This is a genomic window from Demequina aestuarii (assembly GCF_000975095.1).
Classification (GTDB): domain Bacteria; phylum Actinomycetota; class Actinomycetes; order Actinomycetales; family Demequinaceae; genus Demequina; species Demequina aestuarii.
Genome location: NZ_BBRD01000001.1, coordinates 218,787 through 275,431, shown reverse-complemented (window position 1 = coordinate 275,431; position 56,645 = coordinate 218,787). Strand labels below are relative to the sequence as shown.

The 56,645-nt window shown below is 68.9% G+C and carries 55 protein-coding genes, 1 pseudogene and 1 riboswitch (2 of these 57 cut by a window edge); of the genes and pseudogenes, 19 read left to right on the top strand and 37 right to left on the bottom strand.

What is annotated here, in order from left to right; translation table 11 throughout:
* From AOP72_RS01320 to AOP72_RS01255, 14 genes and pseudogenes are all read right to left on the bottom strand, one after another.
* Window positions 1-793 carry the 5' portion of an NADH-quinone oxidoreductase subunit M gene (locus tag AOP72_RS01320; RefSeq protein WP_062131316.1) on the bottom strand. It extends 701 nt beyond the left edge of the window, so the window shows 793 of its 1,494 coding nt (coding positions 1-793); the start codon lies at window positions 791-793; the stop codon falls past the left edge of the window.
* Entirely contained in the window at window positions 794-2,674 is a 1,881-nt protein-coding gene (nuoL, locus tag AOP72_RS01315; RefSeq protein ID WP_062131313.1) for an NADH-quinone oxidoreductase subunit L, read from the bottom strand.
* A gap of 3 nt (window positions 2,675-2,677) precedes the next feature.
* Entirely contained in the window at window positions 2,678-2,977 is a 300-nt protein-coding gene (gene nuoK / locus AOP72_RS01310) for an NADH-quinone oxidoreductase subunit NuoK (protein WP_062131310.1), read from the bottom strand.
* The gene (locus AOP72_RS01305; protein WP_238581570.1) at window positions 2,974-3,789 is read right to left on the bottom strand and encodes an NADH-quinone oxidoreductase subunit J; all 816 of its coding nucleotides are present in this window, start codon (window positions 3,787-3,789) and stop codon (window positions 2,974-2,976) included. Before AOP72_RS01305 ends, nuoK begins: the two co-directional genes overlap by 4 nt.
* Window positions 3,782-4,477: an NADH-quinone oxidoreductase subunit NuoI gene (nuoI, locus tag AOP72_RS01300; protein ID WP_062131304.1), complete on the bottom strand. Its 696-nt coding sequence runs from the start codon at window positions 4,475-4,477 to the stop codon at window positions 3,782-3,784. The genes AOP72_RS01305 and nuoI overlap by 8 nt, the downstream gene beginning before the upstream one ends.
* The gene (gene nuoH / locus AOP72_RS01295; protein ID WP_084631095.1) at window positions 4,474-5,820 is read right to left on the bottom strand and encodes an NADH-quinone oxidoreductase subunit NuoH; all 1,347 of its coding nucleotides are present in this window, start codon (window positions 5,818-5,820) and stop codon (window positions 4,474-4,476) included. Before nuoH ends, nuoI begins: the two co-directional genes overlap by 4 nt.
* Window positions 5,820-8,330, bottom strand: a complete 2,511-nt coding sequence (locus AOP72_RS01290; RefSeq protein WP_062131301.1) for an NADH-quinone oxidoreductase subunit G — start codon at window positions 8,328-8,330, stop codon at window positions 5,820-5,822. The genes nuoH and AOP72_RS01290 overlap by 1 nt, the downstream gene beginning before the upstream one ends.
* Window positions 8,327-9,652, bottom strand: a complete 1,326-nt coding sequence (nuoF, locus tag AOP72_RS01285) for an NADH-quinone oxidoreductase subunit NuoF (protein WP_062131298.1) — start codon at window positions 9,650-9,652, stop codon at window positions 8,327-8,329. Before nuoF ends, AOP72_RS01290 begins: the two co-directional genes overlap by 4 nt.
* An 11-nt stretch (window positions 9,653-9,663) precedes the next feature.
* Window positions 9,664-10,302 (bottom strand): annotated as a pseudogene (gene nuoE, locus AOP72_RS01280) (NADH-quinone oxidoreductase subunit NuoE); the annotation flags it as partial.
* Window positions 10,299-11,642 carry an NADH-quinone oxidoreductase subunit D gene (locus AOP72_RS01275; protein WP_062131295.1) on the bottom strand — a complete coding sequence of 448 codons (1,344 nt, stop codon included), beginning with the start codon at window positions 11,640-11,642 and terminating at the stop codon, window positions 10,299-10,301. The pseudogene nuoE and the gene AOP72_RS01275, both read right to left, overlap by 4 nt.
* Entirely contained in the window at window positions 11,639-12,334 is a 696-nt protein-coding gene (locus AOP72_RS01270) for an NADH-quinone oxidoreductase subunit C (RefSeq protein WP_084631091.1), read from the bottom strand. The genes AOP72_RS01275 and AOP72_RS01270 overlap by 4 nt, the downstream gene beginning before the upstream one ends.
* Entirely contained in the window at window positions 12,331-12,882 is a 552-nt protein-coding gene (locus AOP72_RS01265; protein ID WP_062131291.1) for an NADH-quinone oxidoreductase subunit B, read from the bottom strand. Before AOP72_RS01265 ends, AOP72_RS01270 begins: the two co-directional genes overlap by 4 nt.
* A gap of 6 nt (window positions 12,883-12,888) precedes the next feature.
* Window positions 12,889-13,251: an NADH-quinone oxidoreductase subunit A gene (locus AOP72_RS01260; protein ID WP_084631089.1), complete on the bottom strand. Its 363-nt coding sequence runs from the start codon at window positions 13,249-13,251 to the stop codon at window positions 12,889-12,891.
* A gap of 45 nt (window positions 13,252-13,296) precedes the next feature.
* Entirely contained in the window at window positions 13,297-14,580 is a 1,284-nt protein-coding gene (locus AOP72_RS01255; protein ID WP_369345465.1) for a geranylgeranyl reductase family protein, read from the bottom strand.
* 122 nt (window positions 14,581-14,702) lie between these two features.
* On the opposite strand from AOP72_RS01255, the gene AOP72_RS01250 reads away from it, so the two are divergent.
* From AOP72_RS01250 to AOP72_RS01235, 4 genes are all read left to right on the top strand, one after another.
* Window positions 14,703-15,959 carry an FAD-binding protein gene (locus tag AOP72_RS01250; RefSeq protein WP_062131288.1) on the top strand — a complete coding sequence of 419 codons (1,257 nt, stop codon included), beginning with the start codon at window positions 14,703-14,705 and terminating at the stop codon, window positions 15,957-15,959.
* Between the two features lie 232 nt (window positions 15,960-16,191).
* Window positions 16,192-17,463 (top strand): isochorismate synthase, encoded by a 1,272-nt coding sequence (locus AOP72_RS01245; RefSeq protein WP_062131285.1) that lies wholly within the window; start codon window positions 16,192-16,194, stop codon window positions 17,461-17,463.
* A gap of 96 nt (window positions 17,464-17,559) precedes the next feature.
* The gene (locus AOP72_RS01240) at window positions 17,560-18,216 is read left to right on the top strand and encodes a class I SAM-dependent methyltransferase (RefSeq protein WP_062131282.1); all 657 of its coding nucleotides are present in this window, start codon (window positions 17,560-17,562) and stop codon (window positions 18,214-18,216) included.
* Window positions 18,217-18,284: 68 nt separating this feature from the next.
* On the top strand, window positions 18,285-19,244 hold the full coding sequence (locus tag AOP72_RS01235; RefSeq protein WP_062131279.1) for a zinc-binding dehydrogenase: 960 nt from the start codon (window positions 18,285-18,287) through the stop codon (window positions 19,242-19,244).
* Between the two features lie 6 nt (window positions 19,245-19,250).
* Here the strand turns inward: AOP72_RS01235 and menD are convergent, their stop codons facing one another.
* Together menD and AOP72_RS01225 are read right to left on the bottom strand one after the other, a co-directional pair.
* Complete coding sequence (menD, locus tag AOP72_RS01230) at window positions 19,251-20,918, bottom strand: 2-succinyl-5-enolpyruvyl-6-hydroxy-3-cyclohexene-1-carboxylic-acid synthase (RefSeq protein ID WP_062131276.1); 1,668 nt, start codon at window positions 20,916-20,918, stop codon at window positions 19,251-19,253.
* The gene (locus AOP72_RS01225; RefSeq protein ID WP_062131274.1) at window positions 20,919-21,803 is read right to left on the bottom strand and encodes an o-succinylbenzoate synthase; all 885 of its coding nucleotides are present in this window, start codon (window positions 21,801-21,803) and stop codon (window positions 20,919-20,921) included.
* A gap of 185 nt (window positions 21,804-21,988) precedes the next feature.
* On the opposite strand from AOP72_RS01225, the gene AOP72_RS01220 reads away from it, so the two are divergent.
* Window positions 21,989-22,921, top strand: coding sequence for a 1,4-dihydroxy-2-naphthoyl-CoA synthase (locus tag AOP72_RS01220; RefSeq protein ID WP_062131271.1), 933 nt, complete (start codon window positions 21,989-21,991; stop codon window positions 22,919-22,921).
* A 115-nt stretch (window positions 22,922-23,036) separates the two neighbouring features.
* Here the strand turns inward: AOP72_RS01220 and AOP72_RS01215 are convergent, their stop codons facing one another.
* The gene (locus tag AOP72_RS01215) at window positions 23,037-24,128 is read right to left on the bottom strand and encodes a DUF3048 domain-containing protein (RefSeq protein WP_062131268.1); all 1,092 of its coding nucleotides are present in this window, start codon (window positions 24,126-24,128) and stop codon (window positions 23,037-23,039) included.
* Window positions 24,129-24,162: 34 nt separating this feature from the next.
* On the opposite strand from AOP72_RS01215, the gene AOP72_RS01210 reads away from it, so the two are divergent.
* Window positions 24,163-25,194, top strand: coding sequence for an AMP-binding protein (locus AOP72_RS01210; RefSeq protein ID WP_062131266.1), 1,032 nt, complete (start codon window positions 24,163-24,165; stop codon window positions 25,192-25,194).
* Window positions 25,191-26,084, top strand: coding sequence for a 1,4-dihydroxy-2-naphthoate polyprenyltransferase (locus AOP72_RS01205; protein WP_062131263.1), 894 nt, complete (start codon window positions 25,191-25,193; stop codon window positions 26,082-26,084). Before AOP72_RS01210 ends, AOP72_RS01205 begins: the two co-directional genes overlap by 4 nt.
* Here AOP72_RS01205 and AOP72_RS01200 read toward each other — a convergent pair.
* Window positions 26,081-26,344 carry a DUF4229 domain-containing protein gene (locus AOP72_RS01200; protein WP_062131260.1) on the bottom strand — a complete coding sequence of 88 codons (264 nt, stop codon included), beginning with the start codon at window positions 26,342-26,344 and terminating at the stop codon, window positions 26,081-26,083. The two genes, AOP72_RS01205 and AOP72_RS01200, sit on opposite strands and share 4 nt — an antisense overlap.
* 32 nt (window positions 26,345-26,376) lie before the next feature.
* Between AOP72_RS01200 and AOP72_RS01195 the strand changes: the two genes are divergently transcribed.
* A complete protein-coding gene (locus AOP72_RS01195) occupies window positions 26,377-26,679 on the top strand; it encodes a PLD nuclease N-terminal domain-containing protein (protein WP_062131257.1) in 303 nt (100 codons plus the stop codon).
* Here AOP72_RS01195 and AOP72_RS01190 read toward each other — a convergent pair.
* Genes AOP72_RS01190 through AOP72_RS01160 form a run of 7 tightly spaced genes read right to left on the bottom strand, consistent with a single transcriptional unit; the run spans window position 26,676 to window position 32,705 of the window.
* Window positions 26,676-27,797: a glycosyltransferase family 4 protein gene (locus tag AOP72_RS01190; protein ID WP_062131254.1), complete on the bottom strand. Its 1,122-nt coding sequence runs from the start codon at window positions 27,795-27,797 to the stop codon at window positions 26,676-26,678. The genes AOP72_RS01195 and AOP72_RS01190 overlap by 4 nt on opposite strands.
* Window positions 27,798-27,802: 5 nt before the next feature.
* Window positions 27,803-28,825, bottom strand: a complete 1,023-nt coding sequence (gene ccsB / locus AOP72_RS01185; RefSeq protein WP_062131251.1) for a c-type cytochrome biogenesis protein CcsB — start codon at window positions 28,823-28,825, stop codon at window positions 27,803-27,805.
* Entirely contained in the window at window positions 28,822-30,486 is a 1,665-nt protein-coding gene (resB, locus tag AOP72_RS01180; RefSeq protein ID WP_062131248.1) for a cytochrome c biogenesis protein ResB, read from the bottom strand. The genes ccsB and resB overlap by 4 nt, the downstream gene beginning before the upstream one ends.
* Window positions 30,486-31,259, bottom strand: coding sequence for a cytochrome c biogenesis CcdA family protein (locus tag AOP72_RS01175; protein ID WP_062131245.1), 774 nt, complete (start codon window positions 31,257-31,259; stop codon window positions 30,486-30,488). Before AOP72_RS01175 ends, resB begins: the two co-directional genes overlap by 1 nt.
* Window positions 31,260-31,269: 10 nt before the next feature.
* Window positions 31,270-31,830 (bottom strand): TlpA family protein disulfide reductase, encoded by a 561-nt coding sequence (locus AOP72_RS01170; RefSeq protein ID WP_062131241.1) that lies wholly within the window; start codon window positions 31,828-31,830, stop codon window positions 31,270-31,272.
* Entirely contained in the window at window positions 31,827-32,447 is a 621-nt protein-coding gene (locus tag AOP72_RS01165; protein WP_062131238.1) for a histidine phosphatase family protein, read from the bottom strand. Before AOP72_RS01165 ends, AOP72_RS01170 begins: the two co-directional genes overlap by 4 nt.
* A 21-nt stretch (window positions 32,448-32,468) precedes the next feature.
* Window positions 32,469-32,705, bottom strand: coding sequence for a glutaredoxin family protein (locus AOP72_RS01160; RefSeq protein ID WP_062131235.1), 237 nt, complete (start codon window positions 32,703-32,705; stop codon window positions 32,469-32,471).
* A gap of 48 nt (window positions 32,706-32,753) precedes the next feature.
* Here AOP72_RS01160 and AOP72_RS01155 point away from each other — a divergent pair, with 48 nt between their 5' ends.
* Window positions 32,754-33,617 (top strand): HAD family hydrolase, encoded by an 864-nt coding sequence (locus AOP72_RS01155; RefSeq protein WP_084631085.1) that lies wholly within the window; start codon window positions 32,754-32,756, stop codon window positions 33,615-33,617.
* Window positions 33,618-33,740: 123 nt separating this feature from the next.
* Here AOP72_RS01155 and AOP72_RS13155 read toward each other — a convergent pair whose 3' ends face one another.
* Window positions 33,741-33,839 (bottom strand): 30S ribosomal protein bS22, encoded by a 99-nt coding sequence (locus AOP72_RS13155; protein WP_005504750.1) that lies wholly within the window; start codon window positions 33,837-33,839, stop codon window positions 33,741-33,743.
* Window positions 33,840-33,905: 66 nt separating this feature from the next.
* A complete protein-coding gene (locus AOP72_RS01150) occupies window positions 33,906-34,145 on the bottom strand; it encodes a helix-turn-helix domain-containing protein (RefSeq protein WP_062131232.1) in 240 nt (79 codons plus the stop codon).
* Window positions 34,146-34,324: 179 nt separating this feature from the next.
* Between AOP72_RS01150 and AOP72_RS01145 the strand changes: the two genes are divergently transcribed.
* Both AOP72_RS01145 and AOP72_RS01140 read left to right on the top strand, forming a co-directional pair.
* Window positions 34,325-35,698: a TrkH family potassium uptake protein gene (locus AOP72_RS01145; RefSeq protein WP_062131229.1), complete on the top strand. Its 1,374-nt coding sequence runs from the start codon at window positions 34,325-34,327 to the stop codon at window positions 35,696-35,698.
* Entirely contained in the window at window positions 35,691-36,356 is a 666-nt protein-coding gene (locus AOP72_RS01140; RefSeq protein WP_062131226.1) for a potassium channel family protein, read from the top strand. The genes AOP72_RS01145 and AOP72_RS01140 overlap by 8 nt, the downstream gene beginning before the upstream one ends.
* A 13-nt stretch (window positions 36,357-36,369) precedes the next feature.
* Here AOP72_RS01140 and gdhA read toward each other — a convergent pair whose 3' ends face one another.
* From gdhA to AOP72_RS01110, 6 genes are all read right to left on the bottom strand, one after another.
* A complete protein-coding gene (gene gdhA / locus AOP72_RS01135) occupies window positions 36,370-37,719 on the bottom strand; it encodes an NADP-specific glutamate dehydrogenase (protein ID WP_062131223.1) in 1,350 nt (449 codons plus the stop codon).
* Window positions 37,720-37,788: 69 nt separating this feature from the next.
* The gene (locus AOP72_RS01130; RefSeq protein WP_062131220.1) at window positions 37,789-38,199 is read right to left on the bottom strand and encodes a GreA/GreB family elongation factor; all 411 of its coding nucleotides are present in this window, start codon (window positions 38,197-38,199) and stop codon (window positions 37,789-37,791) included.
* 100 nt (window positions 38,200-38,299) lie between these two features.
* A complete protein-coding gene (locus tag AOP72_RS01125; RefSeq protein WP_062131217.1) occupies window positions 38,300-39,064 on the bottom strand; it encodes an anti-sigma factor in 765 nt (254 codons plus the stop codon).
* A complete protein-coding gene (locus AOP72_RS01120; protein ID WP_238581569.1) occupies window positions 39,051-39,644 on the bottom strand; it encodes an RNA polymerase sigma factor in 594 nt (197 codons plus the stop codon). Before AOP72_RS01120 ends, AOP72_RS01125 begins: the two co-directional genes overlap by 14 nt.
* The gene (locus tag AOP72_RS01115) at window positions 39,641-40,309 is read right to left on the bottom strand and encodes a class F sortase (RefSeq protein ID WP_062131214.1); all 669 of its coding nucleotides are present in this window, start codon (window positions 40,307-40,309) and stop codon (window positions 39,641-39,643) included. The genes AOP72_RS01120 and AOP72_RS01115 overlap by 4 nt, the downstream gene beginning before the upstream one ends.
* Before the next feature lie 94 nt (window positions 40,310-40,403).
* A complete protein-coding gene (locus AOP72_RS01110; RefSeq protein WP_062131211.1) occupies window positions 40,404-41,216 on the bottom strand; it encodes a DUF4397 domain-containing protein in 813 nt (270 codons plus the stop codon).
* 180 nt (window positions 41,217-41,396) lie between these two features.
* Between AOP72_RS01110 and AOP72_RS01105 the strand changes: the two genes are divergently transcribed.
* Together AOP72_RS01105 and AOP72_RS01100 are read left to right on the top strand one after the other, a co-directional pair.
* Window positions 41,397-42,392: a DUF4349 domain-containing protein gene (locus AOP72_RS01105; RefSeq protein ID WP_062131207.1), complete on the top strand. Its 996-nt coding sequence runs from the start codon at window positions 41,397-41,399 to the stop codon at window positions 42,390-42,392.
* A gap of 308 nt (window positions 42,393-42,700) precedes the next feature.
* Window positions 42,701-43,681, top strand: coding sequence for a hypothetical protein (locus AOP72_RS01100; RefSeq protein ID WP_152650204.1), 981 nt, complete (start codon window positions 42,701-42,703; stop codon window positions 43,679-43,681).
* A 15-nt stretch (window positions 43,682-43,696) separates the two neighbouring features.
* Here AOP72_RS01100 and AOP72_RS01095 read toward each other — a convergent pair whose 3' ends face one another.
* From AOP72_RS01095 to AOP72_RS01085, 3 genes are all read right to left on the bottom strand, one after another.
* Window positions 43,697-45,448, bottom strand: coding sequence for a glycosyltransferase family 4 protein (locus AOP72_RS01095; protein ID WP_062131201.1), 1,752 nt, complete (start codon window positions 45,446-45,448; stop codon window positions 43,697-43,699).
* Window positions 45,449-45,501: 53 nt separating this feature from the next.
* A complete protein-coding gene (locus AOP72_RS01090; protein WP_062131198.1) occupies window positions 45,502-46,635 on the bottom strand; it encodes a glycosyltransferase in 1,134 nt (377 codons plus the stop codon).
* An 85-nt stretch (window positions 46,636-46,720) separates the two neighbouring features.
* Window positions 46,721-49,144 carry a glycoside hydrolase family 94 protein gene (locus tag AOP72_RS01085; protein ID WP_062131195.1) on the bottom strand — a complete coding sequence of 808 codons (2,424 nt, stop codon included), beginning with the start codon at window positions 49,142-49,144 and terminating at the stop codon, window positions 46,721-46,723.
* Window positions 49,145-49,264: 120 nt separating this feature from the next.
* Between AOP72_RS01085 and AOP72_RS01080 the strand changes: the two genes are divergently transcribed.
* Both AOP72_RS01080 and AOP72_RS01075 read left to right on the top strand, forming a co-directional pair.
* On the top strand, window positions 49,265-50,584 hold the full coding sequence (locus tag AOP72_RS01080; protein ID WP_084631820.1) for a glycosyltransferase family protein: 1,320 nt from the start codon (window positions 49,265-49,267) through the stop codon (window positions 50,582-50,584).
* Entirely contained in the window at window positions 50,581-51,012 is a 432-nt protein-coding gene (locus AOP72_RS01075) for a hypothetical protein (protein WP_062131190.1), read from the top strand. The genes AOP72_RS01080 and AOP72_RS01075 overlap by 4 nt, the downstream gene beginning before the upstream one ends.
* A gap of 27 nt (window positions 51,013-51,039) precedes the next feature.
* On the opposite strand, the gene wecB is transcribed toward AOP72_RS01075, so the two are convergent.
* Window positions 51,040-52,089, bottom strand: coding sequence for a non-hydrolyzing UDP-N-acetylglucosamine 2-epimerase (gene wecB, locus AOP72_RS01070; RefSeq protein ID WP_062131187.1), 1,050 nt, complete (start codon window positions 52,087-52,089; stop codon window positions 51,040-51,042).
* A 152-nt stretch (window positions 52,090-52,241) separates the two neighbouring features.
* On the opposite strand from wecB, the gene AOP72_RS01065 reads away from it, so the two are divergent.
* From AOP72_RS01065 to AOP72_RS01050, 4 genes are all read left to right on the top strand, one after another.
* Entirely contained in the window at window positions 52,242-53,459 is a 1,218-nt protein-coding gene (locus tag AOP72_RS01065; RefSeq protein ID WP_152650203.1) for a glycosyltransferase, read from the top strand.
* Window positions 53,456-54,934 (top strand): glycosyltransferase family 4 protein, encoded by a 1,479-nt coding sequence (locus tag AOP72_RS01060; RefSeq protein WP_152650202.1) that lies wholly within the window; start codon window positions 53,456-53,458, stop codon window positions 54,932-54,934. The genes AOP72_RS01065 and AOP72_RS01060 overlap by 4 nt, the downstream gene beginning before the upstream one ends.
* A gap of 29 nt (window positions 54,935-54,963) precedes the next feature.
* Complete coding sequence (dcd, locus tag AOP72_RS01055; protein WP_062131177.1) at window positions 54,964-55,539, top strand: dCTP deaminase; 576 nt, start codon at window positions 54,964-54,966, stop codon at window positions 55,537-55,539.
* Between the two features lie 106 nt (window positions 55,540-55,645).
* Entirely contained in the window at window positions 55,646-56,569 is a 924-nt protein-coding gene (locus tag AOP72_RS01050) for a DUF2510 domain-containing protein (RefSeq protein ID WP_062131174.1), read from the top strand.
* A 44-nt stretch (window positions 56,570-56,613) separates the two neighbouring features.
* A riboswitch (TPP riboswitch) is annotated at window positions 56,614-56,645 on the top strand (it continues 86 nt past the right edge of the window).

Sequence of the window (56,645 nt, the reverse complement as noted above, 5' to 3'; positions counted from 1 at the left end):
TGATCATGCCGAAGGTGCCGATCTTGTCCAGGACGGCCACGAGCAGCGCGGTGGTGCCCGCACGGGCGGTCTCGGCGACGTCGGGCAGCCACGTGTGCACCGGCACCATCGGCGCCTTGATCGCGAAGGCGAGGAAGAACGCCAGGAACATCAATCGCTCGGTCGTGACCGGCAGGTCCAGCCCTGAGAGGTTGTCGGTCAGGAACGCCTGGTCGCCACCGGGGCCCACGAAGTACAGGGCCACCACCGCGACCAGCATGATGAGTCCGCCGGCCAGGGAGTACAGCAGGAACTTGACGGCCGCGTAGCGACGCTGGGCGCCTCCGAAGCCGCCGATCATGAAGTACAGCGGGATGAGCATCGCCTCGAAGAGGACGTAGAACAGGAAGACGTCGCGCGCGGCGAAGATGCCGACCATGAATGCGAGGCTGAGCAGGATCAGCGCGAGGTAGTGACGTCGGCGCGACTCGTCCTTGTCCTCACGCCAGGCTGCGAGGATCGCCAGCGGCGTCAGGATCACGGACAGCGCGATCATCAGCAGCCCCAAGCCGTTGACGCCGAGCGCCCAGCTGGTGCCGATCTGGGGGATCCACGAGTAGACCTCGGAGAACTGGAAGGCGCCCGCATCGGACTTGTCGAACTGCAGCGCCATGACGGCGAACAGTGCGAGCTCGAGCCCGGTGATCGCAAGAGCGATCTCGCGCGCGCGGCCGCGGGCCGATGCGGGCAGGGCCCACAGCAGCACGGCGCCGACGACCGGCACGGCGACGAGGATGGTCAGGAACGGGAACACTTAGCGACCCCCCACGACGATGATGAGCGCGACGATGACGAGACCCACGAGCATGGTCGCCGCGTAGGAACGGACCTGGCCGTTCTGCAGGCGCCGGGAGGCTTCGCCGAGACCGGCCCAGCCGCGTGCCTGCTTGTTGACGGCGCCGTCCACGACAGTGGCGTCGAGGTAGACCAGGGTGCGCGTCAGGTGCTGTCCGGGCCGCTGGAGCGCGGCACGGTTCACTGAATCCTGGAAGAAGTCGTTGCGCGCGGTGATGGCGGCGAGCGACCCGGTCGGGGCTTCCAGCGCCACGTCGCGACCTCCGTACTTGAGCCAGGCGAGGGCGACGCCTGCGATCACGAGCACCAGGGTGGCGCCGATCAGCACCGGCACCGGGAGCACCGGCTCGTGGTGCTCGACGTGGCCCGTGACGGGCTCGAGCCAGTGGGTGAAACGGTCACCCGAGGCGAGGATGAGCCCCAGGAACGCCGAGCCGACGGCGAGGATGATCATCGGCACCGTCATCAGCAGCGGGCTCTCGTGCGGGTGCTGGTCGTCCGTCCACCGGGCCTTGCCGTGGAAGGTCATGAAGAACAGTCGCGACATGTAGAACGCGGTGAGGCCGGCTCCGACGAGGGCCGCTCCACCGAGCACCCACGGCTGCCAGCCCTCGCCCACGAAGGCCGCCTCGATGATCTTGTCCTTCGAGTAGAAGCCGGAGAACGGAGGCAGGCCGAGGATAGCGAGCCATCCGAGCCCGAACGTCACCCATGTGACGACCATGGCTCCACGCAGCGCGCCGAAGCGGCGCATATTCACCTGGTCGTTCATCGCGTGCATCACGGACCCGGCGCCAAGGAACATCCCGGCCTTGAAGAAGCCGTGCGTGACCAGGTGGAAGATCGCGAACGCGTAGCCGATGGGCCCCAGTCCCGCGGCAAGCATCATGTAACCGATCTGCGACATGGTGGACGCGGCGAGTGCCTTCTTGAGGTCGTCCTTGGCCATACCGATGAGGGCACCCAGGATCAGCGTCACGGCGCCGACGAGAGCCACCACGACCTGTGCGTCGGGAGCCCCGTTGAAGATGGGCGCGGAGCGCACGATCAGGTAGACGCCCGCGGTCACCATGGTCGCCGCGTGGATGAGCGCGGAGACCGGCGTGGGGCCTGCCATCGCGTCACCGAGCCACGACTGCAGTGGGAACTGCGCGGACTTTCCACAGGCGGCCAGCAGCAGCATCAGGCCGATCGCGGTCAGCTGCGCAGCCGTCGCCTGAGGGGCGGCGTCGAACACCGTGGCGAAGTCGACTGCGCCGAACGTGGAGAACATCAGGCCCATGGCGACGATGAGACCGATGTCGCCGATGCGGTTGGCGATGAACGCCTTGTTCGCGGCGGTGGCGTACTCGTTGCGCTGGTTCCAGAACCCGATGAGCAGGTACGACGCCAGCCCCACGCCTTCCCAGCCCACGAACAGCAGCAGGAACGAGTCGGCGAGCACCAGCAGGAGCATCGCGGCGACGAACATGTTGAGGTATGCGAAGAACCGGCGGCGGTCGGGATCGTGCTCCATGTACGCGACGGAGTAGATGTGGATCAGGGTGCCCACGAACGTGATGAGCAGCACGAACGTCATCGACAGCGGGTCGACGAGCAGACCGGCGTCGAGGTTCAGCTCGGTCCCGGGGATCCACGAGGACAGGTGCACGCTCGTGGCGCGCTCCTCCCCCGGCAGCCCGAGCATCTGCACGAATGCGATCAGTCCCACCACGAAGGCGGAGGCGGAGGCGCCCACGCCGACCCAGTGGCCGTAGGCATCGGCTCGACGCCCGGCCAGGAGCAGCACGAAGGCGCTCACCAAGGGCACGGCGATGAGGAGCCAGGTCACAGACAGCATGCGCTATCCCTTCAGCTCTGCGGGTTCGTCGAGCGAGATCGACTGGCGTGCACGGAACACCGCGATGATGATCGCCAGGCCCACCACCACCTCGGCTGCGGCGACGACCATGACGAAGAACGCCATGACCTGCCCGTCGAGCTGGTCATGGATGCGGGCGAACGCCACCAGACTCAGATTGGCCGCGTTGAGCATGAGCTCGACGCCCATGAACGCCACGATGGCGTTCCTGCGCAGCAGCACCGCCGCGGAGCCTATCGCGAACAGGATGGACGCGAGGATCACATAGTTCATGGGGTTCACTGGGCGCCCTCCTCGTCACGGCCCTCACGACGGCCCTTGCGGTCGTCGGCGTCGTGCGACGGTGCGCCGGACGGCCGCTGATAGTCCTCGGGGTTGCGCGTGTTCTCGAGCCGTGCGCGGAAGTCGGTGCCCTCGCTCATCTGATCGCGGGCCTCGAGCACGCGGGACACCGAGTGCTCGATGGGGCGTCCCTCAGGATCGAGCGCCGGGGCATCGAGCGCGTTGTGGCGAGCGAAGACGCCCGGCATGGGCTTGTTGACGGGGTCCGCCCCGGCGAGCACGCGAGCGGCCTGGAGCTCCGACTGCGTGCGGCGCGGCGTGAGCCGCGGCGTGTGGGTCATCACGAGCGCGCCCACGGCAGCGGTGATCAGCAGCGCGCCGAGCACCTCCATCACCAGCACGTACTCTCCGAAGAGCACCATCGCGATCTCTTCGGGGTTGCCCACGACTCCACGCGGCGCGGGTTCGATGGTCACGCGTCCCACGACGGAGACGAGCAGCAGGGCGAGACCCCCCGCCGCGAACAGCGCGATCCAGCGCTGTCCGGTGATGGTCTCCCGGAGGTCCTCGCGCCGGTCGACGCCGACCAGCATGAGCACGAACAGGAACATCATCATCACGGCGCCGGTGTAGACCACGATCTGCACGACTCCGAGGAACGGTGCGTCGAGGCCGACGTAGGCGGCCGCCAGGCCCACCATCACGAGCACGATCGACATCGCGATGTGGGCGGCCTTGCGAGCGAACAGCAGCGACAGCGCGGGCGGCACGGTCAGCACCGCGACCACCCAGAACAGCACCTCGTTAACCACGGCGGGCCTCCGCAGGCTCGGTCGAACGGTTCTCGGGCAGCGTCGGGTCGTCCGGGCGTCGCTCGCGCACCCACTCGATCTGCGAGTCGACCACCGCAGTCACGTCGCCGCGGTAGTAGTCGTCATCAACGGTGTCGGGCACCATCGGATGAGGGGCGGCCAGCATCGCGTCCTGCATCGGCGCGAGCAGGTCCTGCTTCTCGTAGATGAGGCCCTCGCGGGTGGGGCCAGCGAGCTCGTACTCGTTGGTCATCGTGAGCGCGCGCGTGGGGCATGCCTCGATGCAGAGCCCGCAGAAGATGCACCGCAGGTAATTGATCTGGTACACGCGGCCGTAGCGCTCGCCGGGCGAGTACTGCGCGTCCTCAGTATTCGAGTCGCCCTCGACGTAGATTGCATCGGCTGGGCAGGCCCAGGCGCACAGCTCGCAGCCGATGCACTTCTCGAGTCCATCCGCGTAGCGGTTGAGCTGGTGACGGCCGTGGTAGCGCGGCATCGCCGGCGTCTTCTTGTCCGGGTACTGCTCCGTCACCGTGGGCCGGAAGAAGTTCCGCAGCGTGACGCCGAAGCCGGCGACCGGCGCGAAGGCGCGGCCCACCGCACCGTTCTCGGGGAAGTTGGACTCGAAGCGCTGGGCCTCGCCGTCCCGCTCCCGGTTGACCTTCCAGACGTCGTCGGGCTCACTCATGCGGCGCCTCCTTCGGGGTCGTCGCCACCGGCGCGCGCCTCCACGGTGCGGCCGGAACGGGGCGACGGGGGCAGGGTCTGATGGGGCAGCGGCGGCACGGGGAACCCGCCCGCGAAGGCGTCGAGCTCTTCGCGCTCGGGCTCTGGCGTCTCGACCGGCTCGCCCTTGAAGAAGCTGATCACGGCAATGGTCAACAGGAGCGCGATGAGACCGGCGACCGCGTCGTACACGTTGAGGTCGCGGTCCCACGCGTCGAACGCCGCGCGGCCCACCGAGAAGAACACGAGCCAGCCGAGGCCCACGGGGATGAGGACCTTCCAGCCGAGCTTCATGAACTGGTCGTAGCGGAACCGCAGCACAGAGCCGCGGATCCACACGAAGACGAACATGAGCAGCCAGATCTTGAGGATCAGCCACAGCGGCGGCATGATGCCGGAGTTCAGGAACTCGGCGCCCGGCCACGACTGCGGCCATGGCGCCTGCCAGCCGCCCATGAACAGCGTGGCCGCCACGGCCGAGACGTTGATCATGTTCATGTACTCGGCGAGGAAGAACCACGCGAACTTCATCGACGAGTACTCCGTCATGAAGCCAGCGACCAGTTCTCCCTCTGCCTCCGGGAGGTCGAACGGCAGGCGGTTAGTCTCGCCCACCATGGAGATCACGTACAGGATGAACGCGGGGAACAGCGGCCAGATCCACCAGCGATCGGCCTGCGCCTCCACGATGCCGCTCGTCGACATCGTGCCGGAGAGCAGGAATACCGTGACGAGCGACAGTCCCATGGCGAGCTCGTAGGAGATCACCTGAGCGGTCGAACGGATCGACCCCATCAGCGGGTACGTCGATCCGGACGCCCAGCCACCGAGCACGATGCCGTACACGCCCAGAGCGGCGCACGCGAGGATGAAGAGTACGGCCACGGGGAAGTCGGTCAACTGCAGCGGCGTGACGATGTCGGTGCCGGGGATGTGGGTCACCGGGCCGAACGGGATCACCGAGAAGATCAGCAGCGCGCAGAACACCGAGATCATGGGCGCCACGATGTAGAGCACCTTGTCCGCAGCACGGACGGTGATGTCCTCCTTGAACAGGAGCTTCATCGCGTCCATGACGGACTGCAGCAGACCGAAAGGGCCGTGGCGGTTGGGCCCAGGGCGCTCCTGGAGGCGGCCGATGACGCGGCGCTCGAACCACACCGCGAACAGCACCGACGTCAGCAGGAACACCAGGATGATGACGGCCTTGACGATCGACAGCCACAGCGGGTCGTTCGCGAGCGCCTCGGTCACCGTGAGAGATGCGGGATCGACCTCAGCGCTCACGCGTGCGAGCGACAGCATCAGATGCCCCCCTTCACGCGCACGAGTGCGCCGGGGTGGACGCCGAGTTCCTGGGCGACCCAGGATCCGGGCGACTTCGCAGGGACCCACACGACTCCATCGGCCATGTCGGTGAGGGCCACCGGCAGCTCGATGGTGCCACGGCCGCCCGCCGTGAGCGTCACGACGCCGTCCTTGACGCCGATGCGCTCCGCGGTCGCGGGCGACAGCCTCGCCACAGCGGTGCGTCCCGTGCCCGCGAGGTACGGCTCGCCGTCCTGAAGCGCACCCTCGTCGACGAGCAGGTGCCACGAGGCGAGCACGAGCTCGTCCCCGGCAGCCTTCCTGGCCTTCCCGGCCTTGACGGAGGGCGCCTTGACCCGTTCGCTCTTGCCTGCCGCGCCCAGCAGCGCGAGCTGCTCGTTGACGTCGGCGACGGTGCCCACCTTGAGGTCGGCACCGAGCTCGCGCCCCAGGAAGTCCAGCGCCCGGTGGTCGGAGATGGCGTCGGTGCGGATCGCGGTGGCGAATCCGCGCAGACGACCCTCCCAGTTCACGAACGTGCCGGGCTTCTCGGAGGGAGGAGCGACGGGCAGCACCACGTCCGCGTAGCGCGCGACATCGGTGCGGCGCACCTCGAGCGAGACGACGAAGTCGGTCCGCGCGAGCGCGGCGGCCAGGTCGTCGGTGAGGTCGGAGGGGGTCACCCCGCCGATCACGAGGCCGGACAGCGTGCCCGAGGCCGCGGCTGCGATGATCTCGGCCGCATTGCGCCCGGGGGATTCGGGAAGGGAGTCCACACCCCACGCCTTGGCGATCGCGTCGCGGGCCGATGCGGCGGTCGCGTCGCGGCCGCCCGGAAGGAGACCAGGGAGGGCGCCCGCCTCGACGGCGCCACGCTCTCCCGCGCGGCGAGGGATCCAGGCGAGACGAGCGCCGGTGCGCTTGGCGAGGCGCAGCGCCTCGGACAGCGCGCCGGGTGAGCCGGCCAGACGCTCGCCCACGATGATGACCGAGCCTTCGGCCTGAAGCGACTCCGCCGCATCCGCCGCGCCCTTGATCGAGGCAAGAGCCGCAGCTTCGCCGCCCGGGACCGCCTGGATCAGCGTCGCGTCGAGCTTCTCGGCACCGCGCGACAGGAACGGCGCCACCGTGAGGACGCGCTGGGTGCCGTAGGCCTTGCGCAGGCGCAGGAACACCACGCCGCCCTCGTCCTCGGGCTCGAAGCCGGCGAGCAGGACCGTGGGCGCCTTCTCCAGGTCGGCGAACGTCACGCCCATGCCGGAACCCGCGACGGTGGAGCCCAGGAACTCCTGCTCCTCGTCCGACGCGGTGCGCGTGCGCACGTCGACGTCGTTGGTGCCGAGGGCCACACGCGCGAACTTCTGGTAGGCGTATGCGTCCTCCATCGTGATGCGCCCGCCAGGGAGCACGCCCACGCCCTTGGCCTTCTTGTCGGCAGGGGTGCCGGTGAGTCCGGCGGCAGCCTTCAGACCCTCCGCTGCTCGCGCGATGGCGTCGGGCCACGAGGCCTCGTGCAGCTCGCCGTCATCGCCCCGCACCAGCGGGCGCTCGAGGCGATCCGAAAGGTTCTGCCACGAGAACGCGAAGCGATCCTTGTCGGTGATCCACTCCTCGTTGACGACCGGGTCGTTGTCCGAGAGGCGGCGCAGGATGGTGCCGCGGCGGTGGTCGGTGCGGATCGCCGCTCCGGAGGAGTCGTGCTCCGAGATTCCGGGCGAGCTCACCAGGTCGAACGGGCGCGAGCGGAACCGGTACGCGGCGGACGTGAGTGCGCCCACCGGGCAGATCTGCACCGTGTTTCCCGAGTAGTACGAGGAGAACGCACGGCCGGACTCGTCCTCGGCGGCGACGCCGATGGGCTCGTAGCCGTCGAAGCCGAGCACATCCTCGTCGAAGGTGCCGATCTGCTGCATCGCGCCGCGGTTCTGCAGGTCGATGAACGCGTCGCCCGCGATCTCCTTCGAGAACCGGGTGCAACGCTGGCACAGCACGCAGCGCTCACGGTCGAGCAGGATCTCGGAGCTCAGCGGCAGCGGCTTCTCGAAAACGCGCTTGACGTCGATGAAGCGCGACTCGGAGCGGCCGTGGCTGAGTGCCTGGTTCTGCAGCGGGCATTCACCGCCCTTGTCGCACACGGGGCAGTCGAGCGGGTGGTTGATCAGCAGCAGCTCCATGACGCCCTCCTGGGCGTTCTTGGCCTCGTCAGAGGTGTGCTGGGTGTTGACGATCATGCCGTCCATCGCCTGCATCGTGCACGAGGCCTGCGGCTTGGGGAACGCGCGAACGTTGCCCTCGCGATCCGGAGCGGCCACGTCGACGAGGCACTGGCGACACGCGCCGGCCGGGGCCAGCAGCGGGTGGTCGCAGAACCTCGGGATGTCGATGCCGACCTGCTCGGCGGCGCGGATGATCAGGGTGCCCTTGGGCACCGTCGTCTCCTTGCCATCGATCGTGAGGGTGACGGTGTCGACGGTCTCGGCCGTGGCCTTGTCCGCGGTCGAGGTCATGCGTGCGCCTCCTCGGGAGCCGGTGCGGAGTCGTAGTCGAACAGAGCCGACGCGGAGTGGTCGAACGGGCATGCGCCCTGCTGGATGTGCTGCTCGTACTCGTCGCGGAAGAGCTTGACCGAGCTCGTGATGCAGCTCGTGGCGCCGTCGCCGAGCGCGCAGAATGCGCGTCCCAGGATCGACTCACAGGTGTCGAGCAGCTGCTGGATGTCGGCATCGGTGCCGTGGCCGTCCTCGATACGCTCGAGGATCTGCGCGAGCCAGAACGTGCCCTCGCGGCACGGCGTGCACTTGCCGCACGACTCATGCTTGTAGAACTCGGTCCACCGCGTGACGGCGCGCACGACGCACGTGGTGTCGTCGAACAGTTGGAGCGCCCGCGTGCCGAGCATCGAGCCCGCCGCGCCTACCGACTCGTAGTCGAGCGGAGTGTCGAGGTGCTCGTCGGTGAACAGCGGCGTCGAGGACCCGCCTGGTGTCCAGAACTTGAGCGGCCGGCCGTTCCGCATGCCGCCCGCCATCTCCAGCAGCTCCCGCAGGGTGATCCCCAGCGGCGCCTCGTACTGGCCAGGCTTGGCGACGTGGCCCGACAACGAGAACAGGCCCATGCCCTTGGAGCGCTCGGTGCCCATGGCGGTGAACCACTCCACGCCCTTGCCCACGATCGACGGGACGGAGGCGATGGACTCCACATTGTTGACCACGGTGGGGCGCGCGTACAGGCCCTCCACTGCGGGGAAGGGCGGCTTCAGCCGAGGCTGGCCGCGACGTCCCTCGAGGGAATCGAGCAGCGCCGTCTCTTCGCCGCAGATGTACGCGCCGGCACCGGCATGAACGGTGACGTCGAGGTCGAAGCCGCTGCCGTGGATGTCCTTGCCGAGGTGCCCGGCCTCATAGGCCTCGCGCACGGCCTGCATCAGCCGGCGGTACACGTGCACGACCTCGCCGCGCAGGTAGATGAAGGCGTGGTTGCTGCCGATCGCGTACGACGTGATCGCCACGCCCTCGACCAGCAGGTGGGGGGCGGAGAGCATCGTCGGAATGTCCTTGCACGTGCCCGGCTCGGACTCGTCCGCATTCACCACGAGATAGCGCGGCAGACCATCGTCAGGGGGCAGGAAGCCCCACTTCATGCCGGTGGGGAACCCGGCACCGCCGCGTCCGCGCAGGCCAGAGTCCTTGACGGCTGCGATCAGATCGGCGGGCTCCATGCCCAACGCCTTCGTCAGAGCGCCGTAGCCGCCGTGGTCCGTGTACGTGGAGAGCTTCCAGGACTGTTCCGCATCCCAGGTCGCGCTCAGCACGGGGGTCAGGTCCGTCACTTCGACTCCTCCCAGCCCTGCTCGCGAGCAGCCTTGAGTCCCACCACGGTGGGCTCGCCGAGGCCCTGGTCCTCGTCCGCGCGACCGTCCTCGAATCCGGCGAGCACGCGCGACATCTCCTTGAACGGAGCGACCTTGGCCGAACCGCGGGTGGGCTTCACGTCGCGACCCTCGAGGATGTCGTCGACCACACGCAGCGCGCGTTCGGGAGTCATGTTGTCGAAGAACTCCCAGTTGACCATCATCACGGGCGCGTAGTCGCACGCGGCGTTGCACTCGATGCGCTCGAGCGTGACGCGACCGTCGGCCGTCGTCTCGTCGTGGCCCACACCGCAGCGCTCCGAGAGCTGGCGCCAGATCTCGTCGCCGCCCATGACGGCGCACAGGGTGTTGGTGCACACTCCCACCTGGTACTCGCCGTTAGGACGGCGCTTGTACTGCGTGTAGAAGGTCGCGACCGCGCTCACCTCTGCGCTCGTGAGGTCCACCTGGCGCGCGCAGAACGCGATGCCGTCGGGGCTCACGTATCCGTCCACCGACTGCACGAGGTGCAGCAGGGGCAGCAGCGCGGAGCGCGCCACCGGGTAGCGGCCCAGGATCGCGGCCGCGTCCTTCTCGAGCTGCGCGAGCGTCTCGCCGTCGTAGGTCATCGGTCGACGCCTCCCAGCACCATGTCGATCGAGGCGATGGCCACCACGACGTCGGCCACCTGGCCGCCTTCGCACATGATTCCCAGCGCCTGCAGGTTGTTGAAGCCGGGGTCGCGGAAGTGTGCGCGCCACGGCTTGGTGCCGCCGTCGGACACCAGGTGGACCCCGAGCAGGCCCTTGGGGCCCTCGATGGCCTGGTAGACCTGCCCGGCCGGCACGTCGAATCCCTCGGTCACCAGCTTGAAGTGGTGGATCAGGGCCTCCATCGACTCGCCCATGATGTGGCGGATGTGATCGGGCGAGTTGCCCTGACCATCGGTGCCGAGCGACAGCTGGGACGGCCACGCGATCTTCTTGTCCGCGACCATCACGGGACCATCGCCCAGCTGCTCGAGCCGGTCGGCGCACTGCTCGACGATCTTGAGCGACTCGTAGCACTCCTCCATGCGCAGGATCAGACGCGACCACGCGTCCTGATCCGTCGACGTGGGGACCTGGAAGTCGTAGGTCTCGTAGCCGCAGTACGGCTCGGCCTTGCGCAGGTCATAGGGCAGGCCGGTCGAGCGCAGGATGGGCCCGGTGATGCCGAGCGCCATGCACGCGGACAGGTTCAGCTCGGCGACGCCCTTGAGTCGGCCCTGGAGGATCGGGTTCTTCGCCTGCAGCGCCACGAGCTCGTCGAGCTTGGCGCGGACCTTGGGGATCATCGCGCGGATCTGCTCGACGCCGTCCTCGGGCAGTCCCTGCGACACGCCGCCGGGGCGGATGTAGTTGTTGTTGGTGCGCAGCCCGGTGATCGCCTCGATCACACGGAACGTCTCTTCGCGGCCCACGAACGAGGTGGTCATGATCGTGGTGGCGCCCAGCTCGTTGCCGCCCGTGCCGATCGCCACGAGGTGGCTGCCGATGCGAGTGAGCTCCATCATCAGCACGCGCAGCACCGAGGCACGCTCGGGGATGTCGTCCGTGATGCCGAGCAGCTTCTCGATGCCCAGGCAGTACACGAGTTCCTGCGACATCGACGCGACGTAGTCCATGCGGGTGCAGAACGTGACGCCCTGCGTCCACGTCCGGTACTCCATGTTCTTCTCGATGCCGGTGTGCAGGTAGCCGATGCCTGCCCGCGTCTCCGTGACCGTCTCGCCCTCGATCTCGAGCATGACGCGCAGCACGCCGTGGGTCGACGGATGCTGCGGTCCCATATTGACCACGATGCGCTGCTGGCCGAGGCGCTTGGCCTCATCGACCACGTCCGACCAGTCGGATCCATAGACCGTGTACTCGGGTGCGTCGGGGTCCTCGACGAAGGCGTGGGGCGCGTGCGGGGCCTGCGTGCTCATCGGTACTGCCTCCGCTCGTCGGGCGACGGAATCTCGGCGCCCTTGTACTCGACGGGGATGCCGCCGAGCGGGTAGTCCTTGCGCTGCGGGTGGCCCACCCAATCGTCCGGCATCTCGATGCGGGCGAGCGACGGGTGGCCCTCGAACACGATGCCGAAGAAGTCCCACGTCTCGCGCTCGTGCCAGTTGTTCATCGGGTACAGCGACACCACGGATGGGATGCGGGCGTCGTCGTCTCCGACGGCCACCTCGAGGCGCAGGCGCCGGTTGTGGGTGATGGACTGCAGCGGGTACACGGCGTGGAGCTCGCGACCCTTGTCTGCGGGGTAGTGCACGCCGGAGACGCCCAGGCACATCTCGAAGCGCAGATCCTGGTCGTCGCGCAGGTGACGGCAGACGTCGACCAGGTGGTCGCGCTGAATGTAGAGCGTGAGCTCGCCGCGGTCGACCACGACGTACTCGATCGCCTCGTCGGCGGCGTCGCCGAGCAGCTCGGTCAGGATGTCGACGGCACCGTCGAACCACTCGCCGTACGGACGCTCGGTCGCTCCCGGCATCTGCACCCGCTGCACCAGTCCGTCGTAGCCGGACGTGTCGCCGCGCGCGCCGAACATCCCTTCGCGGACGTTGATCAGCGTCAGGGGCTCGCGACCCTGCGGCGCGAGTGCGTCCAGCTGCTTGTCGTCGCTCACCGCAGCAGGCCCTTCTGGTCGGAGGTGGGGGTCGCCTGGAGCGCCGCGGCCTCGGCGGCGGCGGCGATCTCGCGACGGTTCGCGCCCATGGGGGTGGTGCGCACCTGCTCCTGGAGCTCGAGCAGCGCATACAGCAGCATCTCGGGCCGCGGCGGGCAGCCGGGGAGGTAGATGTCGACCGGGACCACGTGGTCCACGCCTTGCACGATCGCGTAGTTGTTGAACATGCCGCCCGAGGAGGCGCAGACGCCCATGGCGATGACCCACTTGGGCTCCGCCATCTGGTCGTACACCTGACGCACGATCGGCGCCATCTTGTTCGACACGCGGCCCGCGACGATCATCATGTCGGCCTGGCGCGGCGAGCCGCGGAAGACCTCGGAGCCCAGGCGCGAGATGTCGAACCGGGGGGTGCCCGTCGCCATCATCTCGATCGCGCAGCACGCGAGCCCGAACGTGGCCGGCCACAGCGAGCCCGCCCGCATATAGCCCACGAACTTCTCGACCGTGCCGAGCATGAACGGAGGTGCGCTCTCTTCGATACCCATGTCAGATCAGTCCCACTCGAATCCGCCGCGGCGCCACTCGTACACGAAGGGGATCGTGATGAGGGCGAGGAATGTCATGGTCGCGATGAGCCCGAACCAGCCGAGCGCATCGTGCGCCACTGCCCAGGGGTACAAAAACACGACCTCGATGTCAAAAATGATGAAGGTCATCGCGACGAGGTAGTACTTGATGGGGATGCGACCGCCGCCGATGGCACCCGGGGTCGGCTGCAGGCCCGACTCGTACTTGTCCACCTTCGCGGAGTTGTACCGCTGGGGACCGCCCACGAGAGAGCTGACCACGAGGCCTGCCACCGCCAACGCTGCGGCGACGACGATCATCACCACGATCGGCACGTACGGATTCACTCGTCGATTCCCTTCATTGTCAGCTGATCAGCATCCCGCCGTGCCCTAGGCCGCGGGGGCGATCCTGGTCAGTGCGGTCATCAGCTTGTCCGCCCAGTCACCGCCACGCGGCTCATAGACATCTGCCAGCAGTTTATGCGTAAACCTCATCACCGTCGGTTGAGGCAGTCCGTAACGGGTGCACGCCTTCATGACCTGGGGGTGGGCGATCAGGTGCGCGAACACACGCCCTAGAGAGTAGTACCCGCCGAGCTGTTCCTTCATCTTCCGCGCGTAGCCGACGAGCGCCGCCTCCTTGGCGACGTCGCCGGACGCGGCGCGCCACTCCACCAGCGCATCGGCCGCCGTCCTGGCCGCCTGCATCGCGTAGGCGATGCCCTCGCCATTGAACGGGTTGACCATGCCGCCCGCGTCGCCGATGAGCATCATGCCCGGCACGTAGTGGGGCTGCCGGTTGAAGGCCATGGGGATCGCCGCGCCCTGCACCTTGGAGACGGGGGCGTCCGGGTCGAATCCCCACCCGTCGGTGTTGTGGCGCAGCCAGCCGTCCATGAGCGCGCGATGGTCGAGCTTGGAGGGGCTGCCGTTCGGACTGAGGGTGCCGAGGCCGACGTTGGCGGTGCCGTCGCCGAGCGGAAAGATCCACCCGTAGCCAGGAAGCAGGTTGCTGTGTCCGGGCTTGCCGTCCCAGATCTCGAGGTGCCCCTCCATCCACTCCTCGTCGTGGCGGGGGGTCTCGAAGTAGGTGCGGACCGCGACCCCGATGGGCCGATTGTTCATGCGCTCGATGCCGAGCCCCAGCGCGATTCGGGCGCTCACGCCGTCGGCGGCGATCACCACGGGCGCCGTGTATGTGACCTCGTCGCCGATCTTGCGTCCCTTGGCGTCAGTCTGCTTGGCCGTCACGCCGGTGACGCGGCCGGTGCGCTCGTCACGCGTGGCGCCCGTCACGAACCAGCCCTCGCGGACGTCGGCCCCGGCCCGGCGCGCATGCTCGGCCAGCTTGTGATCGAAGCTCGCGCGCGGGAGCGACAGTCCGTAGTCGGGGAAGGATTCCTGCTCGTGCCACGGGAACTCGAGGCGGTGCCCGCCTCCCACCATGCGCAGGCCCCAGTTGGGGATCCAGCCCTCTTCGCGGGGGGTGGGCAGCCCGATCAGCTCGAGCTCTCGCACCGCGCGAGGCGTCAGGCCGTCGCCGCAGACCTTCTCACGAGGGAAGTACGACTTCTCGAGGGCGATGACGTCGAAGCCCTCGCGGGCCAAGTAATGCGCCGCTGCTGAGCCGCCGGGCCCGGCGCCCACGACGATCACATCTGCTTCGGTTCGCACGCCCACCAGGGTACGCGTCGCGGGAGGGTGCGGACGCACACAAATGGGGTCTCCGCCGCACGCGAATGGCAACTGGGGTGTTGCGAAAATACGAGTTCGCGCGCTCCGCTTAGGCTGGCGCCATGAGCATCGGAGCGACCTGGGCGGGCACGCACACCTTCGGCGCAGCCGAATTGATCGAGGCCAGGTCCGTCGAGGAGGTGCAAGACGCTGTCGCCGGCACCGACGGCCCGGTCCGCGCGCTCGGCACGCGCCACAGCTTCACCGACCTCGCCGACAGCGCCGGCAGGCTCGTCACGGTCACCGGCATCCCGGCCGAGCCGAGAATCGACGAGGCCGCCCGCGCGGTCACGGTGGGCGCCGGCACTCGGTACGGAGAGCTCGCCGTATGGCTCGAGTCACAAGGCTGGGCCCTCCACAACATGGGCTCGCTGCCCCACATCTCGGTGGGCGGAGCGGTCGCGACCGGCACGCACGGTTCCGGCGTCAGGAACGGCTGCCTGTCCGATGCGGTCGCCGGGCTGACATACGTGAATGTGGCCGGCGAGGTCATCGAGACGCGGCGAGGCGACGAGGGCTTCGAGGGGCTCGTGGTGGGCCTCGGCGCATACGGCATCGCCGTGCGGGTGACCCTCGACATCCAGCCCACCTACCTCGTGCGCCAGGACGTCTACCGAGGCCTGTCGTGGGATGCAGCGCTGGGGGACCTGCCCGCGATCATGGGTGCCGGATACTCCGTCAGCCTGTTCACCATGTGGGACGAGCCCACGATCCAGCAGGCGTGGCGCAAGACCCGCATCGGCCTGGGAGAGGACCCGCAGGAGCGGTGGCTGGGCGCCCGCGTCGAGACCGCGGCCGAGGCGGGCCTCGTAGACGTGCCGCCCGCCAACCTCACGGTCAAGGGCGGCGTGCCAGGTCCGTGGCTCGAGAGACTGCCTCACTTCCGACTCGACTCCACGCCCTCGAACGGCGACGAGATCCAGACCGAGTACTTCGTGGCGCTCGCGGACGGGCCAGACGCGCTCTCGGCCGTGCGGGAGCTCGGCGCCGAGATCGCCCCGCACCTGCTCGTCTCGGAACTGCGGACTGTCGCCGCCGACGCGCTGTGGCTCTCGGGCGCCTACGGTCGTGACACCCTCGCGATCCACTTCACCTGGCGCAACTCCCCGGAGGCAGTCGCCGCTCTGACCCCCCGCATCGAGGCCGCGCTCGCGCCGTTCGGCGCCCGCCCGCACTGGGGCAAGGTGCACTCCATGACGGCCGACGCGGTCGCCTCCGTCACGCCTCGCCTCGCCGACGCACGGGCCCAGTTCGAGGCGCTCGATCCCGCGGGGCGGTTCGCGAACGACCACCTGCGGCGCCTGGGCGTGCGTCTCTAGCGCTGGGGGGCGGCACGCCGGCCCCTCGCCCGTCCTAGGAACCCCAGGACTCATTCTTCGACGACGCCCGCCGCTCGAGGAAGTCCAGGACTCATCTGCAGGCGAGGCCTTCGTGGAGGGCTCAGCTCCTCGATGAGTCCGGACGTTCCTCCAGGATGCTCCCGGTCCCCAGAATGAGTCCCCACCTTCCTAGGAGGCCGGGAGACGTCAGAGCCGGACGTAGGCTTGCTGGGTGAGCGTGCTTGCCGCCAGTCCCGTGCCCCTCGTCGTTCGGACCGTCGAGATCCCGGCACCCGACGACCTCCTCGCGCTGCTTCCCGAGAACGGGATCTCGTGGGTGAGGCGCGGCCAGGGCCTGATCGCGTGGGGTGAATCCGCGAGGATCGACACCGCGGGCGCCCAGCGCATCGACGAGGCCGACGCCTGGTGGCGACGGGTGACGCGCCACGCCAAGGTCCACGACGACGTGCGCCAGGCCGGCACCGGCCTGATCGCCTTCGGCTCGTTCTCGTTCGCCGATGCGTCAGCGGCCGGCGGCAGCCTCGTGGTCCCGCGCTACGTGGTGGGGCTGCGGGACGGGCGCGCCTGGTTCACCGTGATCGACGGCGACGGCCTCACCGAGCCTCCGACGCTGGACGACGCGCTCGGGGAGTCGTCGCCGCCCGCCACGCTGCCCCCGATCACCATCGAGGCGGGTGACCGCGACGCGTGGGCGACGGCCGTCGCCTCGGCCATCGAGCGCATCGGCGCCGGGGAGCTCGACAAGGTGGTGCTGGCGCGTGCCGTCCAGGCCCACGGCGACGGCCCCGTCGACGTCAGGACCGTGCTCGCCGCGCTCGCGGCCGACTACCCGAGCTGCTGGGCCTTCCACGTCGACGGGCTCGTGGGTGCCACTCCCGAGCTCTTGGCCCGGGTGGATCACGGCCTCGTCACGTCTCGCGTCCTTGCGGGCACGATCCGCCCCACCGGCGACGAGACCGCTGACCTCGCGCACGCGGCCGCCCTCGCACGCTCATCGAAGGACCGCGAGGAGCACGAGTACGCAGTGACGTCAGTGACCAACGTGCTCGCGGCGCACTGCGCGTCCGTCAATGTTCCGGACGAGCCGAGCGTCCTGCACCTCCCGAACGTCATGCACCTCGCGACGGATGTCACGGGCGTGCTCAGCCACAACGCGAGCGCACTCGAGCTGATCCGCGAGCTTCACCCCTCTGCGGCGGTCTGCGGAACGCCCACCCTGGCCGCCGCCCACGTGATCGACACGCTCGAGGGAATCGATCGGGGCCGCTACGCCGGGCCGGTGGGCTGGATCGACGCGGCGGGCGACGGCGAGTGGTGCATCGGCCTGCGGTCGGCGGAGATCGACGCGACCGACCAGAGCCGCATGCGGCTCTTCGCCGGGTGCGGCATCGTCGCCGCGAGCGAGCCCGATGCGGAGTGGGCGGAGTCCGAAGCCAAGCTCGAGCCGATGCGCCGGGCACTGGGCGCGCGCATCGGCGGCTGACCAGGCACAATCGAGAGTGAAGCTCGAGCCGATGCGCCGCGTTGGGGACGCACCTTCCTGACGTCCACCGATCGCGGCCGGAACCCGGGAGGCGCCATGACCACGCGAACCGAGGACAACCCCTCCGGCGAGTCCGCACGTGACGTCGAACGAGAGGCATGGGACGCGCGGTACCGCTCCCGGGAGCGCGTGTGGACAGGACAGCCGAACGCTCCCCTGATCGATGAGGTCGAGCACATCGTGACGCCCGGCACCGCCCTGGACGTCGGCTGCGGAGAGGGTGCCGATGCCGTCTGGCTGGCGCGGCAGGGCTGGCTCGTGACGGCTGTCGACCTGTCGTCGACAGCGATCGGCCGGGCGCGCGAGCACGCCGCGGCCGCAGGAGTCGGACAGCACGTCACGTTCACCGACGACGACCTCGAGGCGCTCGTCGCCTCCCAGGGGCCATGGAACCTGGTGACGTCGCTCTACACGCACTCGGTGCACGGGGGGCGATGGCTCGTGGAGACGCTCGCCGGAGCAGTGGCACCCGGCGGGATGCTCGTCGTCATCGGGCACCATCCCACCGACCCGCACGCCGTCGAGCACCCCGACCTGCGAGACAAGACGTTCGCTGCCGACGACGTCGCCGTGGTGCTCGACCGGTCGCTGTGGGAGGTGTCGGCAACTCTCCGCGAGCGCACCACCCGCGAGCCCGACGGCCGCGAGCGCCTGTGGCGGGACGCCGTCCTGGTGGCACGGCGACACGACTGACCTCGAGCGTCGCACCCCCGGCCCGAGGTCCCGGGTGGTGCCGCTGACGCGTTGCTAGCGTCCGCCCTATGAGCACCGACACCACCTGGGCATACCGAGTCGCCGCACCGCACCGCTTCGAGCGTGTCGAGGAGTCGCCGCCGCTGTCCATCCAGCCCGGCGAGCTGCTGGTCGAACTGACGGCGGGAGCAGTGTGCGGTTCGGACCTGCCCTTCGCTCGCGGCGCGATGGTGCCGGCAGGCGGCGCGGGACAGGCCGGGCGGCCGATGCACGAGATCGTGGGCGAGGTGCTGTGCTCCGCGCACCCCGACTTCGTGTCCGGCGACCGGGTGGTGGGCTGGGCGTCGAACTGGGATGCGCTGCGCCAGGTGTTCATCACCTCGGGAGACCAGGTCTCCAAGGTGCGCATCGACGCGCCCGACACGCATGTCACCGTCGCACAGTCGGTCGCGTGTCTGATGACCGTCTTCGACCGCCTGGGTCCGCTGGACGGGCGCAGCGTCGGGATCGTGGGCGTGGGGCCGTTCGGGCTCATGGCCAGCGTCCTCGCCCGTCACCACGGCGCCGGACGCATTCTGGGGGTCGACCCGCTCGACCGTGCCGCCGATGCGATGGGGCTGCCATTCGACGACCTGCTGCGCGACACGTCACGCGGCTGGGCCCGGGACATCGCGGATGCCGACCGGCCCGACATCGTGCTCGAGATGGTGGGACACCAGACGTCCACGCTCGCCGACGCGATGGCGGCGGTGGCACCAGGCGGCTCGGTGGTCGCCTTCGGGGTGCCGGACGACGACTGGTACGCGCTGCCCCTGCGCGATTTCTTCCGTCGCAATGGGACCCTGATCACCGGGGTCACCCGGGAGCACCGCGCCATGCTGGAGAGTGCTCAGGACTACCTCGTGGAGCAGCCAGGGGTGGCCGAGCACATCGTCACTCACGTGTTCCCCATCGCCCAGGTTCAGCGCGCCTTCGCTGCGGCGATGCACCCTCGGCCCGGCCAGCGCAAGGTCGTGCTGGAGGTCTAGACCGACTCAGCGCAGCCGCGCCTCGACCACCTCGAGCGTGGCCGGAGGTGTGGCGACTGCGCGCGCCAGCGCATCGGCGTTGCGCACGGCGACGTGAGGAACGCCGTACCCCGCGCAGAGCGCACCGATGTCCACGCCGTGCGGAGTGGTGAACACGCGCTCGACGTGCTCCGCAGGGGCGGAGGCGTGCTCGAGCCGCCCAAAGATGGTGCCGCCGCCGTCATTCGCGACCACGATGCGCAGGCGCGGCCGCTGCTCGAGCGGACCGATCAGCAGACCCCCGATGTCGTGCAGGAACGTCACGTCGCCCATCAGCGCATGCGTGGGCTGGCCCGTGGCGAGCGCGACCCCCACCGCAGTGGAGACGGTGCCGTCGATTCCGGACAGCCCACGGTTCGCGATGAGGGTGGGGACCTCGCCAGGCGAGCACACCGGACCGACCCGATCGACCGCCCGGATGGGCCCCGACGAGCCGATCACCGCGACGTCGCCCTTGCCGAGGGGGGCCATGAAGGCGTCGGCCACGGCATCGCCCCCCCAGGCATGCGCGACATCCTCGAACTCGGAGGCGGCCTCGCGCCAGCGCGCGAGCCACGCCGAGTCGCCCAGCTCCAGCGTGCCGTCGTTGCGCGTCAACCACGACGTCGGCACGGTGCGCACCACTTGGTCGGCGTGGCGCGGCGCCTCTCGCCAGCGGGCGCCGTGAGCGGCGACGATCAGCGATGGCGCGCGCGCGATGAGCTGCTGGATGGGCCGAGACAGCGTGGGCCTGCCGATCACCACCACCTGGTGCACCTGTTCGGCGAGGCTGCGTCCCGCCTCGCTCTCCAGCACGCTGACGTAGAAGCCGATGCACGCGTCACCTGCACGAGCGCCGGAGGTGGGTTCGGCGAGCAGGGGCCAGCCGTGCGCCTCCGCCACCTCGCGGGCGACCTCGCCGGCGCGGTCGCCCGCGATCACCACCCCCCGTTCGACGGCGGGCAAGGGTGCGGGCAGGTCCGCCGCCGTGAGCACGCGAGTGCCGTACGAAGGTGTGGGGTCGATGCGTGGCGGGTCCTGCCAGACGCCGCCGTCCGCCTCGAGGGGCTCGCGGAACTCGATGTTCAGGTGGACGGGGCCTGGGGTTCCGGTCATGTCGTCACGCGCGGGGTCGCCCATCGCGATCGCCACCGCGCGGGCCGCGAGAGTCGCCGCGCGTCCGGGAGCCTCGTGAGACTCGGGTGCGGGCACCTCAGCGTTCCACCGCGCAAAGGCAGCGAAGATCCCACCTTGATCGGTGGTCTGGTTGGCGCCCACTCCCCGCATCTCGCCCGGGCGATCCGCCGTGATCAGGAGCAGCGGGACCCCGCTGTGATGCGCCTCCATGACGGCCGGCAGCAGGTTGCCCACGGCGGTCCCCGAGGTCGTGATCATCGCGACCGGCCGCGGGACACCCGTCACCGCTCGCCCACGCGCGATGCCGAGCGCCAAGAAGGCCGCGGCACGCTCGTCGACTCGTACGTGCAGGTCGACGCGGGGAGCACCGAGAGGAGGGTTGCCGCCGCCCGCCTCCGCAAGCGCGTGTGCCAAGGGCCCCGAACGCGATCCCGGGCACAGGACGAAGTCCCTCACACCCAGGTCATAGAGCGAGGCGACGAGCTCGCGCGCAAAGGCGGCCGACGGGTTGGCATTCACTTAGGTGACCTCCAGGGGCTCTGAGCCGATGCGCCCGCCGGTCGGCACGAGCGTGGACGCCACGGTGTCGGTGGCGAGCAGCATTCCCGTACCGAGTCCGCACGCGAGCGGCTCCGCGGGCAGCGCGCACGCGAGCGCGACACCTGCCGCGAGGCCCACGGAGGACTCCATCGAGCTCGCGATCACCACCGGCCGTGGCGAGACCTGATCCGCGATCTCGAGCGAGCGGCGCACTCCGCCCAGCGGCGCGGCCTTGAGGATGAAGACGTCCGCCGCATCGGCGGCGAGCACCGCATCGGCAGAGCCGGGGATGCGGATGGCCTCGTCTGCCGCGACCGGCACGTCCACACGGCGCCGCAGCGCCGCGAGGTCCGCCACGCTGTCGCAGGGCTGCTCCACGTACTCGAGCCCATCGATGCCGCCCGTCCGGGCCGCACGGTCGAGCGCCCGGATCGCGCGTACCGCCTCGTCGAGCTCCCAGCCGCCGTTGACGTCGATGCGGATCGCGCCGCCGGGGCCGAGCGCATCGGCCACTGCCTCGATGCGGGCGATGTCGTCGGCGAGGGTCCCGCCGCCCACCTTGACCTTGGCGGTGCGGGCTCCCCCTGCCGTCGCGTAGTCGCGCGCGGTCTCGGGTTCGACCTCCGGGACGATGCTGTTGACGGCGACCGAGTCACGCACCGGCGCGGGCCACTCGCCGCGAGCGGCCTCCATCGCGGCGCTCCACCACCGGCCCTTGCGCTCGGGCGAGTAGTCGGCGAACGGGGAGTACTCGCCCCAATGCTCGTGTCCCTCCGCGTCGATCCCACGGACGAGCACGCCGGAGCGGCGGGTGAGGCCCCGGAATCGGGTGCGGAGCTCGACGGTGAAGGGCCGGAACTCCATGGCTCACAGCCTAGGCGGCTTGCGCCCTCCCGGCTCGCGCATCGGCCGCCGTCGCTCATCGACTGCGAGCCGTTCTGGCCCTCGACACCCCGTGCTGCGTGCGAGCGCATCCGGTTCCACGGCGTGTCGACGCGGACAGTGGTGCGCAGCGAGAGGACGTGAGTGGCGGGACTACGCTGACTCGCATGAGCGACATCCCGGCGCAGGTCTCCGACACGTTCGACGCGCAGCAATGGCGCGCGATCGACGGCTTCCCCGACGGCGACATCACCTACCACCGGTGGGTCACCCGCGAGGGCGGCGAGGAGCGCGACCTTCCCGCCGTGCGCATCGCCTTCAACCGGCCGGAGGTGCGCAATGCGTTCCGGCCCCAGACCGTCGACGAGTTGTACCGCGCGCTGGACCACGCGCGCCAGACCGCCGACGTCGCGGCCGTCATTCTCACCGGCAACGGGCCGGCGCCCAAGGACGGCGTGTGGTCGTTCTGCTCGGGCGGCGACCAGCGCATTCGCGGCAAGGATGGCTACCTCTACGAGGGCACGGCGGCCGATGCGCCGGCACACGGCGGGCGGCTGCACATCCTCGAGGTGCAGCGCCTTATGCGCACGAGCCCCAAGGTGGTCATCGCTGCGGTGAACGGCTGGGCGGCAGGCGGCGGGCACTCTCTGCACGTGGTCGCGGACCTGTCGATCGCGTCGCTCGAGCACGCGCGCTTCAAGCAGACCGATGCGAACGTGGGGTCGTTCGATGCGGGCTACGGCTCCGCGCTGCTCGCCCGCCAGGTGGGAGACAAGCGGGCGCGAGAGATCTTCTTCCTGGCTCGCGAGTACTCCGCACAGGATGCGGAGCGGTGGGGTGCTGTCAACGAGGCCGTTCCGCACCACCAGCTGGAGGAGACCGCGCTGGAGTACGCCCGCCTGATCGCCACCAAGTCTCCGCAGGCGATCCGCATGCTCAAGTTCGCCTTCAACCTCGCGGACGACGGGCTCGCGGGCCAGCAGGTGTTCGCCGGAGAGGCGACCCGGATGGCGTATATGACGGACGAGGCCCAGGAGGGGCGCGACGCGTTCCTCGAGCGGCGTGAGCCCGACTGGACGCGCTTCCCGTACGCATTCTGACCGGGTGGGCGACACTCAGCGCCCCGCAGGATCCACCGACAGCCGAGTCCCGACACTGAGCGCCCTCTGGGACGCTAAGGCGCGGATGGGGGGGGTGGAGTGCGGAGGGGTCGGGCTAACTGAAGTCGACCGACCCTCGGCCCGCGCCGCCGGACTGCGGAATCAGCTCGACCCACGTCTTCCCGGGCATGAAGGTCACAGGCTCGCCGGCCTCGGTCTCGAGCACGTAGGGGTCGGTCTGGCTGGCCTTGGACCACGTGATCGGGACGTACGAGTCTCCCGACGCGGCGTAGCCGGTGCCAGCGTCCGTCACGACGATCGTCTCGGGCACGGAGGAGCCCCCGCTGCGGCTGGTGTTCCGCAGGTCCACCCACAGCACGATCACGTTCGTGGCGGAGATCTGCGTGCCGTCAGAGGTCACGTGCGGCGATCCGCCCTCCGAGCGCATCCACGATTCCTCATCCGCCTCCCAGTCCCAGGACGGCTGCATCCGCGGCGAGGCGTTGATGTCGATCGAGGACACCGCTGTGCCGTCGGCGACGATCGTCGACTGCTCGTCCGGGTACGCGTACTCGAACTGCTCGGGCGGTGCGGGCAGCTCGCTCGCCTGCGCGAAGAAGTCCTCGAGCGTGCCGTGAAGGTTGTGCGGAGCGGGCTTGTCGGAGGTCCGGAAGAAGCCATAGGCGCCCACGTCCTGAGCGATCAGAGTGGTCCCGGATGCGGCCGCATCGTTGATGAACCGCCGCTGCGCACCAGAGAACACGAGCGGCCCCTCGAAGGATCCCATGATGTTCTTGTCCATCGGTCGCATCGACCGGATGGGGCCGACCGTCTCGGGCGTGTCGGAGTGGTAGACCGCCACGAGCCGGGAGATCCCATACTCGACCTGCTCCTCGAACACGATGTCTGCGGCGTCCAGGTTCGACTGGGGACGCGCGTCCGACGAGTTCTCGATCTTGATGGACAGTGCCGGACGGTCGAGCAGCGCGGCGTCCGCATCAGTGGCGTCGACGCCGGTGAGCGGCCACACCACCTCGGGCCGCGGGTCCGGCGGCGCGCTGGGCGCGGCCGAGCGAGACGGTCCCGATGCGCCCACCGACTGGGTGGTCGCCGGCGGCTCCACGACGTCAGCCGACGAGCACGCGGCCAGTGCCATGGCTCCGGCGACGGCGGCGGCGGTGAAGGACAGGACGCGGGTGGCTCTCATGCCCCACATCCTAGGTGCGCCCTACGCTGGACGCATGAACTACGCGCGGCTCGCCGAAGGAGGACTCGCGGCCGTGGCCGCCGCGCTGTCGGGACACGCCTCCGGAATCGCCGCGCCTACCTCGGGCTCCACCGGCGAACCGCGTGAGGTGCTCGTGGGACGGAACGCACTGATCGCATCGGCGACGGCGACGCTCGACCGGCTGGGCGGGCCGGGGCACTGGCTGCTGGCGCTGCCCCCCGACCGCATCGCCGGCGCGATGGTGATCGCTCGTGCGCACCTCGGCGGCGGCGAGCTGATCCACCACGATCGCCCGCGCTTCACGCCCTCGGGCTTCGCGGAGGCGACGGACCGCCTCCCGGCGGGAAGACGATACGTCTCCTTGGTCCCCACCCAGGTGTGGCGACTGCTCGCCGACCCCCGAGGGGCCGATGCGCTTGCGTCCTTCGACGCGGTGCTGGTGGGCGGCGCACCGCCGGGGATGGATCTGCCTCCACGCGTGATCGAGACGTACGGGATGACGGAGACGTCAGGGGGGTGCGTCTACGACGGGCGGCCGCTGGAGGGCACGAGCGTGCGCATCAATGACGAGGGCCGCATCATGCTCGCGGGTCCCATGCTCGCGGACGGCTACGCGGACGGCGACGACTCCGCGTTCGTCCACGCGCGCGGCGAGAGGTGGCTGCGCACGGGGGACCTGGGGACCCTCGACGCTGGCGTCCTCGCGGTCATGGGGCGGTCCGACGACGTGATCCTGTCCGGCGGCGTCAACGTGCATCCCCTCCCGGTCGAACATGCGCTGCGCGCGCACGACGGCATCGCCGATGCGGCGGTGGTGGGGGTTCCGGACACGCAGTGGGGAGAGCGCGTCGTGGCAGTGGTCGCGCTGACGCACGGCGCTGCCGTCACGCTGGACGACCTCCGCGGTTCCCTCCCTCTCGATCGCGCCCAGCTCCCCGGCCTCCTTGCGGTCGTCGATTCTGTTCCACGCACCGCTGCTGGCAAGATCGACCGGTACGCCGCGCGCGCGATCGCCGCACGCATCATCGCCGAGGAGGCACCATGACCACCGCCGCCGACTGGGTCGCAGGCGCGCGACCGCGCACCCTGTGGACCGCGATCTCACCCGTCGCCGTCGGCTCCGCGAGCGCCGGAGCGCTGGGCATGTTCTCCATCGACACGGCCCTGCTGGCGCTGGTGGTCGCCCTCGCGCTGCAGGTGGGATCGAACTACGCCAACGACTACTCCGACGGCATCCGCGGCACCGATGTGGACCGCATCGGCCCGGACCGGCTTGTCGCGACCGGCAAGGCGACGCCCACCGCAGTCAAGGGCGCCGCCTTCGTGAGCTTCGCGGTCGCAGCGCTCGCAGGCATCTTCGTCGTGTTTCTCGCGGGAGCGCTGTGGCTCCTGCTCGTGGGGCTGTTTGCGATCATCGCCGCCTGGACCTACACCGGCTCCGACCGCCCCTACGGGTACGCCGGGTGGGGCGAAGTGGCAGTCTTCGCGTTCTTCGGCCCGGTCGCGGTCCTGGGCACCATGTACGTGCAGGCCGGAGACATCACGTGGTGGGCGGTCGCCGCGTCGGTGGGGGTGGGCCTCTACGCCGTCGCGCTGCTCATGGTCAACAACATCCGCGACCTCGACACCGACGCCGCGGCCGGCAAGCGCACGCTGGCCGTCAAGATCGGGTCGCACCGCGCACGCCAGCTGTTCGCCGCAGTCGTCCTGCTCCCCGTGCTGTGCGCCGTCGTGGTGGCGTTCGTGCGCCCGTGGGCACTGCTCGCGACCGTCGTGGCCCTGCCGAGCCTGTACTTCGCGATCGCGATGCGCGTCGACGGCGCGGTGCGCGAGCAGGTGGGCATGCCGTCCGGCGGCCTCAAGGTGATCTTCGCGGGGCTCTCGGCCGTGGGCCTCGTCTACGGGCTCGCGCTGGCGTTCGGCATCGCTGTCTAGCGAGATTCGTCGACCCCGCCAATCTCTGCGTCCTCTTCGTCGTCTGCCTCACGAAGGCCGCGCTGCGAGCGCTCGATGACGCTCGCCATCTGCTCCTGCGCTGCGAGTCGCATTCCAGGCAGCGCCAGATACGAGATGAGCCACGCGAGGACGAACGCCGCGATCACGGCGATCACGTCGAACCACCCGACGAGCCACAGGGCCGCGAGGACCGCCACAAAGATCGCGGTCCGAGCCGCCCAGTACACGAACACCTTCATGGCACCAACCTACCGGCGCATAGAATGAGGCCATGCTCCGCCTGCTGCTGATCCTCCTCTACATCGCACCGGCGGTCTACTGCGTCACCGACGCCGTGCAGCACCCCGAAGACAAGCCCTATGGCCTGCGCAAGTGGCTGTGGGTGGTCATCATCGTGCTGCTGCCGCTGCTCGGCGCGGCAGCGTGGCTCTACCTCAAGTACGCCAATGGCACGGGCGGCGGCGTTCAGCGCAACGAACCCCGCGCTCCCGACGACGACCCCGAGTACCTCAACTGGCTGCGCACCCAGGAGCGCCGGCGGCGCCAGCGAGGCGAGAGCGACGGGCCGACCTAGCTCGACGCCCGGCCGTACATCGACAGGATCTGCTCTCCGACCACCGTCACGTCGAAGCGCCGCACGCGCTCGGCCTGCTCCTCATGCACGATCGAACGCAGCGCCGCATCGTCGATCAGTCGCTCCAGTGCCGTCGCGAAGGCAGCGGTGTCCCGGGGGTCCACACTGACCTCCGGCCGGTCCCCGAGCACCGACAGGTAACCGGGGTTGTCGCCGCCGAACACCACGCCCGCTCCCGAGGCCATCGCCTCGATGAGCACGATCCCAAAGCTCTCGCCGCCGGTCGCCGGGAACACTGCGAGGTCCGCGTCGGCATAGAAGGAGGGTTTGTCCTCCTCCGAGACGAATCCCACCATCGTCACGACGTCGTCGAGCCCTGCGGCCGCGACGGCGGCCGCCACACGGTCGCGCAGCGGGCCCTTGCCACCGATGCGCACGTCCAGCCGTGCCCGCACGGGCGCCGGCAGCGCGGCGAGCGCAGCGATCAGCTCGAGCACTCCCTTGCGATCGACGAGCCTCCCCAGGAACGCCACCACGAGCCGATCGTCTGCCCGCGGGGCGTGCGGCGCATCGGCGAAGAGGGAGGTGTCGATCGAGCAGGGAATCACCCGCGGCTCGATGCCGAAGGAACGCCGCGCGAACTCAGCAGCCGGCGCAGAGACGGCGCAGAACGCGTCGAACCGACGCAGATTGCGCCGCAGCAGCAGGCCGAGCGCACGCGTGGCCGCACCGCTCACGGGCCCTGCGGGCAGGATGTGGAACGTGCCGACGATCCGCACCGTGCGTGCCTGCACGCGCCTCGCCTCGTCCACCACTCGCGCCGCGAACAGCGGCGAGTGCGGGATCTGGACGTGGATGACGTCGTAGCGCTGCGCCTCGAGGAACTCCCGCAGCCCCGCACGGGACGTCGGCAGCGGGATGCGCAGGCCGTTGCCGTTGAACGTCACGCCGACGTTGCGCGCGAGCGAGTGGACCGTGAGGTCGTCCCGCTCGGCATCGGAGCACACGTAATGCACCTCATGGCCCTGACGCTCAAAGTATGCGCCGAGAGTCAGGACGTACTGCTGGACCCCGTCAGGGCGGTCGATGCTGTCGTCCAGCACCATCGCGATCTTCATACGGCTCACGCGTAGGTGTGCATGCCCTGGAAGTACAGGTTCACGACGGTGAAGTTCATGATCAGGGTGACGAATCCGATGAGCGCGATGACGGCGCTCCGTCGGCCCGCCCAGCCCTGGGTGGTGCGCGCGTGCAGATAGGCGGCATAGACCACCCAGATCACGAAGGACCACACCTCCTTGGGGTCCCACCCCCAGTAGCGGCCCCACGCGTGCTCGGCCCACACCGCGCCGGCCATCACGGTGAACGTCCACAGCACGAATCCGACCGCGTGCAGCCTGAAGGCGAGCGCCTCGAGCCGGGGCGGCTCCGGCACGCCCTCGAGCCAGTTCCAGCCCCGCAGCACACGGATGTTCGCGTTGCGCCAGCGACGCATCAGGCGTGCGAGCGCGTGGCGACCGTCGGTGACGACGACCGGCTGCTCGGTGCGATAGTCGCGCATCAGCTGCAGCCCGGTGGCGACGGCGGCGACGATGAAGACGCCGGTCGCGATGATCGCGATCGAGACGTGGATGACGAGCCAGAAGCTCTGGAGAGCCGGCTGGAGGCCCGTGGACGCTTGATACAGCGTCGTGAGTGCGAGGCCGAGCGCGATGGTCGCGAAACCCGTGACGCCGGGAGCAAGATACGACACGTCGCGTCGGCTCTGAACGATGAGGAAGACCACCACGGCGACGAACGACCCTGTGATCGTGTACTCGTACATGGTCGACCACGGCGCGTGCCCTGCCTCGATGCCGCGCGCGATCACGCCCACGCCATTCAGAATCGCGCCCACCAGCGTGGTGGACTGCGCGATGCCGGCAGCGGTGGTGCGCACAGGCTCGGGAGAAGCGGCCGATGCGCTCGCTCCGTGCGCCGTCGCCTCACCTGCGTGCGTCGCGCCGACGGCTGCGGCCACCTTGCCCTTGGCGGCCGCCTTCGCATCAGCGACGCGAGACAGGTGGATGGATGAGGCGACCATCGCGATCGCGTACAGCGCGGTCGCACCCCACAGTGCGTACCAGCTGAGCTCCTGGGCGTTCATGAGTCCTCCTTGCGCGTGAGCGTCCCCGTGGCCTGGATGAGCACCTTCTCGAGGTCCTCGCGCACTCCGCCGTCATGCGCGGGGGCCCACGCTGCGGCCGTCACCACTGTAGTCTCCGCGCCCGCGCCCGCTCCCATCGGTGCCACGAGCCACAGCCGCCGGCGAGTGCCGAACAGGCTGAGCGTGAGGCCCGCAAGGGCACCGATGGAGGCCCCGAGCAGCCACGGCAGCGACGGGTCGCGGCGCAGGTCGAAGGCGGCGAAGCGCGGCAGCGACTCCCAGGTGATGCTGCCAAGGCCCTGCGGCAGTTCGATGGTCTCCCCGGGTTCGAGAGCGACCACGAGCGGCTCGTCGTCCTCCCCGCGCACGGGGCTGAGCTGCGACTCGTCGAGCGCGTAGACGTTCTGGGGAACACCGTCGTCGAGCCCCAGGTCGCCGGAGAAGACCTCGAGGAAGATCACGGGGTTCGTCGGCGACGGGTGCAGCGACGACGCGGAGTCTCCGTCGATCAGGGCCGTGGGCAGCAGCGTGCCGCTGAAGCCCAGCTGCTCGCCTTCGGTGACGTCCGGCACCTTGACGACGCCGGTCGAGGTGTAGACCGCGTCCTGCGGGAGGAACGGCACCGCTCCCTCGAACGCGACGTTGCCGGCCGAGTCGGTCACGGTGAACACCGGCGCGTAGCCGTTGCCCTGCAGGTAGATCTTGGCACCGTCCACCTGAATGGGTCGATTGACCTGCGCCTCGACGGGTCGCGGCTCCCGACCCGGCTCGGTGAGCGTCGTGTACGCGGTGAACTCGTCGGGATTGCCATCGAGCCCGAAGACGGCCTCGAACTGATCGAGGCTCAGCGTCCATGGCTCCAGCGAGTCCTCGGAGAACAGCGAGCCCGACTCGTACGAGTCGTAGGCCACCACTGCGTTCGTGAAGGTATCCCCCTCCACGATGAGCGCCTGGCCGCGGTACGTCAGCAAGGTGCCGGCGGCGACGGCGATCAGGATGCCCACGAGCGAGACGTGGAAGATCAGGTTGCCGAGCTCGCGAACGTGACCCTTGTGGGCGGAGAGCGCCACCTCGGTGCTCGCGTCTTCAGCACGACCGGGGCGCTCGTCGACGCGAATGCGGTAGTCGGCGAACCAGCGCCACCAGCGCGGCCGGCGCAGCACGATCCGCTCTCCTGGCCTCGAGACGAAGGTGCCCGGGCTCAGTGCCTGTCGGGCCGACCAGACCACCGCACGCGCGTCCTTGTGGGCGGTCACGGTCACGGGCTCGAAGCGGTCGAGCCGGGATGGCGCCGCAGGCACCGGCGCGCGCAGATCGTGCCAATAGACGAGGCAGCGCGGGACGATGCAGCCGATCAGCGAGGCGAACAGCAGCAGGTAGATCGCGGTGAACCACGCAGAACCGAACACGTCGAGGAAGCCCATGCGGTCCAGCAGCGGTCCCCAGAACGGGTTCGCCTCGACGAAGCCTCTGGTGTTGCCCGCGTCCTGAGGCCATTGAGGCAGCACCGAGCCGGGGATTGCGGCGAGGGCGAGCATCAACAGCAGGATCAGTGCGACGCGCATCGACGTGACTTGACGCCACATCCACCGCAGCCACCCGCGCCACCCGAGCCGCGGCACCTCGGCGTACGCGTAGTTGTCGATTCTCATCCGTGCCATCAGATCGCCACCCAGAAGCCGTCGATCCAGCCCTGCATGAGGACGGTGAGCCGCTCCCAGATCCCGGTCACCAGCAGCACGCCGAGCACCACCAGCATCGCGCCGCCGAACAGCTGAAGGCCGCGGCGGTGGCGGCGCAGCCACCGGAGCACCGCGCCGGAGCGCTCGAACCATAGCGCGAGCGCCAGGAAGGGCAGTCCGATCCCGAGGCTGTAGACGACGGCGAGCAGCGCGCCGCGACCGACCGTGCCCTCGTTGAGACCCAGCGCGATCACGGCCCCCAGCGTGGGTCCCATGCACGGCGTCCACCCGAGACCGAAGACGATGCCGAGCAGCGGCGCCCCCGCCAGACCCGCCTTGGGGCTGATGTGCAGGCGGCGCTCGTTCTGCAGGAACGGCACGGCACCCATGAAGGCCAGGCCCATGAGGATCACGAAGACACCGAGCACGCGCGTGATGATGTCGAGCTGCGCGGCGAACTGCGCTCCTGCGGCCGACACCACCACGGCGAGGGTGACGAAGACTGCGGAGAACCCGAGGATGAACAGCAGCACCCCGAGCACCAGGCGTGGCCTGCGCCCCTTGGCCCCCGCATCGGCCCCCGCCATGCCGGACAGATAGCCGAGGTAGCCCGGCACGAGCGGCACCACACAGGGCGACGCGAAGCTGACGAGCCCGGCCAGCAGCGCGATGGGGATCGCCGCGAGCAGCGAGCCAGAGAGCACCTGGGATGAGAAGTCGGAGCCGATGCCAGCGGTCAGAGACGTCAGCATGGGGACGGCGTCACTCCCCCGCCGCGTCGACGAGCGAGCGCAGCGTCGAGGGCTCGACCGAGCCGACCACGCGGGCCGCGACCCTGCCCTCGTGGTCGAGCACCAGCGTGGTGGGGACGGCGTTGATCGCCACCAGGCCCTGGAGCTGGGCGATCGCCCGGCCGTCGGAGTCGTCGATGCTCGGGTACTCGACGCCGAACGTGCGGTCGAATGCGAGCGCGGTCGCGGCGTCATCCCGGCTGTTGATGCCGATGAGCTGCACGTCCTCCTGAGCGTCGAGAGCAACCAGGTCAGGCGCCTCGGCGCGGCATGGTGGGCACGAGGCGTACCAGGTGTTCAGCAGCACCACCTCGCCGCGGTGATCCGCGACGTCGACCGCCTCGCCCTCGAAGGAGATGCCGGACAGCTCGACGGGCTCACCTCGATCCGCAGGCGCCCACTCGGTCACGGTGCCGTCCCCGCTCACGTACCCCGGCGACTCTGAGGCGTCTCCTGGTGCACACCCCACCAGCCACAGCACGATCGCGATGACCACCGCGGCGAAGATCACCAGGCGGGCCCCGCGTCTCACGCGGGCACCTCGATGTGGCCGGCGGGCTCCCGATACGCCATCGCCACCGGCTCGCCGTCCTCGATCGTGAAGCTCGTGAGCGACGCGAGCCCGCACTGGCGCGAGCGCGGGTCGTGGAGGTAGCTGCGCTTCTCGAACGCCAGGCGCGCCACCCAGATGGGCAGCTGGTGGCTCACCATCACGGTGTCGGAGTCGGGATTCGCCGCCGCCGCATCGCGGATCGCTCCCCACATCCGATCGCGCTGCTCGACATAGGGCTCACCCCAGGAGGGCGTGAAGGGGTTGCGCAGCAGCCACCAGTTCCGCGGGTGCATGAAGTCAGCGGCTCCGGACTGGAGGGGCCGACCCTCGTAGGCGTTGAGGGCTTCGATGAGGCGGTCGTCGGTGACGATGTCCACGTGGAACGCCTCGGCCAGCGGGCGCGCGGTCTCCTGCGCCCGCAGGAGCGGTGATGCGACCACCTGTCCCACGCGGGTGCCGATCTCGACCAGGTCATCGGCGACGGCCTGCGCCATCGCCTGACCGGTCTCGGAGAGCCTGAACTCCGGCAGGCGCCCGTACAGGACCTTGTCCGGGTTATGGACGTGGCCGTGGCGGAGCAGGTGGACGACGGGCATAAGGACTATTGTCGCCCAGCCTCACGCGAGTGCGGAACGCAGGCGCGCTCGGTCGATGTGCCAGAAGCCCACCACCTGGCCGTCGACGATCACCACCGGAACCTCGTCGGCGTACCGCTCGAGCAGCCGCGAGTCGGCCTCCACGTCGACCTCGCTCCACGGCACGCCCGCCTCGTCGCAGACCTCACGCACCACGCTGCGGGCGTCCGGACACAGATGGCACCCCTGGCGGGTGATGAGCGAGACGCGGGCGGCCATGAAGACCAAGGATACGAGCGGTGCCGACGCCGTGGGTAGGCTGGCAGGGTGACTCGCTCCCCCGGGCAGGCCAACGCCGCCGCTGTTGCGGCGTTCTTCGACGTGGACAACACCATTGTCCGCGGCGCTTCCGCCTACCACATCGCTCGTGGCCTCCAGCAGCGCGGGTACTTCCGCTGGCGCGACATCGCGCACTTCGGATGGGAGCAGGCCAAGTACACGCTGTTCGGCGAGTCCCGCGAACAGCTCGATGAGCTGCGCGACGAGGCGCTCGGAGTCATCAAGGGCTGGTCCGCCGCCGAGATGGCGCAGGTGGGCGAAGAGGTCTACGACGAGGTCCTCGAGCTGAGGATCTACCCCGGCACCAAGGCCATCATCGATGAGCACCGCGCCCAGGGCCACCAGGTGTGGCTCGTCACCGCCTCGCCGGTCGAGATCGGGCGCGTGATCGCGCGCAGACTCGGCGCTACGGGCGCGCTCGGCACCGTCGCCGAGCAGAAGGACGGTCACTACACCGGCAGGCTGGTGGGCGACTTCCTGCACAAGGAGAAGAAGGCCGCCGCCGTACGCCAGCTCGCCGAGGACCAGGTGCTCGACCTGGAGCGCTCCTTCGCCTACGGCGACTCCGTCAATGATGGACCGATGCTCGAGGCCGTCGGCAATCCGTGCGCCATCAACCCCGACACCAAGCTGCGCGCACTCGCGATCGAACGCGGGTGGCCCATCGAGGAGTTCCGCAAGCGTCGCAAGAACGGGCGCAGGGGCGTCGTGAAGGCATCGGTCACCGGCACCGTGTGGGCCGGGATGGCCGTCGCGCGCGGGGTGCGTGGAGCGATTCGCGGCGTGACCGGTCTCGCCAAGACGGACGATGCGGCCGATCCCGCTCACGTCGGCGACGCTCGGTCGCTGTAGCGCCAGACGTCCTCTCCCGTGGCGACGGGCGCACCGCCCCGCCTCCAGAGACGACAAAACCCGCGCCACCATGACGGTGGCACGGGCGTCGTGACCTCAGCCGGGCATCGCCCGGCAGCGGTACTACTTCTTGTTGCGGCGCTGGTGGCGCGTCTTCCGAAGCAGCTTGCGGTGCTTCTTCTTCGACATGCGCTTGCGACGCTTCTTGATGACGGATCCCACGGAACCTACCTCAGATAGTCGGACATGCTCGGCGTCCAGTACGCGCTGGACGCGACAGACAAGGACTCAGCCTACCGTGCCCGAACGCTTGTCGTCATCCTGGGCCTCGAAGCCGCCCTGCAGGGCCGCCTGCTCCATGAAGGACTCGACGGCCGTGGCGGGCACGCGAAACGAGCGGCCGAACCGGACGGCTGGCATGTCTCCGGCGTGAACCCACCGGTAGACAGTCATCCGGGAGACGCGGAGCATCTCAGCCACCTCAGCAACGGTGAGGAACGTGGTGCGCGAGGCGCCATTGTCAGCCATGCAGTTCAGTCTCCCTCATCCGACATCCGGCAGGTATATCGGCGGGATGCTCCCTCTACTGTAGGGGCAGAAGTGACGGTTGTGAAGTGAGTGATTCGTGCCGATGATGATAATGGCGGCAGTCCCCACGTCTGAGAACCGCCAGCAAGCCCCCTGGTAGTGAGCCGCGAAGGAGTCGCATGGACAGGATGCGCGACGCTCGCGAAGTGATCGGCGAGTGGATCAGCCATATCGCGCTGCGATCCCCCGCCAGGCTGGCGCTCGGCACCTTCGGCGCAGTGATCCTGCTGTTCTCCGGATTGCTGTCCCTGCCTGCGGCAACGGCATCGGGAGAGCGGGCTCCGTTCATCGACGCGCTCTTCACCGCGACCTCCGCGGTGTGCGTGACGGGACTGGTGACGGTCGACACCGGCTCGTACTGGTCAGCGTGGGGCCTCGCGATCATCGCCCTCGGGATCAAGGTGGGCGGGCTGGGGATCATGACCCTCGCGTCGCTGCTGGGCCTCGCCGTCTCCCGGCGCCTCGGCCTCACCCAGCGGCTCCTCGCCGCCGGCGAAGCGCGGGCATCGGGTCTCGGCGACCTGCGGTCGCTCCTGCGCACGGTCGTCGTGGTCTCGTTCTCCGTCGAGATCGTCATCGCTCTCGTGCTGCTGCCCCGCTTCCTCACGCTGGACTACGGCATCGGGCGCTCGATCGGCTACTCGTCGTTCTACGCGATCTCGGCGTTCAACAATGCTGGCTTCACCCCTGACCCTGCCGGCCTCTACCCATTCGCGGCGGACTTCTGGATGCTGGTTCCGATCGGGCTCGGCGTGCTCATCGGCAGCCTGGGCTACCCGGTCTACCTCAACATGGTGCGCGGCTGGCAACGTCCTCACATGTGGTCGCTGCACACCAAGCTCACGCTGATCATGGTGGGCGCGCTCATGCTCGTCTCTGCGGGGTTCCTGGCGATCTTCGAGTGGAGCAACCCCGACACGCTTGGCGCCGCGTCCACTCAGGAGAGCATCGGCAACATCTTCTTCCAGTCGATCAATCAGCGTTCCGGCGGATTCGCGTCCTTCGACGTCGGTCAGGCCCGCGAGACCACGTGGCTGCTGGAGATCGTGCTGATGTTCATCGGCGGCGGATCGGGCTCGACTGCCGGTGGCATCCGGGTGACCACCCTTGCGGTGCTGCTGCTCGCCATCGTCGCGGAGGCCCGCGGTCGGCGCGACATGGAGGCCTTCGGCAAGCGGGTGGGCACCGAGGTGCTGCGCGGTGCCGTCGCGATCACCATGATCGGTGTGAGCGTCGTGGTCGTCGGCACGGCCGTCTTCATGGCTCAGACCAACATCACGCTGGACCGGGCGCTGTACGAGACCGTGTCGGCGTTCGCCACGTGCGGTCTCAGCACCGGCATCACCGCAGGACTGCCGCCCGAGGCCAAGGGCACGCTGATCGTCCTCATGTATGTGGGCCGCGTCGGCTCTCTCACCGTCGCCGCCGCGCTAGCGTTGAACAAGCAGCGCCGGGTCATCCGGTACCCCTCAGAAAGGCCGATCATTGGCTAGCAACGACACCACCGCATCGGGCGTCCTCGTGGTCGGGCTCGGGCGCTTCGGTTCCGCGCTCGCCGACACCCTCGACACCATGGACGTCGAGGTGCTGGCGGTCGAGCGCGACGGCGACCTCGTCGAGCGCTGGTCCAAACGGCTTCCCGTGGTCCAGGCCGATGCGACCGACCCGCGCGCACTCGAGCAGATGGGTGCGGAGGAGTTCTCCGCCGCCGTGGTCGGCGTGGGCACCTCCCTCGAGGCCTCGGTGCTCATCACCGGCAACCTCGTCGACATCGGCATGCAGGAGATCTGGGCCAAGGCCATCTCCACCGAGCACGCCCGCATCCTGCGACGCATCGGCGCACACCACATCGTCTTCCCCGAGTCCGATGCAGGCGCGCGCGTCGCCCACTCCGTGGGCGGCCGCATGCTCGACTACATCGAGATCGACGAGGGCTTCACGATCGTGAAGATGCGCCCACCCCTCGAGACCCACAACTTCTCGCTCGCGGAGCTCAAGCTGCGCGACAAGTACGGCGTCCAGGTGATCGGCGTCATGTCACCTGGCGGCGAGTTCGAGTACGGCTCCAAGTCGACCGTCCTCCACGCCGACGACCTGCTGGTGGTCGGCGGCGACGGCGACCTCGTCGAGAGGTTCGCTCAGCGCCCCTGAGCGATGGACGGCGTCACACCACTCCGAAGGCAAGCATCGCATCGGCCACCCTCGTGAAGCCGCCGATATTGGCGCCCGCCACGTAGTTGCCCGGGGTCCCGAACTCGTCGGCCGTGGTGAGGCAGCGGTCGTGGATGTCCCGCATGATCATGCGCAGCCGCTCCTCGGTGTACGCGAAGTTCCACGAGTCACGCGACGCGTTCTGCTGCATCTCCAGGGCGCTCGTCGCCACGCCGCCCGCGTTGGCCGCCTTTCCGGGCGCGAAGAGCACCCCGGCCTCCTGGAAGGCCTTGACCGCATCGGGCGTGGAAGGCATGTTCGCCCCTTCGGCGACTACTGCGCAGCCGTGGCGGATGAGGGTCTCAGCGTGGGCGCCGTCCAGCTCGTTCTGCGTCGCGCACGGCAGAGCGACGTCGCACGGCACGTCCCAGATCGACCCGGTGGCGACGAACCGCGCGCCGTTGCCGCGCTCCTGTGCGTAAGTCTCGATGCGGCCTCGTCGCGCCAACTTGACGTCCTTGAGCAGCTCGAGGTCGATGCCGGCCTCCTCGATCACATAGCCCCCGGAGTCGGAGACCGCGATCACGGTGCCGCCGAGCTCACGCGCCTTCTCGGCCGCGTAGATGGCGACGTTGCCCGACCCTGAGATCACGACGCGCCGGCCCTCGAGCGACTCCCCCCTCGCGTGCAGCATCTCCTGCACGAAGAACACAGTGCTGTAGCCGGTGGCCTCAGTGCGCACCTGGGACCCGCCCCACGTGAGCCCCTTGCCCGTCAGCACGCCGGACTCATACCGGTTGGTGATGCGCTTGTACTGGCCGAAGAGGTATCCCAGCTCGCGCGCGCCCACGCCCGTGTCACCTGCCGGGACGTCCGTGTGCTCGCCGATGTGCCGGTACAGCTCGGTCATGAAGGACTGGCAGAAGCGCATGACCTCCGCGTCCGACCTGCCCTTGGGGTCGAAGTCAGAGCCACCCTTGCCGCCGCCGATCGGCATCCCGCTGAGCGAGTTCTTGAAGATCTGCTCGAAGCCGAGGAACTTGACGATTCCCAGGTAGACGCTCGGATGGAAGCGCAGCCCGCCCTTGTACGGCCCGAGCGCCGAGTTGAACTCGACCCGGAAGCCACGATTCAGCTGCACCCGCCCGGAATCATCGACCCACGGCACCCGGAAGATGATCTGCCGCTCGGGCTCGCACAACCGGCTGACGACCTCGGAGTCCGCGTACTCGGGATGCTTGGCGACCACGGGACCCAGGCTTTCGAGCACTTCGCGCGTCGCCTGGTGGAACTCGTGTTCGCCGGGGTTGCGGCGCACGACCTCGTCGTGGACCGGGGCCAGCCTCTCGTGCAGGAGCGACATGGGGCCTTCCTCTCTGGATGAGCCCCAAGGCTGCGGATCACGTCCGAGGCCATGCCCCGGGGCGGGGTGTCAGCCGACGGGAGTCGCGGCGACGATGACGATGTCTCGATCGCCGCGTGGGGTGGTGAAGGTGACCTGGTCGCCCACGTGACGGCCGTCGACGGCTGCGCCCAGCGGAGACTCCAGCGAGAACACCGTGACGCCTCCCGCGAGGTCGTGGCCCAGCAGTGCGCGATCGCCCAGCACGAAGGCGGTCTCAGTGTGGTCCTGGACGCTGCGCACGGTGACGCGCATGCCGGTCTCGACGAGCCCGTCGTCAGGGCGGGTGCCGACCTCTACCGAGTCGAGGAGGGCGCGAAGCTCGACGATGCGGGCACGCGCGGAAGCATCCGCGTCGTCGCCGCGGGCGGTGAGGCCCCCGAGTTCGTCCACGAGTCGCCGATGCGCCTCAGGCGTCACCCACGTCCGTTCCTCCGCCACAGTTCACTCTCCTTGATCCACCCCTCTCCAGGCGAGATGGGTAATGGGACGAGAGCGTACCCCACTGGTGAGCACGCACTCCGCCGCGTAGGAGGTTCTGTCAGGTCTCCAGCACTCCGCGCGTGACGGATTCGCCGCTGTGCGTCGGCACGCCATCGAGCGGCTCCACGGAGATGTCGACGATGGGGAAGTCCGAGATGTCGAAGCCGGGAGGGAGCACGAACTCGCCGGAGCCCCCAGTGAGATGACCGAGGCTCACCATGCCCTTGATCGCCTCGTCGATGAGCCATACCTCGAGGTACGCGTCCTCCACGTCGCGGGTGTCGGTGTCGATCACGATCACCTGGGTGCCGTCGTCACGCGTCTCCACGACGGCGTCGCCCGCAGGCGCCTCCGTCGACAGATCGGTCAGTGGCGCCTGCGCCACGATCGCCGCCGGCTCGTCACCGCCGTTGATCCCGAGAGCGGCCCCGACACCGATGCCGCCCACCACGACCCCCGCTGCCGCTGCGGCGGCAAGCGACCATCGGGAGCCTCGTCGCGGCCTGCGAGAGGCCAGATCATCGTCGTCTGCGGTCGTGACTGCGGATGCGGGCCCAGACCCGTCGCTCTCATCCGCCTCGCCCGATGATCGGCTGGGGACGGCACGGTCGGAGTGCACCTCTGCGACGACCGCGTCCCACACGCGGTCCGGCGGCGTGAGCAGGTCACCGCCAGGCCCGGCCATCTGTACGCGCGCGACCATCGCTCGCAGCGACTCGACCTCGCCCCGGCACTCCACGCAGGTGGCGGCGTGCTCCGCGTCCGACGCGCTGCCGCCGCCGAGCGCGAACTCAGCCAGCACATCATCGTCAAGATGCGACATCGGACACCTCCCATCGGTCTCGCAGTTCGATCAATCCACGTCTGATATGGCTCTTCACCGTGCCGAGCGGCATGTCCATCCGCCTGGCGATCTGTTCGTGCGTCTCCCCCTCGAAGAAGGCGAGCGCCACGATCGTCGCGCGCGGCGGGCCGAGCGCATCCACCTCGTACGCGAGCAGCACGCTGTCGGCGTCGTCCGGCGTCACAGCGTCTGCCGGAGTCGACTCCTTCACCGCCTCGAGACGCCGATGCTCGCGCGACCGCGACTCGAGCGCATCGGCGATGCGCCGTTTGGCGATGCCCACCACCCACCCGCGCAGGTCACCCCGCACGGGGTCGAATCCCGCACGTCCGCGCCACGCCGAGACGAAGGTCTGCTGCGTGACGTCCTCGGCATCGGCCGTCGAGCCCAGCGAACGCACCGCCATGGTGTAGACCAACGGCGACAGGTCGCGGTAGAGCTCTTCCAGCGCACCGTCCTCACCCAGCGCAAAGGCACGAGCCGTGTCGTCACGGTCGCGCGGCGACGACGGGACAACCACCATCCGGACGGGCTCCTTCGCGATCATGACGGCACTCACCGCGCCGACTCGTCAATAGGCGTCGCGTAGACCACGACATTGTCCTCGTAGTGTCCCGTATCCCAGTCGAAGCGTCCACCACACGTGACGAGCACCAGTTGCGCGGGACCCGCGCGATCAAAGACGAGTCCCATGTCGACCTCGCGCTTGTTCGTCTTCTCGACCCGCGTGACCTCGTATGCGGTCTCCGCTCCGTCTGCGCTGTCGATGACGATCTGCGCCCCCTCGTCGATGTCCAGGAGTCTGGAGAAGGGACCAAGGCCGATGACGGCATCGTCGACATGCGCGGCGAGCACCGCGTTGCCCGCCTCGCCGCCCGGCGCCGGGCCGTATCGATACCAGCCCGCCGTCGAGGCAGACTCGGGGATCTCCATGGCGCCGTCGCCTTCCAGGCCCACATCCGTGACTGCCATGTCGATGTCGAGTGACGCGACGACGAGTCTCTCCGGCGGGACCGCCCTGAGCTCCGCGAGAGTCTCGGGCGACGTGTCGGAGATCTCCACCTCGCCCAAGAACACCGGTGCCCGCACTTCCCCGACGGACTCGCCGCCGGGCATGGTGCTCGAGTCGGTGGTCGACGGCGCGGTGGTCTCCGAGGCATCGTCGGCGGCGACCGCGCACCCGACCAGGAGGACGCTCACGAGGAGCGCGACGAGCGTGCGCATGGAGGAGAGTCCTTTCGTGTGAGACGCGGGTGTCGGGGACGCCGGGAGCGGGGACACGCCCTGGATCAGGACGTGCCCCCGCGTGACCGCACGGTCAGCGTCGAGCGGTCACCATTCGCCCAGCGGCTGCCGCCGCCAGCGCGAAGGCGAGGAGGATCGCAGCGATCGCTCCCGCCGGGACGCCGCGGTCAGCGGCGAGCCCCTGGGTGCCGGCCGCCACTTCGGACGGGCTGGACGAGTGGGTGTCGACGGTCTGGACAGCGAGGTCCAGGTTGCCGTCCGCAGCGCTGCCCCAGGCGTAGACGATGGTGTTCACGCCGTCGGCGATCTCCACGTCTGTGGGGCCGAGCACGGGGTCAGTCTCGCCGGTGAGCGAGACAGCGGCCTCGTAGGTGGCGGCGGGAACGTCGCCTGACACCTCGTCCGGGTTGGAGAGGTTCTCGAAGAGCACCGCACCGTCAGCCCACACGTCGACGGCAGGAGCCGCGGCCGTGTGACGCACGGTCAGCCGGCCCTCGCCGGCTGCAGTCTCGGAGATGTCGTTCGTGAACAGGTTCACGCCCGGGTCACCCTCGGCGGTGAGGTGGGCGACAGCGGTGTAGCTCATGCCCTCCTCCAGGGTGATGTCGATCGGGCCGAGCACCGGGTCCGAGTCGTCGGCGGCATCGGTCGCGGTGAGCGCGACGGTGTACGTGCCGGGCTCCAGGTCGAGCGGGCCGGCGAGGTCGCCGGGCTGGAAGTCGTCGATGGTGTTCGTGCCGTTGACGTACACGTCCACCGGGGTGTCGGGAATGCCGTGGAACACGGAGAGCTCCGTCATCCCGTCCTCGACTGCGAGGGCGGGGGCGGCGGCTCCAACGGCGATGAGCGCACCGGCTGCGACGCCGGCGATTGCTGACTTGCGCATGGTCCTTCTCCTTCTCCTGAGCTCGGGAGGGCGCCTGTTGCGACCTCCTTCACCCCGTACTTCCGACCGGGAGAGGGGTTTGGATGCAGCGACTCTGGATTTTTCCCCAAGAGTTGCGAATCGGCCTCAGTCACACCCCAACGATGGCGCTCTGCCAGGCGTCTCTCTAGCATGAGCGACATGACCGACAATCAGGACGCGACCGTGCGCCGCATGCGCCGCACGGGAGTCGTCGTGGGACTGATCGTCGCCGCAGCGGCTCTGGCGGGCTGCTCGTCGTCCGACGAGTCCTTCGATGCGGACGGATCACGTGCCGCCGATGCAGGCGGCGAGGCCGTCCAGGAAGAGGCGAGTGCCGACGTCGGCACCGAGGCGGGAACCGACGATCGCTCCCTGATCGTGACGGGGTCGCTCTACATGACCGTCGAGGATCCGATCGCGGCTGCCGACCAAGCCGTCGGCATGGTGCAGAGTGCGGGCGGTCGCGTCGACGCCCGCACTGAGACCGCCGCCGACGAATACGACGGGGGCTCAGCGACGCTGCTGCTGCGCATCCCGCAGGACAGCCTCGAGGCGGTGGTCGATGACCTCCGAGCGCTGGGCACGGTCGACCAGTTCGCGACGGAATCCCGCGATGTCACCACCGAAGTGACGGACCTGGATGCCCGGATCTCGACGCTCCGCGCCTCGACCGACCGCATTCAGGCGTTGCTGCTCGAGGCGGAGGACATCAAGGACATCATCGCGCTCGAGGACGAGCTCGCCGGTCGTCAGGCGGAACTCGAGAGCCTCGAGTCCCGGCAGCGGGGTCTCGACGATCAAGTATCGATGTCGACCATCGAGCTCTCGCTCACCACCGAACCCATCGTGATCGTGGACGATTCGCCCGAATCCTTCTGGGAAGGCCTGCGGTCCGGCTGGAACACGCTCCTGGCCTTCCTCTCCGGGACTCTGGTCGTCGCCGGCGTGCTGCTCCCGTGGGCGGCCCTTGCCACGATCCTGGTCGCCGCGACCGTCGTCGCGATCCGCGCGACGAGATCACGGTCGGCCCGCCAGGCGTCAGGGCCAGCACCCGCTCCCACGGCGCAGTCGGCCACCCCGAGCGCACCGCAGGAGACACCCTCCGCGCCCACCGACGACGACGCCGCACACACGAAGGCGCCCGGTCAGTGGTGAGTCGGTCAATGGCGGGGCCGAGACCGTCGCGGTGACCTGCACGACGGAACGTGGGACCATTCCCCTGTCACCACACGAACGGGGGTCTCATGGGGGTTCGATCGGTCGCCACGCGCGTACGTGCCCTCCAGTACCGCCTGCCTGAGTTCCCGTACGCCGCTATCGAGCGCGCCCGATGGGCAGTCACCGCGTCGCGCGCCCGCGACGTCAGCGTCCCTTCCGTCAGCCGCGACCCGGGGTCGCGAGCGCACGTGCTGATCGCGCCTGCCAACTTCGCGGGTCAAGGCACTGCCTGGGCGCGAGCACTCATGAAGGAGCAAGACGGCGTCACCGCCGAGGCATGGATGCTGACGTCGGAGGGGTCGTTCGCCTTTGACGCGGACCAGATCCTCCCTCGCGACGTACAGGGACGCGGCCGCAGCTGGCAAGACGCCCTCTTCGACGCCGTGGTCGACGGCTTCACCCATGTGGTGCTCGAATCCGGCCGCCCGCTCTTCGGATCACTGTTCGGCTACGACTCGGCCCGCGAGGCGCGGGCGCTCCAGCAGGCAGGGGTGACGGTCGCCATGGCGTGGCACGGCACTGACATCCGCCGCCCGTCCGTCGAGTCCGCCGACAACCCGTGGTCGCCCTTCCGGGACCGCAGCCACCGCGCCCACGTCGCCGCATTGGAGGCACGCGCGGTCCGCAACGCTCGCCTTGCCCGCGCCTCCGGCGTACCCCAGCTCGTGTCGACTCCCGACCTGCTCGCCCACCTCCCTGGCGCGCAGTGGCTGCCCGTCGTCGTGGACCCCTCACCCTGGGCGAGTGCGCCCCCGATCGACCTGTCCTCGCCGCCGCTGCGGGTCCTTCATCTGCCCTCCAACCCGTGGATCAAGGGCGGCGCGCTCCTCGATCGACCGTTGGCCCGCCTGGCAGCGCACGCGGAGATCGCGGTGGTGACACCGGGCCGACTGCCACCGACGGAGGTGCCACGGACCGTCGCCGATGCTGACGTGGTGCTCGACCAGTTCCGCCTTCACCTGTATGGCGTCGCCGCAGTCGAGGCCATGCACGCTGGCCGACTCGTGATCTCCCTCGCGGGTGCGCCGTTGCGGGACGCGGTACGCGCGGTCACGGCGGAGGAGCTGCCGGTGCTGTCCGCGACGCCGGATCAGCTCGAGGACGTGCTGCGCGGCCTCGGCGCTGACGACGTCGACACGTCGACGCTGGCTCGGGACTTCGCCGCCCGCTGGCACGACGGCAGGGAGTCGGCCCGCGCGCTCGCAACGGCGCTCGGCATCGACTGAGGTCAGCCGCGGGCGCTACCTCTGATGGGCGCTGAGGAACTCGTCCACGTCGTCGGGGCCCACCACGTGCGCGGCCCCCAGAGCGGAGGCGAGGGGGCCCGCCAGGGAGAGGCTCTCGCGATCGGCCGCGAGCACCCACCCCGTGGATCCAGCCGTAGCCACCATCCATGCGCTGTCGATCGCCTCGACTTCCTGTGCGGGCCGGCTCCCCGTGAGGTGGCGGCGCAACAGCGCTGCCTCGCCACGGGCGCGCGAGCGACGCCAGCGCGCGAGTCCGCGGTTGGTGGAGGTCGTTCCCCCCCTGGCAACGCGCCCGACCGCCCCGCCCATGCGAAGGGCCGGGGCCAGCACCGTGCGCACCGCCTTCGCGGCTGCCTCGGGCGCCATGCCCATCACCCCGGCCTCCGCCTTGAAGGCGAGCCGGCGATTCAGCTGGGGCCGGATGTTCAGCGGGAGCGCGCGGGCGTCGGCCATACGGGCCTCGTCCGTACGCGCGGTGACGAATCGGACGCGGTTGCCACGCCGGATCAGCTCGGGGACGGCATAGCGCACGCGGCGTGCGCCGTCGCGCGTGAGTGCGACCACCACCACGATGGGCGCGTCGTCGTCGGGCTCTGCGTGGAACGGCCCCCCGGCCGATGCGCGCGCCAGCCTGGTGCCGAAGGCTTCGCGTCCGTAGGCCTCCAGGACGGCGGCACGGGCGGCGGCAGGGTCCGCCGTCGGTGCCGCAGATTCGAGACCCTCGACCGCGTCGGCAACATCTGCCCGGCGAGCTGGAAGGCCGACCAAGGCGGCCTGACCGTAACGAGAGGGACCAGCCATGGTCTCTTCGGGGCCGGCGCAGGTGGTGACCACCACCGGAAGGCCCGCGGCCGCCGCCTCGACGATGGTCAGGCCGAAGGTCTCCAGGTCTGCGAGATGCACCAGGAGGTCGTGCTCAGCCATCAACGCAGGCAAGTCTTCTGGTTCGCGCGGGCCCAGGAAGTCGACACGATCAGCCACACCCACCTCTTCTGCGAGCGCCTCAAGCCTCTCTCGCATGGGCCCCTGCCCCACGATGCTCAGTCGTAAGTCCGAACGGTCAGGATGGCGGGCCGCGAACTCATCCAGCGCGCCGATGGCACGGTGGACACCCTTGCGGTCGATGAGGTTGCCGATGAACAGCCAGCGCGACAGCGCGACCGGTCGCTTCGCACGCAAGGCGAAGACGCGACCGTCCACGGGGTTCCCAGACGTCACGACAGTTGCGGACAGGTCAGGGAAAGCACGCCGAATGGTCCGCGCGGTGTCCTCGCCGACCACGAGGTGCACGTGCGAACGCTCGAGCATCTGCCGGTACGCGGGCGCTGCCGTGGGATGTGCCACGAGTGCCCGCGTATACGTGGCGTGCTCCACCGTGAGGAACGACTGCTCCGGCCTGACCAAGCCCGCGACGGCGGCCGCAGTGGGCATGCCGACATGCGCGTGCACCGCGTCAGCGGCCGCGAGCGCCTCGCTGGCGTGCCGGCTGATGGCCTCACGGTGCAGGACCGCGGTCTCCGCCCGGGAGAGCATGCCGTCGTGCGGTACGGTGATGCGGATCACCCGGCCGTATTCCTCGTCGGCCTCGGTGGCCGACTCCTGCTCGTCGGGGCCCACACTGCGGCAGTGAATCACCGTCACATCGCCAGGCGGCAAGGTGAGAGTCTTCAACCACTCCCGCACGAACGTGCCGCTGTACGGGGAATCCTCCGTAGGGAACCATGGAGTGACGATGGCAAGGCGCACGGTGCGGGCCTTTCGTTCAGAATGCAGAGGCCGCGCGGTGCGACTCCCCCATGCTAGACGCGGGCGGTCCCTGTCGGCTCCATGCCCAGTGCGGCCTCGACCGCCGCCGCCATGCGGCCGCTTCCCTCGGCGTAGGCACTCGACGTCGACGCCCAGTCGAGTGCGGCGCGGCACAGTGCGGCATGAGCGTCGGGATCGGCCGCCCAGGCGTCGAGCTGACGTGCGGCCGCGTCGCCGTCAGGCACGAGCGCCCCTGCCGCAGCGTCCTCGACGAGGCACGCCTGCGCGTGGAGGGGGGTGGCGAGCACCGGGATCCCATGGGCGAGGTACTCGTAGATCTTGGACGGCGTGGCCTCGCGAAACGCCGGGGTGTCGTGCAGGAGGCTGAAGCCCGCCCACGCGCCGGCGGCGATGCGCCACGACTCGTCGGGACGCAGACGGCCGTGGATCCGGACCCGGTCGCCCAGCGCCGCCACTCTGCTGGCGAGCGCGTCGCGATCATCCGCTGCGACGGGGCCGACCAAGTCGAGGGACCACACCTCGCTGCGCTCCACGGCATCGACCATCTCGAACAGACCCCTGCTCGCCCGCACGTCACCGACGTACACCGCGCGGGGGCTGTCGTCACGGGCCCCGTTCTCAACCACGTCGGGCACGTTCCTGACGACGACCCGCTCGGGCAGCTCGGTCATCAGGTGAGAGTCCGCCACCACCGTGACGTCGGCGCGACGCGCCGCCAGGATGCCGGATTGGGCGAGGACCCGGCCTGCCACCTTCGCAAGTCCGCGCGACCAGCGGCGATCCTCGAGCACCGCCCGGTAGTCCTCGTGAACGTCGACGATGACGGACCGGCGTGTGAGGCGCACTCGGGTCCAGGCCGCGAAGGCGGACTCCGGATCGAGCGAGATCAGCACCGATCCCTTCGCACGCCACGCGAGTTCGGCGGCCAGCAGCGGTCGGCGCCACAGCGGCGGCCGGGTGGTCACGCGCACGCGCTCGAGCCCTGCGGGCGCGTCGGCGGCGTCTCCGAGGCCGAGCACCTCCACACGCATGCCCGCCCTCACGAGCGCGCTCACGTGCCGGTGCAGCCGTGCGTCTGCCACATCGTGGCCGGACGTGACGATGCTGACCAGGGGTCGAGCGGGCGCGTCGGCATCGCTGCCAGCCGTACGTCGCAGTTGGATCACGCTCCTCCCTATGGTCGAGAGACTACCGACCTCCAGGGGCGGCACGCGCGTCAGAGCACCGTGGACCTGGACCTTCACCCAACGTTCACACGGTGACGGAGACGTGCACCACCGATCCAGGAGCGGCGTAGGGCACCACGGTGCCGTCGAGCACGTCGCCGTCGACAGTGAGCGTCGCGCCCTTGCCGCCGGAGTTCGTGACGGTGATCACGTACTCGGCGCCACGCACCTGGCGGCGCACGGTGAAGTCCGCGACCTCGGCGCCGATGCACGGGTCGACGATGAGTCCGTCGTACCCCGGGCGCACCCCGAGCAGGTACTGCGACACGGTCACGAAGTTCCACGAGGCTGTGCCCGTGAGCCACGAATTCTTGGCCTCACCGTGCCGCGACGCGTCCTTGCCCGCGATCATCTGCGCGTAGACGTACGGCTCGAGACGGTGGACCTCGGAGATCTCCTCGCGGTACGCGGGGGTGATCTGCTTGTAGTACTCCCACGCGTGCTCGGCGCGGCCCACCACGGTCTCCGCGATGATGACCCACGGGTTGTTGTGGCAGAAGATGCCGCCGTTCTCCTTGTAGCCCGGAGGGTAGGTCGACACTTCGCCGAGCTCGATCTGGTAACTCGTGTATGCCGGGTTCTGCAGCACCATGCCGTGGGGCGTGTTCAGCCGCTCGCGGCACGAGTCCAGCGCCTTGATGGCCTTGCCGTCATCCACGCCGATGCCACCCATGATGCAGAATCCCTGGGGCTCGATCCAGATCTGGCCCTCGGCGTTCTCGTGCGAGCCCACCTTGTTGCCGTAGAAGTCGTAGGCGCGCAGGAACCACTCGCCGTCCCAGCCGTGGTCGATCACGGCCTGCTTCATGTCCGCGATGGCCTTCTCCGCCCGCTCGGCCTCCGCATCGTCCCCTCGCCGTCGCGCGAGCGCCACGTAGTCGGGGCCGATCGCGGCGAACATGCCGGCGATGAAGACGGACTCCGCCACCCCGCCCGCCTGGTTCTCGGTGGTCTGGAAGGACTCACCCGGCGTGGACGAGAAGCAGTTGAGGTTGAGGCAGTCGTTCCAGTCCGCGCGGCCGATGAGTGGCAATCCGTGCGGACCGGCCTTCTCGAGCGGGTGGTTGAAGCTCCTCTTGAGGTGCTCCATCAGCGGCTGCGCGAGCGACTCATCGTTGTCGAACGGCACCATCTCGTCGAGGATCGCGAAGTCGCCCGTCTCCTTGATGTAGGCGGCGACGCCCAAGATGAGCCACAGCGGGTCGTCGTTGAAGCCGGACCCGAGCGCGTGGTTGCCGCGCTTGGTGAGCGGCTGGTACTGGTGGTACGCGCTGCCATCCTCGAACTGGGTCGACGCGATGTCGATGATCCGTTCGCGGGCGCGCTCGGGAACAAGGTGCACGAACCCCAGCAGGTCCTGACTCGAGTCGCGGAAGCCCATCCCGCGTCCCATGCCGGTCTCGAAGTACGAGGCCGAGCGCGACATGTTGTAGGTCACCATGCACTGGTACTGGTTCCAGATGTTGACCATGCGGTCGAGCTTGTCGTCCGTGGAGGAGACCGTGTAGCTGCCCAGCAGGTTGTCCCAGTACTCGTTCAGGCGGGCGAACTCGGCGTCCGTCTTCGCGTTGTCGTCGAAGCGTGCGAGGAGTGCGCGAGCGGGCGCCTTGTTGATGACGCCAGGCGACTCCCACTTGTCGTCGTCGGCGTTCTCGAGGTAGCCGAGGACGAAGGTGTACTGACGCGACTCCCCTGGCGCGAGCTCGGCCTCGAGGTGGTGCGACGCGATGGGGTACCAGCCCGAGGCGACGGAATCCTGCGACGTCGCGGCGTGCGGCACGGCGGCCTCGTGGAACCCGTTGCCGTAGCCCAAGTAGGCGTCGCGGTCCGTGTCGAAGCCCGCGATGGGCGCATTCACCGCGTACACCGCGTAGTGGTTGCGACGCTCGCGGTACTCGGTCTTGTGGTAGATCGCGCCGTCCTCGACCTCGACCTCGCCGATGCTCAGGTTGCGCTGGTAGTTGGTCTGGTCGTCCTCGGCGTTCCACAGGCAGAACTCCACGAAGCTGAACAGATCCACCGCCTTGGGCGCATCGGACAGATTGGTGAGCGTCACCTGGTGGATCTCGGCGTTGATGTCCACGGGCACGAAGAACAGCACCGAGGCCTCAAGGCCGCCGCGCTCGCCGGTGATGCGCGTGTAGCCCATGCCGTGGCGCGTCTCGAAGCGGTCGAGGTCCTTCTTGTACGGGCGGTAGGACGGGCTCCACACGTCTCCGCCGTCGTTGATCGAGAAGTAGCGGCCGCCGTCGTCGACGGGGATGTTGTTGTAGCGGTAGCGCGTGAGCCGGCGCATCTTCGCGTCGCGGTAGAAGCTGTAGCCACCACCCGTGTGCGACACGAGCCCAAAGAACTCCTGTGACCCCAGGTAGTTGATCCATGGGTAGGGCGTGTGCGGCGTCGTGATGACGTACTCGCGCGCCTCGTCGTCAAAGTGTCCGAACTGCATCGTGGTGGTGCCTTCCGAGAAAGTATGGGAGCCGCGACTCACTTTAGCCGAAGTCGAAACGTTCCGAGTCATCACCGTTGCACTGACTCGTGGCACGTCACCATGACAGAATGGCCGATCGTGAGCAACGCATCCCCCCATCTTGTCTATATCGCCTGGGGCTTCGCCCCCGCGCGCACCGGCGGCGTGTACCGGGCGATCGCCACCGCTAACGCCTTCGCGGAGGCCGGCTGGCGCGTCACCGTCGTGTGTGCCGAGGTGGAGGCGTACGAGAAGTACATCGGCGTCGACGCCTCGCTCGAGTCCGCCGTCGACGACCGCGTGGACGTGGTGCGCGTGCCGTTCGAGTGGGCGACGCAGGAGACCGACGTCCGGGAGTTCTCGCCAGCCCGTGCACTGCTGGGGTCGCGCGCCTACGGACGGATCCGCTCGCGGCTCGACCGCATCGGCTTCCCGGAGCACAACTACGGACAGTGGCGCGGCGCCCTCGAAGCGGCGCTCGATGCGTTGCAGCGCCGCAGCCCCGCCGACCTCGCGATCGCGACGGCCAACCCCAACGTCGACTTCCAGGGCGCGTACCACCTGCACCGCGAGCACGGAGTGCCCTTCGTGATGGACTACCGCGATGCGTGGCGCCTGGACGTGTTCTCAGGCGACGATCTCGCCCCCCGGCGATCGCGCATCGGCCGTCTCGAGCAGCGATACATGGACGCCGCGCACGAGGTCTGGTTCGTCAACGAGGCGATCCGCGCCTGGCACGCCGAGGAGTACCCGGAGACCGCCGACCGTATGCAGGTGGTGATGAACGGCTGGGACCCGCAGCTGCTCGGCGAGCGGCGCCCGCCCGCACCGTTCGACGACGGGCCGATGCGCTTCGGCTACCTCGGCACGATCACGCCGAAGGTGCCTCTCGAGGCGCTCATGAAGGGGTGGACGCTCGCGAAGGAGCGCGGCGACATCCCGGCGGACGCCGTGCTCGAGGTCGCGGGCTACCTGGGGTACTTCGCCACCCCGCGCGGCGACCTCGCGGCCATCCTCGACGCGGCCACCGACGCCGGCGTCGAGTTCATCGGCCAGGTGGAGAAGAAGCAGGTGGCGGGCTTCTACGCGCGCCAGCACGCGCTCGTCCTCGCGCTCGGTGAGGGGCGATACGTCACCAGCGGAAAGGTCTTCGAGTACGTCGCGTCCGGCAAGCCCATCGTCTCCGTGCACGCTCCGGAGAACGACTCGTCGAACGTGCTGCGCGAGTACCCGTTGTGGGAGGCTGTGGCGGACGTGACTCCCGAAGAGATCGCGGCCACACTGGGTCGCACGGCCGGCCTCGTCCGCACCGCGACGGACCAGGACCGCGAGGCGGCGTTCGCGTTCGGAGAGTCCTTGCAGCGGCGCGAGCAGATCGCACCCCGCATCACGGCACTGACCACGGAGGTCTCGGCATGACGCGCATCGTGATCCTCAGTGCGCTCGAGCTGCGCCGCTCGACCGCGCTGCAGTCCTACATCGACCGTTTCCGAGAGCACCCCGGGGTCGAGGTCGACGTGATCACCCTCGGACCGCTCTCGCACTGGCGCGAGACCGACCCGGAGCCGCTCGTGCTCGATCCCCGCATCGGCCAGCGACGCAAGGGCCGCAACCCGTGGCACAAGGCGAAGGTGGCGCGGCTGACGCTGCGCGGCCCGCGCTGGCGCATGGCGCGACTGCTCGCGCGCTCCACGGAGGCGCAGGCGATGCTGGACCAGGCCGACTTCGTGTACGTGGACCAGTCGGCGGCGGTGCTGGCGGCGTGGCAGCAGGCACGCCGTCATCGTGCGGGCCAATACTTCACGTCGGTGCCGCGGATCGAGCGGCTGCTCACCGAGCCTCGCTAGGCTGGGACCGGGATCAGCCGACGGCGGTCAGGAGGCTCGAACCATGAGTTCTTTGACGGCAGAGACCGCTGCGGTTCCATCGCCATAGGGCTCGATACGAGGCTCAGTCGGAACGTCACGGCGCAACTCACGACCGAGTTTCGCTGGGTCATCCACGAGTACGTTCCAGCCGCCGTGTAGCGTCTCGACCCACTCGGTCTCCGTCCGCAATGTGGTGCAAGGACGGTCGAGCAGATAGGCCTCCTTCTGAAGACCGCCCGAGTCCGTGATCACGCCGCGCGAACTGAGCACAGCTGCCACCATGTCGGGGTATCCGAGCGGCGCGTGGACCTCGATCGCGCCCGCACCGAGATCGATACCGTGGTGCTCTGCACGGGCACGAAGCCGGGGATGGGCAAGCAGACGCACCGGCGCAGGTGCATCTGCGAGCGCGGCGACGATGGCGCGCAGACGCTCAGGATCGTCAGTGTTATCCGCTCGGTGGATGGTCGCGACGAAGTAATCGGACTCGGCGCTCACCGCGTCGCGAGCGACGAGACCGTCGCGCACGGTGTAGCAGACATCGACCATCACGTCGCCGACGACGACCGTGCGGTCGCTGAGCCCTTCAGCTGCGAGGTGACTTCGCGCCACCTCAGTGGGCGCGAGCAGAAGATCCGCCGCGTGATCGGTCAGGACACGGTTGTGCTCCTCCGGCATGCGCCGATTGAAGGAGCGCAGACCCGCTTCGAGGTGCGCGAGCGGCAGATGCAACTTGACTGCGGCGACCGCCGCTGCGAGCGTGGAATTGGTATCGCCGTAGACGAGAACCCAATCCGGGCGGTGTGCCTCAAACACCGGCTCAAGTTGAGCGAGCATGGCTCCCGTTTGGGCCCCGTGGGTCCCCGAACCCACGCCGAGGTGCACATCCGGTGCCGGGATAGTGAGGTCCTCGAAGAACACGTCTGACATCGCAGCGTCATAGTGCTGACCGGTGTGAACAATGACGTGGTCGATTCCCGCGTCCTTGCACGCGCGGGCGATGGGGGCGAGTTTGACGAATTGGGGGCGCGCGCCCACGACACTGATGACCTTCATGGGCACGAGACTACCGGTGCGCTCGCCGACCCCTATGGAGGTCAAGCCGCCGAATACGAGTCGCTGGGGTATCCTGCCTTGGTCCTCAGGTGCGCTCGACAGAGCGCGCCAGCCGAGCCCCTCGTGGCGAGACTTTCCGGGAGTTGCACCTCGTGGCACTGCGCTCGAGTCATCGGCGAACTCGACTGAGTGCGACGCCGGACGGTCCGCTCAATGATGCCGAGGCCGTGAGTCGGCCGGTAGCGCCCTTTCCTGTCGAGCATCCCCACTACCACCTGCGGCCAGATATCCCGGACGCCGAGCACCGAGTCTTCATCGGGCCTGCGAACTTCGCCGGCCAGGGCTTCGCGTGGGCGCGCGCTCTCGAGCGCGAAACGGTTTCGACGCATGCGACCGCATTCTGCCTCACACTCGATGGAGGCTTCGCGTTCCCCAGCGACTACGAGGTGCCAGCCGCACCATACCGCCAGAATCGCCGATGGCAACGGGAACAATACGGCTGGGTACGGCAGCAATTCACACATGCCGTGATCGAAGCGGGACGTCCACTGTTCGCCGATCTGACGAGACTTGATGTCTTCTACGAGGCGCACCTGCTCGATCAGGCCAGCTTGGCGACATCGATGCTCGCGCACGGAACCGATATCCGCAATATCGATCGGCACGCAGACACCTTCACGTGGTCGCCTTACCGCGAGGTCCCCGAAGAATCGCGAGCAATCATGCGCAGGAACTCCTCTGAGTATCGGCGTGGCTTGCGGGGCTACGCGGGCCCGGTTCTCGTCTCGACTCCCGATCTGCTCGATGATGCCCCCTACGCGCGATGGTGTCCGGTCACTGTTGATCCGAGTATCTGGCAACCAGACCTCGGGCAACGGTCCGATCACCTCGTGGTCGCGCACGTCCCCAGCAACGGTGTAGTCAAAGGGTCACGTGACGCAGACGCGGCGATGGACTCCGTCACCAAGCAGACAGGCGTCGAGTACAGGCGCCTTGAGGGAGTCGCATCGGCATCAATGCCTGCTGTCCTCCAGGGCGCTGATGTCTATCTCGATCAGTTTCGACTCGGCAGCTACGGCGTCGCTGCGGTTGAAGCGATGGCCTCTGGGTGCGTGGTCGTGGGCAATGTCACCGACAAGGTCCGTCGACGCGTGCTCGACGCCACCGGACGCGAGCTCCCAATAGTCCAAGCCGAGCCCCTCGAGATCGCATCCGTCGTGGCGGCCCTGGTGCAATCACCGGAGCACCTTGCCGAGATCGCGCTCAAGAGCAGAGAGTTCGCTGTCGCGGTTCACGGTGGTAGGTACTCGGCGGGCGTCTTTTCACAAGCCCTCCAGATACCCATGAGGCAGGAGGTACGCGAATCGTGAAGATCGCCTATCTCGCGGGCAACGACATTCAGATAGACGCCCGAGTGCTCAAGTACATCGATGCGGCACTAGGGGCTGGGCATCTGGTGCATGCGTTTGGAAGCACGACCGAACGTGAGTCGTACGAGACCGCAATACACGGCTGCCCTGTCACCGTAGCCGGGGTGCCTGAGGGCTACGTCCCACCTACAACGCGCATGCAACGGCGACAGAAGCTTCCGTGGTTTGGCATGTCGCTCGTGTTCCGGCCGTACTACCGCACGGCATCGCAGGTTGTTCGTGCTGAGAGGCAAGTGCGGGCGTGGCGGCGCTGGGCCCGACAAGGCCGGGGCGTTCGAGGGCTGGCGAGGAGGACCATGGCGGCCCTCGGAAACCAGTGGCTAGCGCTTCGACGACCGCACATCGATATCCAAGACTCGTTCGACGCGAGATTCGACGATCCGTTGGTCGCAGCAGGGGAGCTCGATGTCTACTTCGGAGACCTTCGCTTCTCGTGGCGTGACGAACTCCCGCGAATCACGCATGATGAGGCGGAACTCTCCGACGCCCTCGACTCCTTTGAGCCTGACGTAATTCACGTGCACGACGTCTTCATGCTCGCGATAGCGGCGCGCGCCGTGGACCGCGCAGCCGCGCGAGGAAGACGAGTCGCACTTGTCTACGATGCGCACGAGTACATCATTGGTCTGACGCACCTCGACCCACGACTTCGGGCGGCCTACGTCGACCTGGAGCGGGAGTTCATTGGCCGCGCGGACGCCATCATCACTGTGTCGCCACGACTCGCCCGACTCCTCGCCCGCGACTACGACCTCGATGAAACCCCGGCGGTGGTGCTGAACGCTCCCCTCGTCATCGATCCCCCAGCCGGGTTCGAAGACATTCGTGATCGCGCACGTGTCCGGGACGCACCGGTGATGGTGTACGTGGGTGGAATCAACGCGGCACGCGGAGTCGAGACCGCGGTGTATGCGCTGCAGCACATGACGGATACCCATCTGGTCCTCGTCACGAACAGGATCAACAAGGTCGTACAAGGCCACCTCAACCTGGCCTACCGGTTGGGGGTGGCGGCTCGGCTGCACATCGTTGACTTCGTGGATCCGCGCCTTGTTCCTGCCTATGTGGCGCGCGCGACCATCGGACTCTCGACCCTGCACCACACGCCGAACCACGAAGTGGCCATCACGAACAAGTTCTGCGAGTACCTTCAGGCGACGCTGCCGATCCTTACCAGCGACACCGCAGCGCAAGCCGAGCTTGTGCGCGATCTTCGTCTCGGAGCTGTCTACGAAGCAGGCAGCATTACCGATTTCGTTTGGAAGGCTCGGATGCTGGTGCGTCACCACGATGGTTTCAGGGCTCGCATCGCGTCGCGCCCAGAGTTGATTCACTCCTATCACTGGGACGCTCAGGTCGATGTGCTCAACGCGGTCTACTCCCGGTTGGAACGGCACTTGGGCATCTCGGCGTAGCTTGGCACCGCTCGCGGTAGGTTGTCCCCATGCTGCTCTCCGACCGCGACATCCGCGCCCAGATCGACTCCGGACGCGTCGCCCTCGACCCCTACGAGCCCGACATGATCCAGCCGTCGTCGATCGACGTGCGGCTCGACAAGTTCTTCCGCATCTTCGACAACCACAAGTACGCGGCGATCGACCCGTCGGTGGAGCAGCCCGACCTCACCCGGCTCATCGAGGTCGACGACGACCGTCCGTTCGTGCTGCACCCGGGCGAGTTCGTGCTGGGCTCGACCTTCGAGTCGGTCACCCTGCCGGACGACATCGCGGCGCGGCTCGAGGGCAAGTCTTCACTCGGTCGGCTCGGACTGCTCACGCACTCGACCGCTGGCTTCATCGACCCGGGCTTCGAGGGCAACGTCACGCTCGAGCTGTCGAACACCGCGACGCTGCCGATCAATCTGTGGCCGGGCATGAAGATCGGCCAGCTGTGCTTCTTCCAGCTGTCCTCCGCCGCGGAGCACCCGTACGGCTCCGGCAAATACGGTTCGCGCTACCGCGGCCAGCGCGGCCCCACGGCGAGCCGCAGCTTCCAGAACTTCCACCGCACCGACATTTAGGCAAGGCGGAGAGGCACCCCCTCCCACTGTTGACACCGTCACACAGGCCCGACGACGAGCATGTGCCCTGCTAGGCTCCCCGCCAAGCGATGAGGGTGGGGACACGATGACGGACCAGCGACCGGACGATCGCCATCGGCCGGAGGCCAATCCCTCCGCGGCCCCTCCCGAGACCCCCGAGACCGCACTCGCGGCGCCACCCTCCGCCGGCTATGCGGCGCCACCCTCAGCCCAGCCCGCACCCGCCCGTGCGGCGGTCGCCGGCTGGTACACCGATCCTTCGGACTCGACCAAACACCGCTACTGGGACGGCGCGCAGTGGACCGCTGGGCAGGCGTCCACCCAGGCCCCGGCCAAGGGCCGAGGCCTGTCACGCAAGGCAGTCGCGGGCATTCTTGCCAGCGTGGTGACCCTCGTGGTGGGGGGAATCGCCGCTATCGCCCTAGTCGTGCCACGCCTGGAAGATGCTGCGACTGCGGCTCTCAACGCCGACCCCAACGCGAGAGCCCTCGAAGGGGAGGAGCGGACGGGCTGGAGCGCAACCCCCGTGATGGGCGGCGCCGGAACAATCAAGTTCGACCCCGCCTGGGGCAACGTCGAGGAATATGTCGATGGCCAGGCAATGGAGGCGGATATGGCTGCGCGGGGAGTGGTTGGCGCCTCGTTTGATGGCGCGTGGTTGATCGATGGCGACCTCGAGGCAGACAGCACGGTGATGATCGTGATCAGCGTGCCGGATGTGGGAGGGGCGTCGTCTGCGCGCCTCGAAGCGCAGAGTTTTATCGCAAACCTGACCTTCGATATCGAGGGCACGAAAATCTTGGCCGAGGGCCCGGTCGTGACTGGTGGCGGATACTCCGGCTATGTCGCGGAATACGAGTTCCCGCTCTACGGCGACACGTGGCCAAACGCGGTCGGCGTGGTTGTCGAAGGAAGCAGCCAGGTCCTCGCCTACACACTTGGCTCCGCCACGACGGGCTCGGGCATCGAGGCCGTGGAGTCCGCTCTCGATTCACTCGCCCTCAACTGACTCGGAAGCACACCTCACGGCAGCGCATCGGCGGTATGCTGACGGGACAACGACAGGGGAGCGCCTCCCGCAAGGG

Bases quoted from the DNA above. Each gene is read 5' to 3' on its own strand.
- nuoL (WP_062131313.1), bottom strand. From the start codon at position 2,674: ATGCTGTCTGTGACCTGGCTCCTCATCGCCGTGCCCTTGGTGAGCGCC.
- nuoI (WP_062131304.1), bottom strand. From the start codon at position 4,477: ATGAGTGAGCCCGACGACGTCTGGAAGGTCAACCGGGAGCGGGACGGC.
- nuoH (WP_084631095.1), bottom strand. From the start codon at position 5,820: ATGCTGTCGCTCGCACGCGTGAGCGCTGAGGTCGATCCCGCATCTCTC.
- AOP72_RS01290 (WP_062131301.1), bottom strand. From the start codon at position 8,330: ATGACCTCGACCGCGGACAAGGCCACGGCCGAGACCGTCGACACCGTC.
- AOP72_RS01275 (WP_062131295.1), bottom strand. From the start codon at position 11,642: ATGAGCACGCAGGCCCCGCACGCGCCCCACGCCTTCGTCGAGGACCCC.
- AOP72_RS01265 (WP_062131291.1), bottom strand. From the start codon at position 12,882: ATGGGTATCGAAGAGAGCGCACCTCCGTTCATGCTCGGCACGGTCGAG.
- AOP72_RS01250 (WP_062131288.1), top strand. From the start codon at position 14,703: ATGAGCATCGGAGCGACCTGGGCGGGCACGCACACCTTCGGCGCAGCC.
- AOP72_RS01240 (WP_062131282.1), top strand. From the start codon at position 17,560: ATGACCACGCGAACCGAGGACAACCCCTCCGGCGAGTCCGCACGTGAC.
- AOP72_RS01235 (WP_062131279.1), top strand. From the start codon at position 18,285: ATGAGCACCGACACCACCTGGGCATACCGAGTCGCCGCACCGCACCGC.
- AOP72_RS01225 (WP_062131274.1), bottom strand. From the start codon at position 21,803: ATGGAGTTCCGGCCCTTCACCGTCGAGCTCCGCACCCGATTCCGGGGC.
- AOP72_RS01220 (WP_062131271.1), top strand. From the start codon at position 21,989: ATGAGCGACATCCCGGCGCAGGTCTCCGACACGTTCGACGCGCAGCAA.
- AOP72_RS01215 (WP_062131268.1), bottom strand. From the start codon at position 24,128: ATGAGAGCCACCCGCGTCCTGTCCTTCACCGCCGCCGCCGTCGCCGGA.
- AOP72_RS01210 (WP_062131266.1), top strand. From the start codon at position 24,163: ATGAACTACGCGCGGCTCGCCGAAGGAGGACTCGCGGCCGTGGCCGCC.
- AOP72_RS01205 (WP_062131263.1), top strand. From the start codon at position 25,191: ATGACCACCGCCGCCGACTGGGTCGCAGGCGCGCGACCGCGCACCCTG.
- AOP72_RS01200 (WP_062131260.1), bottom strand. From the start codon at position 26,344: ATGAAGGTGTTCGTGTACTGGGCGGCTCGGACCGCGATCTTTGTGGCG.
- AOP72_RS01195 (WP_062131257.1), top strand. From the start codon at position 26,377: ATGCTCCGCCTGCTGCTGATCCTCCTCTACATCGCACCGGCGGTCTAC.
- AOP72_RS01190 (WP_062131254.1), bottom strand. From the start codon at position 27,797: ATGAAGATCGCGATGGTGCTGGACGACAGCATCGACCGCCCTGACGGG.
- ccsB (WP_062131251.1), bottom strand. From the start codon at position 28,825: ATGAACGCCCAGGAGCTCAGCTGGTACGCACTGTGGGGTGCGACCGCG.
- resB (WP_062131248.1), bottom strand. From the start codon at position 30,486: ATGGCACGGATGAGAATCGACAACTACGCGTACGCCGAGGTGCCGCGG.
- AOP72_RS01175 (WP_062131245.1), bottom strand. From the start codon at position 31,259: ATGCTGACGTCTCTGACCGCTGGCATCGGCTCCGACTTCTCATCCCAG.
- AOP72_RS01165 (WP_062131238.1), bottom strand. From the start codon at position 32,447: ATGCCCGTCGTCCACCTGCTCCGCCACGGCCACGTCCATAACCCGGAC.
- AOP72_RS01160 (WP_062131235.1), bottom strand. From the start codon at position 32,705: ATGGCCGCCCGCGTCTCGCTCATCACCCGCCAGGGGTGCCATCTGTGT.
- AOP72_RS01150 (WP_062131232.1), bottom strand. From the start codon at position 34,145: ATGGCTGACAATGGCGCCTCGCGCACCACGTTCCTCACCGTTGCTGAG.
- AOP72_RS01145 (WP_062131229.1), top strand. From the start codon at position 34,325: ATGGACAGGATGCGCGACGCTCGCGAAGTGATCGGCGAGTGGATCAGC.
- gdhA (WP_062131223.1), bottom strand. From the start codon at position 37,719: ATGTCGCTCCTGCACGAGAGGCTGGCCCCGGTCCACGACGAGGTCGTG.
- AOP72_RS01125 (WP_062131217.1), bottom strand. From the start codon at position 39,064: ATGTCGCATCTTGACGATGATGTGCTGGCTGAGTTCGCGCTCGGCGGC.
- AOP72_RS01115 (WP_062131214.1), bottom strand. From the start codon at position 40,309: ATGCGCACGCTCGTCGCGCTCCTCGTGAGCGTCCTCCTGGTCGGGTGC.
- AOP72_RS01110 (WP_062131211.1), bottom strand. From the start codon at position 41,216: ATGCGCAAGTCAGCAATCGCCGGCGTCGCAGCCGGTGCGCTCATCGCC.
- AOP72_RS01105 (WP_062131207.1), top strand. From the start codon at position 41,397: ATGACCGACAATCAGGACGCGACCGTGCGCCGCATGCGCCGCACGGGA.
- AOP72_RS01100 (WP_152650204.1), top strand. From the start codon at position 42,701: ATGAAGGAGCAAGACGGCGTCACCGCCGAGGCATGGATGCTGACGTCG.
- AOP72_RS01085 (WP_062131195.1), bottom strand. From the start codon at position 49,144: ATGCAGTTCGGACACTTTGACGACGAGGCGCGCGAGTACGTCATCACG.
- AOP72_RS01075 (WP_062131190.1), top strand. From the start codon at position 50,581: ATGACGCGCATCGTGATCCTCAGTGCGCTCGAGCTGCGCCGCTCGACC.
- wecB (WP_062131187.1), bottom strand. From the start codon at position 52,089: ATGAAGGTCATCAGTGTCGTGGGCGCGCGCCCCCAATTCGTCAAACTC.
- dcd (WP_062131177.1), top strand. From the start codon at position 54,964: ATGCTGCTCTCCGACCGCGACATCCGCGCCCAGATCGACTCCGGACGC.
- AOP72_RS01050 (WP_062131174.1), top strand. From the start codon at position 55,646: ATGACGGACCAGCGACCGGACGATCGCCATCGGCCGGAGGCCAATCCC.